The sequence below is a fragment of the Metabacillus malikii genome (assembly GCF_030813355.1).
GTDB lineage: Bacteria > Bacillota > Bacilli > Bacillales > Bacillaceae > Metabacillus > Metabacillus malikii.
Genome location: NZ_JAUSUD010000006.1, coordinates 1 through 57,671, shown reverse-complemented (window position 1 = coordinate 57,671; position 57,671 = coordinate 1). Strand labels below are relative to the sequence as shown.

Below are 57,671 nucleotides of genomic sequence, written 5' to 3'. Positions count from 1 at the left end.
GCAAACAGAGCTTGAACGCATTTCTAGCCTTACACGGGAAGAAGCAAAAGCAATTATTCTTGAAAAGGTTGAAAATGAGCTTACACACGATATCGCAATCATGATTAAAGATAGTGAAAATCGTGCAAAAGAAGAGGCAGACAAAAAGGCTAAAGAAATCCTGTCACTTGCTATTCAAAGATGTGCAGCAGACCATGTGGCAGAAACCACTGTTTCTGTTGTGAACCTCCCAAATGATGAAATGAAAGGGCGTATTATTGGTCGAGAAGGTCGTAATATCCGAACATTAGAAACGTTAACAGGGATCGACCTTATCATTGATGATACACCGGAGGCAGTTATTTTATCAGGCTTTGACCCAATTCGCAGGGAAACTGCTAGAATTGCGTTAGACAAGCTAGTTCAGGACGGGCGGATACATCCGGCTCGTATTGAGGAAATGGTCGAGAAATCTCGACGTGAAGTGGATGAATATATCCGTGAAGTCGGAGAACAGACAACGTTTGAAGTTGGTGTACATGGCTTACATCCAGACCTTATTAAAATTTTAGGTCGACTAAAATTCAGAACGAGCTATGGTCAAAACGTCTTGAAGCATTCAATGGAGGTAGCTTTTCTAGCAGGACTTATGGCTGCTGAGCTTGGTGAAGATGTATTATTAGCTAAACGAGCAGGACTTCTCCATGATATCGGAAAGGCAATTGACCATGAGGTGGAAGGTAGCCATGTTGAAATTGGTGTCGAACTTGCAACAAAATACAAAGAACATCCGGTTGTCATTAATAGCATTGCATCACATCACGGTGATACAGAACCAACATCAATTATTGCAGTAATTGTTGCAGCAGCAGATGCATTATCCGCTGCAAGACCGGGAGCACGTAGTGAAACGTTAGAGAACTACATTCGCCGCCTTGAAAAGCTTGAGGATATCTCTGAGTCCTATGAAGGGGTAGAGAAATCATTTGCAATTCAAGCAGGTCGCGAGGTGCGCATAATTGTAAAACCTGATAGCATTGATGATCTTCAAGCACATCGTTTAGCACGAGATATTAGAAAACGTATTGAAGAAGAGCTTGATTATCCAGGTCATATAAAAGTGACTGTTATTCGTGAAACAAGAGCAGTTGAATATGCGAAATAATAAAGTGGTGCAGAAATGCACTGCTTTATTTTTTTAGCAGAGTATGTGAGAATAATATAAGAAAAATAAATGCTAGAACGCATATAGAGAATAGAGGAATATAGTATGAAAATATTGTTTGTAGGAGATGTATTTGGCGCTCCGGGTCGTCAAATGGTGAAGGAGTATTTACCAAAGCTAAAAACTAAATACAATCCACATGTAGTGATAATAAATGGTGAAAATGCTGCACACGGTAGAGGAATTACAGAGAAAATGTATCAACAATTTATCGAAGGTGGTGCCCATGTAATCACAATGGGTAATCATACATGGGATAACCGTGAAATATTTGATTTTATAGACCAAGCACATCAAATGGTACGCCCTGCAAATTTCCCTGACAACAACCCTGGCAAAGGTATGACGTTTGTTTCCGTAGCAGGAAAAGAAATAGCTGTGATAAATTTACAAGGTCGTGCTTTTTTACCTCCTTCAGATTGTCCTTTTAAAAAAGCAGATGAACTTATAGCTGAAGCAAAAAAACGTACGTCATTAATATTTGTTGATTTTCATGGGGAAGCAACTAGTGAAAAACAAGCAATGGGTTGGTATTTAGATGGACGAGTTTCTGCTGTTGTAGGAACACATACACATGTACAAACAGCGGATGAAAGAATACTTGATAATGGAACAGCATATATAACAGATGTAGGAATGACAGGCCCTTATGATGGAATATTAGGTGTTAATCGGGAGATGATTATCAAACGCTTTTTAACGGGCCTTCCTGTTCGTCATGAAGTTGCAGAAGGAAGAACACAATTAAGTGCAGTTATCATTGATATCGACGATAAGACAGGAAAAGCAAAGAAAATAAATCGCATTATGATTAATGACGATCATTTGTTTTTTGAATAAACTTTGATTAAATCAAACTTAGCGCGTTACAAGGCAGTTTTTTAAAAGATAAGAAAACAGGCAACGTATGTAAGAAAAGGCTTTTTTCTATAGATTGTGCTTAGCATTAGCTATATGAAGGGTTGGTTGGTGCTGATTGCAAGACTCCTGCCGGCAGCGTGGGACTCATGCAGGCGTTTAGGCTTAGCGCCCACCCCGGGGTAAGCGATTACTGCAAGAGGAGACCAATCGAAAACGACAACTTAGTAAAAGTAACAATGTATGTGAAAACAGCCTAAGAAATTTTGAAAGAATATTAGAACAAGCAGGAATACTTTCAATTTCTAGTGAATATAGTATCAATGGATGAATAGCTAATAACGTTTACAAATTGAAAGTTGGGGATGAGTTGTAAACGGAAATTGCCAATGTTGTTCTAATGAACACACAAGGATTCATTGAAAATTAAGGGGGAGCTAGACATGGAAATATTAAAGGTTTCAGCAAAATCTAATCCTAATTCTGTAGCAGGTGCATTAGCTGGCGTTCTAAGAGAGCGAGGGGCTGCAGAAATTCAAGCGATAGGAGCAGGTGCTCTTAATCAAGCAGTTAAGGCTGTGGCAATTGCAAGAGGCTTTGTAGCACCTAGTGGTGTTGATTTAATATGTATTCCTGCTTTTACCGATATTCAAATAGATGGCGAAGAACGAACTGCAATTAAGTTAATTGTAGAGCCTAGATAGTGTGAAAGTATACTTAAAAAGGGCTTGACTCATTACCTGAGTCAAGCCCTTAATTTATATGGTTTAAACTTTTGAGTACCACGTACCTGTGGGAAGTCATGAGATTTATAGGGAATGATTATGATTGGAAAGCGCATACGTAGGAATAAAGATTTAGAAGAAGGAAAGGAGATTCATATGCAGCTGTTTGATGCACATTGTGATATGCTATACAAATTATGGAGACAACCGAATATAAATCTTGAAACAGATAAGTCGCTTCAAGTGTCAATCTCAAAACTAAGTAAAAAGAAGAAACCGATTCAATGCTTTGCAATTTTTGTTCCAGAAGATGTACCGTTTATTCATAGGTATCATGTTGCACTCGAACAAGTTTCATTATTTCAACAAAAGGTTCTTAATAAATATCCTGAAGTAAAATTATTAAAAACAAAATCAGATATAGATCGTTTACATGATGACGATATCGGGGCTATCTTAACATTAGAAGGCTGTGATGCAATCGGAGATGACATTAATCAATTGGATGTTTTTTACCAATTAGGGGTACGGTCTGTCGGACTAACATGGAATTATGCTAATTTAGTTGCAGATGGAGCACATGAAACAAGGAATGGGGGTCTTACCAACTTTGGTAGGGACGTTATCAATTACTTAAATAATCAAAAGATGTGGACGGATTTATCACACGCGAGTGAGAAAAGTTTTTGGGAAGCACTTGAAATTGCAAGCTACCCAATTGCCTCACATTCAAACGTCTATCGTCTATGTCCTCATGTACGGAATCTGAGAGATGAGCAAATTCAAGCCTTATTTAAAAAGAATGGGATAATTGGCATTACGTTTGTACCCTTTTTCACCTCAAATGTGAAACCATCAATTGCAGATTTATTAGACCATATCGATTATTTATGTAGTTTAGGAGGAGAAAACAATATAGGATTCGGTTCTGACTTTGATGGGATAGACGAAACTATTAACGGATTAGCAACTTATGATGACTATGATACGTTAATAAACCAACTTCTAATACATTATCCTGAACAGCTTGTACAAAAGTTCTTGTATCATAACTTCTATCAATCGATACCATATTAGAGAAAAGACATTTTTCAAGGAAATACTTGTTTTTTTTGAGGTTAAGGTCTACAATTAAGTCGTTTAGATTTAAATCCGATCGATTTACTATGTTTAGTTTATTTATAAGGTTAAATCTAGTAAACTGTTAAATTGTATTTAATATATAGCAAATGTTGAGGGGTGTAAGGTTATATGATAAGTCAACTTTCTTGGAAAGTTGGGGGACAGCAAGGAGAAGGTATTGAAAGTACTGGAGAAGTTTTCTCTATTGCGTTAAACCGACTAGGTTATTATTTATACGGATATCGACACTTTTCTTCCCGTATTAAGGGGGGACATACGAATAATAAAATTCGTGTTAGTACATCACAAGTAAGGTCAATTTCAGACGATTTAGATATATTAGTAGCTTTTGACCAGGAAACAATCGATGTCAATTTTCATGAATTACGGGAAGGCGGAATCGTCCTTGCAGATTCAAAATTCAATCCAACGATTCCTGACAATGTAAACGTAACACTTTATGCTGTACCTTTTTCTGAAATTGCTACAGATTTAGGAACCTCTCTAATGAAAAATATGGTCGCTATTGGTGCGACAAGTGCAATTCTTAATATTGACCCAAGTGGATATAAAGAGGTTGTACAAGATACATATGGACGTAAAGGAATAGAAATAGTCGAAAAAAACTTAATGGCGATAAAAAAAGGTGCTCAATATTTACAAGAAAACCTTGAGTTTACTAGAGAAGATATGTATTTAGAAGAAGCAGACGGTAAAAGAAAAATGTATATGATCGGAAATGATGCGATTGCATTAGGTGCTATTGCTGCTGGCTCAAGATTTATGGCTGCTTATCCGATAACACCAGCATCAGAAATTATGGAGTATTTAATTAAAAAACTTCCTCAGTTTGGCGGTGTTGTTATCCAAACTGAGGATGAAATCGCTGCATGTACAATGGCAATTGGAGCTAACTATGCCGGAGCTCGTACATTTACAGCATCTGCTGGTCCCGGTCTCTCGTTAATGATGGAAGCGATCGGTTTAGCAGGTATAACAGAACAGCCACTCGTCATCGTTGATACACAACGTGGTGGTCCTAGTACTGGTTTACCAACGAAACAGGAACAATCAGATTTAATGGCGATGATTTACGGGACCCATGGTGAAATCCCTAAAGTTGTTATGGCCCCTAGTACTGTTGAAGAAGCTTTCTACGATATGATCGATGCTTTCAATATTGCTGAAGAATATCAAGTACCTGTTATTCTATTAACAGATTTGCAGCTTTCACTTGGAAAACAGTCTGTTGAGCCACTAGATTATCATAAAATTAATATCCGTCGCGGCAAGCTGATGACAGACGAATTGCCACCACTTGAAAATAAGGAATATTTTAAACGTTATGAGCTGACTGATGATGGCATTTCACCACGGGTTATCCCAGGAGTGAAAAATGGTATTCACCATGTTACAGGTGTTGAGCATGATATGACAGGGAAGCCATCAGAAGCTGCAGGGAACAGAATAGAACAAATGGATAAGCGATTAAGAAAATTATCTCAAATGAAATTTAATACACCAGTATATAAAAATATTAAGCATGAGCAAGCAGATATTTTACTAATTGGATTTATTTCAACAAGAGGGACGATTGAAGAAGCAATTCCAAGGCTTGAGAAAGATGGTTTAAAGGTGAATCATGCACACATACGTCTCATTCATCCATTTCCAACAGAAGAATTAATCCCACTAGTAGAAACAGCTAAAAAGGTCATTGTGGTAGAAAATAATGCAACTGGTCAACTCGCTAATCTATTAAAAATGAATGTAGGTCATGCTAATAAAATTGCATCATTGTTAAAATATGATGGGAATCCTTTTTTACCATACGAAGTCCATACGCGCAGCAAGGAGTTGATTTAAAATGACGACAACATTTAAAGACTTTCGAAATAACGTAAAACCGAACTGGTGTCCAGGTTGTGGAGATTTTTCTGTACAAGCGGCTATTCAACGTGCTGCAGCCAATGTTGGACTTCAACCTGATAATCTTGCTGTCGTTTCAGGTATTGGTTGTTCCGGCCGAATTTCTGGTTACATTAATTCCTATGGTTTTCATGGGATACACGGACGGTCCCTTCCAATTGCACAAGGGGTAAAAATGGCAAATCGTGATTTAACTGTCATCGCGTCTGGTGGAGATGGTGATGGCTTTGCTATCGGGTTAGGACATACGATCCATGCAATAAGAAGAAATATTGATATTACATATATCGTCATGGATAATCAAATATATGGATTAACAAAAGGTCAAACATCACCTCGGAGTGATGCCGGATTTGTGACAAAAAGTACACCAGAAGGTTCAATTGAATCATCTCTATCAATTATGGAGATGGCTATTTCAGCGGGGGCTACATTTGTCGCGCAAAGTTTTTCAACAGATTTAAAGGATTTAACAGCACTAATTGAGGCTGGAATGAACCATAAAGGGTTTTCACTCATTAATGTATTCAGTCCTTGTGTAACGTATAATAAAGTAAATACGTATGATTGGTTTAAACAAAACTTAACGAAATTAGCTACAATTGATGGGTATGACCCACATAATCGAGAATTGGCAATGCAAACATTGATGAAGCATAATAGCCTTGTTACGGGGTTAATTTATCAAAATCAAGAGCAAAAGTCATATCAAGAAGTGATTAAAGGCTATAGTGAATCACCTCTCTCGAAGCAAGAACTAGCAATAGATGAGGATGAGTTCAATAAACTAGTAGCTGAGTTTATGTAAGAAAAAACGAGGGTGAATAATAAGGTCAAATTACAGACCTATTAGGCATCCTCGTTTTTGTGCATAGATTAATAATTATTTTAGTAAATGAGAGTTTTTACAATAGTGTAATATTATTTTCTTTACAATGTTCATACATTTTTTCATTCCATACCGATGCTTGAACTTCACCGATATGAGCCTTTTTTAAAAGAAACATACAAAGTCTAGATTGACCGATTCCGCCACCAATTGTAAAGGGAAGTTCATTATTTATAATAGATTGATGGTAATTCAAGCTCAACCGTTCCTCGTGATTAGATAATTTTAATTGCTTTATTAGTGTGTCTCTATCCACCCGAATCCCCATAGAGGAAAGCTCGATGGATCTTTCTAAAATAGGGCTCCAAACGATAATGTCTCCATTTAATGACCAATCATCATAATCTGGGGAACGGCCATCATGTATTTCACCTGATTCCATAGTTCCCCCTATCTCCATTAAGAACACAGCTCCGTACTCTTTACAAACATAATCCTCCCGTTGCTTTGGTGTAAAATGTGGATGCGTTTGTTCGAGCTCTTGAGTTGTAACAAAGTGGATATTTTCTGGTAATGTAGGTTCTAAAAGTGGATGGAATTCAAACATATATTGTTCAGTTTGTTTAATAGCTAAGTAAATTTTTTGAACTTCATCTTTTAATGTTTCGATTGTTCGGTTCCCTTTTGAGATTACTTTTTCCCAATCCCACTGGTCAACAAACATAGAATGTAGATTGTCTAATGTTTCATCTCTTCGGATTGCATTCATATTTGTATATAAGCCTTCGCCGATTGTAAAACCATATCTGGCTAGTGCAGAACGCTTCCACTTTGCCAATGATTGTACAATCTCAACTTTTTTTTCATCTATATCTAACGCGTCAAAATTAACAATTCGTTCAACACCATTAAGGTTATCATTTATTCCTGTCCCTTCAAGCAAAAGTAACGGTGCAGACACTTTAATTAAGTTTAGATTTTCTGCTAGCTTATCTTCAAAAAAATCCTTTAATTCTTTAATGGCTATTTCTGTATGCATTAAATTTAACTTTGATTGGTAACCTTTTGGTATGGATACAATTTGTGACATTACTCATCCTCCATAATAATTTAGTTTCGAACTGGGAGGCAGTTCCCATGTGCAAAAATAGGTAGTAGACTAAAATACAATATGAAAAAAATCGCTAGATGTTACATTAATGAATTTTCATAAATATCGGATTGTTTTAGGTATATTAAGCAAGTATTATTTATGATGAAAATTGAGCATTGCGATTCTTGTTGTGACACTCCTTGAAGTTTTACAAAGATGATTACCAAGAGAAAACATATTAATATCATTCTAAAATTGATTGAAAGGGTGTTGAAGTTGAAGAGTAAAATAAACATGAAAGACGCTAGTAAGTCTGTTCATTACCGAAACTTTTGGTCTGGTTTTTTATTAGGAGTTGGATTTGTAGCTTTTTTTGATGAAGCAGTCTTTCATCAGCTCCTGCATTGGCATCATTTTTACGATAAATCAATAACAACGATAGGGCTCATTTCAGATGGTTTTTTTCATGCATTTAGCTGGTTTGCTACTGTTTATTCGTTATACATGATGGCTATCCTCCGCCAAGAAAAACAGTTTTTGCAGTCAATTTGGTGGGGGTCAATATTATTAGGAGTAGGTATATTTCAACTGTATGATGGAATAATTCAACATAAAATAATGAGAATACATCAAATTCGTTATCATGTGGATATTTTTATGTATGATATCGTCTGGAATGCTGCTGCGATACTATTCATTATCGTTGGAGGCACCATAGTACGCACTTATCTTAGAATCACGAAGATGGAGGGTAGATGATGACAAGTTTGGTAATCTTGTTTTTACTAGCGATGTATAGTTACATCTGGGCTGTACATATAACAAATCAAAAATTCAAAGATTGGCCTAAGGGGAGAATCTTTTATTGGTTTTTAGCATTGATATGTATCGCTTCAGTCTTTCCTTTAGCAAACTTTAGTCATGGTCATGTTCCCTTCTCAACACATATGCTCATCCATTTACTTATTGGTATGCTAGCTCCTCTATTATTTATCCTCTCGGCGCCGATGACATTGATATTAAGAACGTTAAACGTAAACAAGGCAAGATTGCTAATGAAGTTATTGAAAAGCAGGCCTAGTAAAATATTTCTGCACCCTATTTTTACATTACTAAATAACATTGGCGTACTATGGATCTTGTACACAACAAACCTATATGCACTAACACATCAAAACATGTTGTTTAATTTTCTTATCCATTTACATGTCTTTTTTGCAGGCTATCTTTTTACATTGTCGATGATTTATATTGAACCGCTATCACATCGGTATAGTTTCACTTTTCGCTCGACAGTCCTCATCATCGCTTTAACAGGGCATGGTATTCTATCTAAATATATCTATGCCAATCCTCCAGCAGGTGTGGCTAGAGCTGAAGCTGAGCTTGGTGGATACTTAATGTATTATGGGGGAGATTTTATCGATTTCATTATTATTTTTATACTGTGCCATCAGTGGTACCAGACATCAAGGAAAAAAGCTGCTGCTATTATTTAATTGGATAAGAAAAGAGTGGCTAAAAAAGGTAGGACTCCTTAACCATACACGAATAGAAATAAAGATATCCGATGGTTATTCGAAGAGTCTGTACCATTTTAGCCACCATGAAATTTAAGAATATGTTCTCATAGGATTAGGACTATTCATTTGCAATGGATTCATAGCGTTCATAGAATTTGCGCTATTCATAGAATTGATAGAATTCATTGAATTTATTGTGCTCATATTACCTATTGGTTGGAAAGCATTTGTTATTTGATTTATCTGTGTTTCATGGAAAGTCGGAGGAGAATAATAACCGTTATGATTCATCCATTGCCATATTTCATACGCCATCTCTTGACACAAAATTGCTCCATTGACATGATATGAGCGAATTTGTGGATCAACACATTCATTAGCCCACACCATACTATAAACAGAACCAGTCTTGTGTGCGTTTAAAGCTAGCGTACTTATTGATTGGTCAGAAAGGGTGCGATTATTAGGATTCGGTGGTGCCATAGTGCTTTGTTGCATACCGAAATTTTCGTGATAGGCATTAAAATCAGGATGAGTATGTGTAACTTGCCCTCCTTTACCTTGGAGAAGATTAATCCCTTGCTGATAAGCCGTAATCATTTGTTGTTGATGCTTTTTCAAGATTGACTTTAAGTTCTGGTCTTGACACTGGTTTGCAAACAAACCATGTTGTTCAATTTCAGCAGCTTTTGTTCGTAATGCTTCAGACGTTTCTAATAGTTCATGTGCAGCCATTCTCATATTTAATTCCTCCAATTTCATTTACATTAGGCTTTTCAAACCCAAATATAGTGTCAACTGAAATCTATATTTTATGCTCTTGCTCTTTTCTAAATGATTGAGGTATTTCACTAAACTTATTAAGGGTAACTAAGTAGATATAGAGAAATGAATTGTTTTCTTTTATCTAAAGGATTGTAAAGCATGCTAATTTTAGCAGTTTCTACCTACTAGGCCGATAATAAATTATTCTCTTGAATTTGATGGTGTAATAGAAGAAGCAAAACAAAAGGTTAAGCAAGAAGAAATTAGCGAGTATGCGAAAATAGCTGAAGAAGTATCAGCAAAGAGATTAAAAAGTCTCTTAAATAAATTGAGAGACAATAATTTAGACCCGTTTGGATTTGGTCTAAGATACCGGGCGAGAAGCTTCGATAATGACCATGAATATAAGAAATGGTCAAACATGTATCAAGATGTGGAATTTACAGTAAATGTTAAAACAACAATTCGCTCGACAGGTGTTATTGAATAACAAATGTCATTTATAGCATAAATATAAAACCTAACGGCTCCTACCAATTACTTTCGGTTTTCTATTCATTATAAATCTAAGTTTTCATTCATCCTATACATTTCATGTTTTACTATTTTGCTTCTGAACAAAAATAGAGTAAACTAAATCAGTAGCTGAATGGCTACAAAGTTGTTAGTAAGGTGATAGAGATGAAACTAATTATTGCAGAAAAGCCAGATCAGGCTTCAACACTCTGTGCTAGTTTTCAGAGAGTGAAAAGAGATGGTTACTTTGAAGTAAAGGCGAATGAACTATTTCCGAATGGAGCTTATTTTACTTGGGCGATCGGACATTTAACACAATTATGTCCACCTGAAGTATACAGGCAGGAATGGAAAAAGTGGTCATTAACGATGTTACCAATCATTCCGGATAAGTTTAAATATGAAGTAACGAAATCAAAAGCAAAACAATTTCAGACGATTAAAACTTTGCTTCATCAAAATCAAGTTACTGAAGTAATCCATGCAGGTGATGCAGGCCGTGAAGGGGAACTCATAATCCGTAATATTATTGCATTAGCTGGGGTGAAGAAACCATTAAAGCGTTTATGGATATCCTCGTTAACGAAGGCAGCAATCTATGATGGATTTCAAAAATTACTAGATGATGAGCAAACAAAAAATTTATATTTTGAAGCATATTCCCGCGCATGTGCGGATTGGTTAGTAGGGATGAATGCCTCACGAGTTTATACCTTACTACTAAAGGAAAAAGGTATGAACGATGTATTCTCCGCTGGACGTGTTCAAACACCGACACTTGCATTAATTGTCCAAAGAGAAAAAGAAATTGAAGCTTTTAAACCAGAACCATTTTGGGAAATCATCGCAACATTTAAAGTAAATGGGAAAACATACAAAGGAAAGTGGCATAACGACCAACAGACTCGGGTTACTAAACAAGAACTTGCCTTGAAAATAGCTGAGTTTTGTAAAGAAAAGTCTGCACTAATAAAGGAAATTGAGACAGAACGTAAAGAATATCAACCCCCTTTATTATTTAACTTATCAGCACTACAAGCAACAGCGAATAAAGCATTTAAGTTCTCACCAAAGAAAACGTTGGACATAGCGCAAAGCTTATATCAAAAAGGAATTATTTCATATCCGCGTTCAGATTCTACTTATGTGACAAAGGGAGAGGCTGAACTATTTCCAGGTATTCTGACTAGACTTGGTTCCTTTGAGCAATACAAAGATTTATTTCCAACTCCAAAACAATCAATATTACAAAATACTCGTTATGTGAATGAAAAGAAAGTTACTGACCATTATGCGATTATCCCGACAGAGCAAGTTGTTGATCCGTTCCGTTTATCTCAAGACGAGCAAAAGATATATGACTTAATTATTCGTAGATTAATAGCTGCTCACTATGATAAAGCGATTTATGATTATTCGACACTTATTACATTAGTTGATGGACGAGCAGAGTTTATCACAAAGGGGAAACAACAAATTCAGGAAGGTTGGCGCAAGGTCATTTTCCAAAATGAAAAAGAGAAAGATGAATTGCTCCCTAATGTGAATAAGGATGAGGTTGGACATGTTCATAAAGTCGATATTAAGGAAGGAAAAACACAGCCTCCTAAACGATATACGGAAGGCCAATTAATTACGTTAATGAAAACCGCCGGTAAGCATCTAGATAATGATGAACTGGAAAAAATACTAAGTCAAGTAGAAGGATTAGGTACTGAGGCAACTAGAGCAGGAATTATCACAATGTTAAAAGAGCGAAAATATATAGATATTAAAAAAAATCAAGTATATGCAACAGACAAAGGAAAAGTGTTAATTGAAGCTGTTGGAGATCATATATTAGCTTCTGCAGAAATGACAGCAAAATGGGAGCAACGATTAGCGGAAATTGGAGATGGTCGGGCTTCAGCAGGTCATTTTATGGAGCTGACGAAAAAGTTATCTGCAAAAATTGTCGCAGATGCGATTGAACATGCATCATCATGGCAATTTGAAGGAATTGAAATTGATTCAATTCAGCGTACAAAATCTAAATACACAATCGGTAAGAAGTTAGGCAAATGTAAGCTTTGCTCTGGAGATGTTGTTGATAAAGGTGAGTTTTACGGTTGTACAAACTATAAGACATCGAAATGTTCTTTCACTATTTCTAAGAAAATACTTGGGAAAAAAATCACACAAGCTAATATAAAAAAATTATTAACTGAAGGGCAAACTGATATGGTAAAGGGGTTTAAGAAAGGCGAGCGTTCATTTGATGCAATTTTAGAATGGAAGAATAATAAAATAGAATTTTTATTTACTAATTCTAATTAAACTATTCAATAATCGTATGAAAGTATTGCTTATGGACAATTTGGTTTCATACAAACCAAATTGTCCACTGTTTAGAATCTATGAAAATATAGAATTATACAAATATCAACCATATTCGGGAGAATATCATCCACAGTAGGTCATAGCATGAAACCTTCTTTAAAACTATTACATAGGATGTACTAGTTATGAATAAAAGGAGGATTCTAATGAAAAAACAGCAAATGAAAAGGTATCAAGACGAAGTGAGTATCGGTCCAACAATGGTAAGAAATCTATACAATAAGAAACGCACCAATCAACTTGAAGGAGTTGTTAAAGATGTAGGTCGTGATTTTGTCAATATCATTGATGATCACAATCGAGTGATAACAGTATTCACGAAAAACATTAAAAAGGTAATTTGGAAAGATAACCGTTGCCGCGATAAACACTCAAGATGTCATCACAATAGCAATCAATGTTACTGTGTCCAACATAAACGTGATGATAACTGTCGGAATAGAGACCATTATAAACAAAACCGATGTGAGCATTGTCGGGATAGAGATTGTCATAGAAAAAACAGATGTGGGCACTGTCAGGAACATCATCATTGCCCAAATTGTTGTGATTGTAAAAATGACCATCATCATAAGGATTTCATTTGTTTTTGTGATCATGCAATTCCATTTTGTGATAAGCGTGTCGAGCTAAGACTTGCTGGGTTAACAGACAATGTACAATTCGAATTAAGTAGGCATAAAGGCTGTAAAGTTCTGCTTGATATTAACGATTAACAAGTCGCAACTACTCGTAAGGGAAACCCCACCATTTAACACTAATTAGGCGGGGAGAAATACCTATAAATTTAATGAACTATTTAACTAAGGCAGCTAATTCTACATTCTCAATTTCTATATAGCAAAACTCGTCAAAATCAATTCCGATCAATTCCTCATCTTTCAAGACTTCAACTCTTCTTTCATTTACATTCATTAATATTCCATCAATTTCCATTCTTTCGTCAGCTGCCTTTACATATACAAAGCAGCCAACATAGCTTTCTAATAAAAGGCTTAATTCTATTCCAAAAAATAAATTGAGTAAATAAGGACTTTTTGCTACGACTTCACTAAAATTTAATGTTAAGTTTCTTCTTAAACATGTACCAATTTGTAAAAGTTCCTGGTCATCGTCACGGAGTTTAGCATCCTTTTTTCTTGTCACTGTTAGGAGATTTTCAAATGGAATCATGACAGTATTTCCTACAGTCGATTCTAGAATGAGAAAGTTTCGTCCAGCATCGAGGATAGTTCCTTTACGTATTAATTGTTTTTCTTCGCAATTTACATGTACATCTACAAACTTACCTCTTAATTTACGCAAGTTCTCCTGTATAGCACGTAAATCTTCTTCTTCTCCTTCTCCACTTAACGCTAGTGTCAATAGCAGCTGGTTGGCTAACTGAATGCATTTCTCAATCTCTTCTAACTCCTCTAACGGAAAAGAACTATTTGGAGAAGGAAACGCAAGCGTATTTTTTCTTTCGGGACAACAATATGGCGTACAAAATAAATCATCATTATTTACTTGATGACATTCTTGACAACGAAAACTATGGTTGTTAAGCCCAGTATACACGAGGTTAGTCAATTCATTACCTCCCTTCAAAATATCCGCACACCCTAATATATGGTATTCGCCCTCTATTGTTTGGGCTTTATTAGATTTTTTTATCATTTTCTTTTATATATATAGGTCAATCTATCTACTGGATTGGTACTACTATCCTGTTTCAGCACTACTTAGTGCTTTCAAACACAATTCAAATCACTGGAAAATTCACATTTATTTATTTTATTACTAATAAAAGAAGAATAATGCCAAGCAACATTTACATAATTATGGAAAGTGATTGCCGATAATATTTTTGGAAGTTTAGAGTAAACAATGAGGTGGTGTGATGGGTAATGCGAATCTAGGCCTAATTTTATATGGAAACATTTTGTTGATAACCATGACGTACCTCTATTTATTTAAGATTCGAAAGCTTATCGGATTTCAATTAGGCATGAATATAGCAAATCTTGCTGGTGGATCTTTTGCCATCGTTACTGGAGTTATATTAATTTATCAATTTCCGTTACAATTTGTTTTCATTACGATTTTGTCAACGCTATTAGGGATGTTTGTTGGTGCGTTATTCGGTGGACTATTTGACTATCAAACTTTATTAACAGGTTATTTGAATGGACTAATGATGGGGTTAATGGCACCAATGATCGGTGCAGTTGCGAGTAATAATACTTTATTTCTTATCCTGATTGAATTCATTTTTCTAATCTCCTTCATCCTTCTCTTATTCGGAGCCAAAAAAACGTAACACATGAGATACTTTCCACCTAGTAAATAGAAGGGGTGGTGCATATGAACATTTTTCTTATTTGTATGCTTGTATTGAATGGAGTAGTAGGCATAGTCACTTATATTATTTTCAAGAAAAAAAGTAAATTATTTAATGATAGATATGGGATGAATATAGCAATGGTTTCTTCGTCCATTATTAGCTTTCAGTCTTCAATGTTAATCGCTTTTATTAGTAATGATGAGACGTTTATGACCGCAGCAATTACAATGCTAATTTGCGGTTTAGTAGGGGGGATAATTGGCAGTTTAGTAAAATACCAAGCATTATTATCAGGTTTTTTTCATGGTGTAGTTGGTTCAGTGACTGGAAACATGCTCGGAATGGTCATTCTTAACCCGGCACTATGCAGTTTACCTGCTGCTTTTTCAGCTAGCATAGAACAAAATGTTTATCTATTTAGTTTGTTTGGCTTTTGTTTAGTCATTCTTACGATTGGTTTACTCATTTTTTCTCTAAGAGTTTGAGAGAGGGGAAGGTGTCATTGCAAAACGAAAAAATTCGACTGAAAGAATACCGCGAACTTTTACTTAAAAAGAAGGCACAAGAAGAAATAAAAATAGATGTTATCAATGAGTTGAATTTACAACGTGGTCAAGGATTAACATCCCCAACATCAGGTACATCAACTGAAGAGACGAGATTGTTAATGGAATACATCGACAGAGCTAATATTTTCAACATATCAAAACGGGATGAACAAAGAGGAAAAATATTAAAATATCGGAAGTTTTTTAAATCGAAAAGAAATCAACAAGTAGAAATTTATTTTAAATGTGGGAAAGAAGTCATTTATAAAGAAGGAAAAGTTAGTACAATTGGCCGTGACTTTGTGATGCTTACAAATTTGAGAGATCGTATTTGGATAAAATACGATGTGATAACATCCGCAAATATCCCGTTTGGAATACCAAATTATTCAAACACTCATCAACATTATTTATATGATAATCAGTTAAGAAAAAAGCTGTTAACACAGTTCGGTCAAATTGTATCGAAACGAGATATATTAAAACAACAATTTTACGAGGAGTCGTTACAAACAAATTTATTAGCATGGGAAGATACTTGGCTTATTATTCATACAAATGAACATGATAGAAAAATCGGCAAGTTACATCAATTAGAGGCTGGTATGGTAACATTATCGGTATTTAACAAGAGAGAGACTGTTATGTTGCAAGATATCTACTATATTGAAACAATTCGATTCATTAATATCCTTCGACATGTTTATCAGTCTATTAGAAAATAAACAATCGGAAATTGTTAAATTGTGATTTAGACTCAATTATCTTCTATGGGAGGGTTACATATGGTGAACCGGAAAGAAAATAAGAAAGTGAAGCGTCACGTACAGGAAGAAGCGGATGAGCAACAACATGTAAAAGACAATCCAAAAAAGAATAATAATGAAGTTGTGATTCAAACAAAGATTAAGATTAATGAAATCGATGATGAATTCGTTAATACATTATTAGATTTAAAGGGTGATAGTATTTTAGTCGTGACAGAATCAGACCAATTAAACCTATTTGGGCAAGCGTTTCGTCCGATTTTTTGTGGCACGATTTTTGATGTGACCTTTAGTCATGTAACACTATTTCCTGTACAAATTAAAATGATTAATGCACCATTTTTTGAATTTCCGACGCCACTTAGTATTCCACTTGAAAAAATAGCCCACTTTACACCTAACTTTGATTGTGATGATAGAATTCCACTTACTTAAATTACCTTTACAAGGAGGCATACAAGATGAATGATATTAAAGATATTAGAGAATTAGAAATCCAACTTCCTAGTAATAATGATATTCATGATGAAGCATTAATTAGAGCATTTGAAGTATCAGTTGGTAAAAAGGTATTCATACTAACCCCTTCCTATCCATTTGTTTTTATTGGAAGAATTATTGAAGTTGTCGGTGACAATGTTGTTCTTGATGTAAATACAACGACAATTGCAGAATTAGAGGAACGAAAATGGTACATTCATATTCATCAAATTGAAGTCTTTTATATTGAACAAAAGGGCATGCCTCGTATTCCGGAACTTAGAGATGACTTGTACTAAAGGAGGGCTGTAGGATGAAACGGTTTTATCATGTTGTAGCGATTCCGATCCGGATTGTATTGAATCACTTTGGTGATTACAATGATGATGGCATGATGTATGTTTTAAAAGAAAATGAAGATAAAGTAAAAGAACAGGTCAAGAAAAACCCTTTTACACCAGTAGACTTAGTACAGCCCTTATGTATCCGTGCAAACGTAGGAGATACTGTTCATATATTATTTGAAAACAAGATTCATTACGCAACAGGAATGCACTTTCAGGAGGCAGATTACAATGTGTTAGACTCAGATGGAGCGAATGTAGGGTTTAACCCAAATACGTTAGCAAAACCTGGTGAAAAAATAAGATACGAAATAGAAGTTCATCATGAAGGGGTTTGCTTTTTTTCAGATTTAGGTAATCCTGATAGCAGTGATGATGGAACGAATATAAATGGATTATTTGGATGTATTTTCGTGCAGAAGCGGGGCTCTTGGTGGACAGATCCTGAAACAGGAGGACCGATTAACAGTGGTCAATTTGCTGATATACATCACCCATTCTCGCCATCATTCCGTGAATATGCATTTATCTTCCATGATGAAATGCCGACTAGGGATATAACAGGTAATCGCCCGCTTGATCCCGTCACAAATCAGGAGAGGGAATCGACACACGCAATAAACTATCGCTATGAGCCTGTCCAAAATCGCGTAAGGCTCATTGAAGAGGGTGTCGTATGTCCAGAATGTGATGGTGAAGAGGTTCACCATGATTCCTGGGTATTTGGTGACCCTGCGACACCAATATTCCGCGGCTATCGAGGAGATCCTGCAAAGTTTCGCTTAGTTCATGGTGGTGTAAAAGAAACCCATGTCTTTCATTATCATGTTCATACATGGTTCAGAGATCCGCAGAATACTGATTCAGCAGTTTTTGACTCACAAGCGATAAGTCCCCAGACATGGTATACGGTTGAACCGCTATATGGTTTAGGTTCACTCCAAGGTGCAATTGGTGATGCGATTATACACTGTCACTTATACCCGCATTTTGGCGTTGGAATGTGGGCGATAAATCGAGTTTTTGATACGCTTCAAGATGGAAGTCAGTGCTATCCGAATGGTGTTCCTATTAAAGCATTACAACCTTTACCTGATAGACCATGCCCGCCAAAGCCAACGAAAGAACGTCCCGGATTTCCAAACTTTATCCCAGGAAAGGTTGGCTGTAAAGCACCTCGACCGCCATTGGGAATTGTTGGGGGAAGAGGACTTACTGAATTAGAACGAAATGCAGCTGTTCCAACAGCCCGGCCAGGTGCGGTCTTTGTGGAACCTTGTCTAAATGAAGTAAATCCAGTAGTTGAGGAGTTCCATGTGTCTCTAATCGAATTACCGGTCGTTTATAATCGCGAAGGCTGGAATGACCCGAAAGCAAGAATTTATGTTCTTGATGAAGACCTAGAAGATGTTTTATCAGGAAAAAAAGAACCAGAGCCATTAATTTTGCATTTTAACGCAGGTTCATGTATATCATTACACTTTACAAATCGCCTGCCGGAAATAGCTGGCGGTGATGCTTTTCAGCTAGTAACGAGAACGTATGAGACATCATTTCACGTCCACTTTGTCAAATTCGACGTGTTAGTTAGTGATGGTGCGAATGTTGGCTGGAACTACGACTCAAGTGTACTACCGGGTGAAACGATCCGCTATGAATATTTTGCAGACGTGGAATTAAAGGCATGGTTTTTCCATGATCATCTCTTTGCAAATTATCATCAACAACATGGAGTGTTCGGTTCAGGTGTTGTCCACGGCAGATTTTCTAGAACTCTAGATTCTAAGACAGGCGAAGAAGTACGAACTGGTACAGAGGTGACCGTCACACATCCACTAATTCCGGATTATCGAGACTTTGTTCTTATGGTGCAAGACTTCACACTATTATTTGATAAAGATGGGTGTCCATTACAGCCGCCTGAATTTCCAGGCTCACAGGATGACCCTGGACTGTTTGGTGTTAATTATAAAAATGAACCACTTCAATTTCGTTTAGGGAAAGATTGTGACCCGGCATATACATTCAGTTCATTTGTAAATGGAGACCCGATAACAAATGTATTCAAATGCTATGAAGGAGACCCAATCCGGATTCGATTACTGCAAGGAGCTCACGAAGAGTCACATAGCTTTAATCTTCATGGCTTGAGATGGAAAAACGAACGTCCAGATGTGGAAACGGCATTTACGTCACAGGAGCATATCGGTATCTCTGAATCATTCACATTTGAAATGGATGTACCAAATTCAGGGGATTATTTATGGACCTTTGAGACGGAAGAGGATTTATGGAATGGGCTATGGGGCTTGATTAGAGCCTTTGATCAAGAAGTCGATTTTCTTATACCGTTACCAGATAGACCAAACCCGCCTAAGCGTACTAAACCATTGCCTGTTTGTACCGGAAAGCCGCCAGAAAAACCTCAAATTGTCAATGTTGATGCACCTGCAAACGCACCGATTAAAAAGTTTGATATTGTCGCATTCCATATTCCGATTATATATAGTAAGTGGGGTGAGGTTGACCCATTTGGTATCGTCTTCTCATTAAGGGAAGATATGGACGATATTGTTAATGGAAAGAAAAAACCAACTCCACTAATCTTAAGAGCAAATCAAGGCGATGTTGTCGAAATTAAGCTTACTAGTTTCTTAGAATTTGATGAATTTCCTTTTCCAGATGGGATATGGCCTTATCCACCAGTAAAAGAACAAGCATTTTACCCGCCATCAGTACGGATTTCATTACATCCACAATTAATTCAATATGATGTGAAGTCATCTGCTGGTGAAACAGTTGGCTTTAATCCAGACCAAACCGTCGGACCTGGTGAAACGATCACATATAAATGGTATGTCGATTTACCTTTAGGTGCATGTGGCTTATGGGATATGGCAGATATACGGAACCATAGGTCATTAGGAACATTTGGAGCATTTATTGCCGAGACGAGAGGTACGCAAATCTTACACCCTAAAACATTAAAGTCAGTGCAAAAAGAAGATAGTGTAATCATTAAGCAGCCATTCCTACCGACAACGAGAGAGTTCGTGTTAATCATGTTTGACGGTGCGAGATTAGAAGATAAGCAAGGTTGTGTCATCATTGACCCAGTCGATGGAATATTGGGTGGAGTAGATCCTGAAGAATTAGAAGATCTTGTTGATACGTATGACAATGGATCCCGCGGCTTTAACTACCGTACAGAAAGACTTATTAATCGCTTACGTAAACATCCAGTCTTAAAAGATTTGTTTAGTTCAAAAGTACATGGCGACCCTTCGACACCAGTTTTTGAGGCATATCCGAAAGATCCGGTAACATTTCGGTTAATAAACCCATCTGAACGAAGGAGAGCACATACTTTCCATCTCCATGGCCACTATTGGAAAACGGATGATAAGGACATCAATTCACAAATTAAATCGATTGACGACCACATCGTGTTAGGGCATGCCAAAGATTTGAATTTATTTTATGGAGCAGGCAGCTTTTTAGGATTGCCTGGTGACTATATGTACAGATCTGGAAACATCCGCTGGGATATTGAACAGGGCATGTGGGGAATTATGAGGGTCCATAAAGTAAAACAGAAGCATTTGCCAAGACTTAACCAAATAAAAGATAAGGAATAGGCGTATGTTTTCAAATGTAAATCATTCAAAAAGAGTGAGGTTTGTTTTATTCATACTAATAAGCGTTATTAGCTTTATTATTATTTATTGGTTATGGCCAAAGTATGACCGTTTGCCAGTCCTAGATACTGTTCAGCCTTTTCAAATGGAGAGTGTCCATGACGATAAGTATGATTTAAATAATGACAAGGTAAAGCTTATTTCCTTCTTTTATACGAATTGCCCGGATGTATGTCCATTAACAATGGTCGATTTTAAAGAGTTGCAGTTCAACTTCAAAAAAGAGGAGATTTTTGGTAAAGATGTTGAACTTGTTGCCATCACACTTGATCCGGAACACGATAGTAAACAAGTTTTGACAGAATATGCAAAAAGCTTTGAGGCAGACCCAAAAGGCTGGAAGTGGCTCAGAGGGACGAAGGCCGAAACAAAACAAATTGCGAATAGATTCCAAATGCAATATCAAAGACTAGATGATAACTTCTTTTCCCATTCCATTACCATGTATTTAGTTGACAGTAAAAACCAAATACGTGCCATCTATGATATGGCTAACACGAAAAAGCCAATTGATAAAGAAAGTATAATGAAAGATATCGATTATTTAGTGAAAAGTGAATAATAGCGTAATGGAAGCCTCCCGGTAAGATGAGATTGGATCCGGCATAATAGGCTTCCATTTTTCAATTCACCCAATTGTTGCCGCTTTACAATCATTCACATGAGCCCCTACATAGTATAAAAAAGGGATTAGATTCTATACTTTGGGGTGCGCAATCATGATAAAAATAAAATACCATAAAAGTAATATAAACAGATTTTTAAATAACCAGAAAACAATCCAATTAAGTAATAAGTTTCTACAAAAACATAATATAAATACGAAAGAACTAATTGTTAAATTTGGATTATGGTCATATAGGTTAATAATTGAATTAAATAATGATTTAGCGGAGTATGAAATAAGTATCCATGATGGTCTTATGTTTAAAATACCTGAGTCCTTTTCTTATGAATATAAACTAGTCGACGACACCCTTCATATCGGACCTTTCATGGTATATATCGCTAAAAAGAGCTTTAGTCATTTAACGAAAAAACGTTTGAATCAATATAAACAAAGGTACGATGACAGTATATTTTGCGGAGGATTACTACTATTTTGTTCAAGCGACAGCATTGATATAGAAAAGCAAATAGTAAAAGGTTATTATTTTAATGAAAATAAAAAACAGTGGACCCTCGGTATTTTTCCATATCCTGATGTCGTCTTTAAAAAAATTAGGATACCGAAAGAGCAGCAAGCAAATTTATTACAAGCAACAAATAATAAATTATTTAATACAAATTCATTTAGTAAATATGACTTATGGAAAGTTTGCTCAATAGATAGTCGAATGAGAGAATATCTGCCTTATACAAAGTTATATAAAAGTTATGAGGATTTGGCGGAGATGCTACAATTATTTGATTCTGTCTATTTTAAGCCGGTCTATGGGATGCAAGGCAATGGAATATTTGTTGTTAAAAAAGAAGCAAATGGATATGTCATTAAGAAAGCTAAAAATGACCAGATAACTTGCAAGTCAATAGATGATGTAAATGTATATCTTGATCAATTATTAGAATCAAAGAAGTATTTGATTCAACAGGCAGTGCCAACCGTATATCGAGATAAACAATTTGATTTTAGATTTTATTTACAAAAAGATTATCAACAACAATGGGTTTGTCAAGGTATTATCGGACGAGTAGCCCAAAAGGATAGTATTATAACAAACTTAAAACATATCGCACACCTTACAGATGGAGTAAAAGCAATAAAAATCGCTTATAAAGTTGATGATGAGCAAGCAAAAGCCATATTGCAAAAATCAATTGAGATTTGTAAAAATGTTTGTCAAACATTGGATGAGAAATTAGGTCATTATGGTGATGTTGCATTAGATGTCATAATTGATGGGCATTATAAGCCATGGGTTTTAGAAGTAAACAATATGTATGGAAAAAAAAGTTTACAAGTTCTTAAAGAAAAGGAATTAATTAATAAGCTGAATTCCACACCTTTTGAATATGCGAAATCCCTTGCCGGCTTTTAATCACATTTATTATTACAAAACATAAGTTAAATTAGAAATTGCTTCTCAGCAATAATTTGTATATTTATGGCGGTGTTGAGTCAGGTAAGAATAAATATATGGGTGGATGAAGCCTCATAATCTCTTCATGTTGAAAATCACCACCCTTATCCTAGTTCAAGTAACGAGATGGCAGCAAGACGACTTTTATAAGAGTTACAATTTAATAGAATAATTAGTAATAACATAGATTTGATTTTTATAGCTGAAACCGATAAGATGTTAACTAGATTTACTTGGCATGAGAGGGGCAAGCGGATTGTGATAAATAGAACAGCACAGCCATTTTTAAAATGGGCTGGTGGAAAACGACAGCTACTTCCGGAAATAAGAAAATATCTACCAGAAGACTTTGAAGGAACGTACTTTGAGCCATTTATCGGTGCAGGTGCAGTGTTGTTTGAGCTACAACCAAAGCGAGCGATAATTAATGATATAAATTCCGAATTGGTAAACACCTATCTTACAATAAGAGACCATATTGAAGAATTAATTATAGACTTAAAAAAACATCAAAATGATAGTGAATATTTCTACAAGCTAAGAGATTTAGATCGAACAACTGACTATCAAAAGTTAACTACAATAGAGCGTGCATCACGATTAATCTATTTAAATAAAACCTGCTTTAATGGTCTTTATAGAGTGAATAAAAAAGGACAATTTAATGTACCTTTTGGCAAATATAAAAATCCAAATATCATTAATGAAGATGTCATTCGTGCAGTCCATGCCTATTTATCTAGTAACGATGTACAAATATTAAATGGAGACTTTGAAAAAGCAGTTATCACTGCTAAAAAAGGTGACTTTGTTTACATTGACCCGCCTTACGATCCTGTATCAACAACATCATCGTTCACTAGTTATAGTCTCGATGGATTTGGCAGAGCAGAACAGGAAAGGCTCCGGGATTTATTTGTTGAATTGGACAAGCGTGGTTGTCACATTCTCTTGAGTAATTCTGCTACAGATTATATAAAGGATTTATATCAGGACTTTCATATTGAGATTGTTGGAGCTACGCGAAGTATTAACTCTGTTGCCTCAAAACGTGGAAAAATTGATGAAGTCCTTGTGATGAATTATGTACCTAAATCAAGAGACTAATCGATATTATGAATTTTGACTTTCGTAGGTGTTAACAAAGTGGTCGTTGTCGGTTGCTTTCCTTCTGAACTAAGCTATTTAGCGTGGTATAGCGGCAACGTACTCAACATGTAAAGCAAAAGCAGTTCTGTTAATGAACATTACTGTTTACTTTCATACTTATGAATATAAGCTTTTTAATAGTATATTTTATTGTTAGATTAATGAATAACGTATATAATGGTTAGTTGTACGTCAACAATGAAAGATAACATAAAACGAAGATTCTTTCAAAGTGAAAGGAGCAAGAACATGAACGAACAACAACGTATAGATTCACAAAAAGTAACAGTGGCTGACAATTCAGCGGACAAAAAATCCGTGTCGGAAAAAACGTCGGCAGATTTCGCGAAATATTTTGAAAAAACATATCAACCTCCATCTTTAAAAGATGCTAAAAAGCGTGGTAAAGAAGAAGTACAATATCATAATGATTTTAAAATACCTGAACAATTTAAAGGTATGGGCCAGGGACGTAAGTTTTATATACGTACGTACGGATGTCAAATGAATGAACACGATACAGAAGTGATGGCTGGTATTTTCATGGCACTCGGCTATGAGCCAACAGACGGTGTAGAAGATGCTAATGTCATTCTCCTGAACACATGTGCAATTCGTGAAAATGCAGAGAATAAAGTATTTGGAGAATTGGGTCATTTAAAAGCCTTGAAAAAGGAAAAGCCTGATTTGTTACTAGGTGTATGTGGTTGTATGTCACAGGAAGAATCAGTCGTAAATCGTATTTTAAAAGTACATCCTTTTGTTGATATGATTTTTGGTACTCATAATATTCACCGTCTTCCAAATATTTTGAGTGAAGCGTATTTATCGAAAGAGATGGTTATTGAAGTTTGGTCAAAAGAAGGGGACGTTATTGAAAACCTTCCGAAAATACGTAAAGGGAACATTAAGGCGTGGGTTAATATTATGTACGGTTGTGATAAATTTTGTACGTACTGCATCGTTCCTTATACAAGAGGGAAAGAACGAAGCCGCCGTCCGGAAGAAATTATCCATGAAGTCCGTCAATTAGCTGCGCAAGGATATAAAGAGATTACGTTACTAGGCCAAAACGTAAATGCTTATGGAAAAGATTTTGAAGACATGAATTATGGTCTTGGCGATTTAATGGATGAAATTCATAAAATTGATATTCCGAGAATCCGTTTTACGACGAGTCATCCCCGCGACTTTGATGATCGCTTAATCGAAGTGCTTGCGAAAGGTGGCAACCTGTTAGATCATATTCATCTTCCAGTTCAATCAGGAAGTTCAGAAGTACTTAAAATTATGGCTCGTAAATATACGAGAGAGCGCTACTTAGAGCTTGTTCAAAAAATTAAAACAGCAATTCCTAATGCATCATTAACTACAGATATTATTGTTGGTTTCCCGAATGAGACAGATGAACAATTTGAAGAAACATTGTCATTGTACCGTGAAGTCGAATTTGATAGTGCTTATACATTTATCTATTCTCCACGTGAAGGAACACCAGCTGCAAAAATGAAAGATAATGTTCCGATGGAAGTTAAAAAAGAGCGACTTCAACGTTTAAATGCACTTGTTAACGAAATCTCTGCAAAAAAATTGAAAGAATATGAAGGGAAAATCGTTAATGTGCTCGTAGAGGGAGAAAGCAAAAACAATCCAGATGTTTTAGCTGGGTATACTGAGAAAAGTAAGCTAGTTAACTTTAGAGGACCGAAATCTGCAGTAGGACAAATTGTTAAGGTGAAAATTATAAAAGCTAAAACTTGGACACTTGATGGTGAAATGGTTGAGGAAGCGGTTGAGGTGATATAAATGACGAAGATATATACGAAGGAAGAAATCGTTGCAAAAGCTCGTGAGTTAGCCCAGATGATCTCAGAATCAAAGGAAGTCGACTTCTTTAAAAGGGCAGAAGCACAAATTAATGAAAATCAAAAAGTACGAGAAATGATCGCAAGTATAAAAAGTTTACAAAAACAGGCAGTTAATTTCCAACATTATGGTAAACACGAAGCTTTAAAGCAAGTTGAGGATAAAATTGATAAAATTCAAAATGAACTTGATAATATACCGATAATTCAAGAATTCCAAGAATCACAAATCGAAGTAAATGATTTACTGCAATTAGTATCTCATACGATTTCGAACAAAGTAACAAATGAAATCATTACATCAACGGGCGGGGATTTGTTAGCTGGAGAAACAGGCTCTAAAGTTCGTTCTTCATCAGGAAGCAGTTGTTCATAAATAAAAAAACGAAGAGGATATTCTCTTCGTTTTTTTATTTGTCAGCATCATAGCAACGATTTACTATTAATCATTTATGATAAGATATATAAAATTAATAACTAGAGCTCTTCTCATCTTCATCAATTGAAGGAGAGTATATACAATATTGATTTTTTCCATTTGCTTTTGCATAATACAATGCTTTATCAGACAATTTCATTAACGTGTCGATATCACTGCCATCTTTATGTGCAAAGGAAACGCCAATACTGCCTGTTACTGAAAAATCAGAAGCTAATTGGTGTGCGATATTTTTCGATAATTTTTCAATGTAAGGTATGATAGATTGTTCGTTTGTTTCGGGAATTAAGACTGCGAATTCATCTCCCCCCATCCTTGAAGCATGGGCATTTTCTGGAACTGACGAAACAATTTGTTTTGCTATCCGGATTAGTAACCGGTCACCTTCTAAGTGTCCATATGTATCATTTACCCATTTGAAACGGTCCAAATCAATGACGGCAAGTGCTACAACTGAATTCCCATTTTTAGAGGATTTTAATAAATTTAATGCTGCTTCGTGAAATGCAGTTCGATTACCTAAACCTGTCAATGGGTCATGATATGCTAAATATTTCAATCTTTTCTCATATAAAGTTTGACTTGTAATATCCCTAACAATGAAATAAATGAACTTATTATCATCAATTTCAACAGATTGTAAAGTGAGCTCGACAGTTATAATCCGACTTAGTGATGTTAAAACAGATAATTGATGTCGTTCTGTTGAATTAAAATGCTTAGATTGAAATTTATTTATAAAGCTTGAACGTTCATTTTCAACGATAAAGTTCGATACATTTTTACCGACAATCGTTTCCTTTCCTGCGACAACCATCTTGCAAAATGCAGGATTCACATCAATAATCCTCCCAGTTTCATCAAGTAACAGGATTCCGTTTGACGATATTTTATATAATAATTCATATTTATGACCGAAAGTAGTTAACCATTCAAAATGAACCATTGAATAACGAATAGTGTAGGCTAAAACAAAAATACCGTATGGTGCAATGAATGTTAAAGTTATACCGAAGAAACTACCTAGTGCTGAAATCGATACTGATACGATCATGGCTAAAACTGTTAAAATACACCCTTTAGTTAAGAATTTAAGCCTTCTCTTATAGATGTCACTACTTTCTTCTAAAGCAGCTCGTTTATTACCCATTATTAAAAAATAGACTGTCCAATAAACTGAATACATACTACAGCTGATTAATAAAATGACAAACGGGAGGCTAAAGCGGTCAAATCGACCAGTTGAAGTCTCAATCGTTTCAAAATTAAAAATAGATGGAAAGCTTATAATCAGTATGATCCCAATGAGTGGAGCGAGATAGAGATAATTACTGAGACCACGAAAATGAATGCTCGTTATTTTTTTATAAAAATAAATTGAAAATGACATCAGCACAAAACTATTATAATATTTCATAATTAAGGTAAAGTAATATGCTTGTTCTTTAGGTAAAATGCCAGCATGGTAATCTGATAAAAATACGATACTGATAAATAGTAATAATAATGCTGTCATTTGATGAAAACGACTCCGCGGAGAACGGAAAAACACTTCGCAAGCCATGCTAAATAAAAGTAAAAAAGGGATAAAGCTTGTGATGAATAAAAATAATGTCATGCTCATTCGTTGCACCTCGACTTACGAAATCCTATAAAGTTTATTTATAATATTACCATAAAGCTTAAAATTATTGTAAAGAAGTAATAGTTATAAATCTAGCTCACCACTAATCCTTATAATCACGAGTACTTGAGAAGAAATCACTCTAAAACGAAACCTAATGTAAAGGCGAAAATGTTTACGAAACAATTCCTTAATAACACCCAAATTTACGAAGGACTGGCACCAATTCTGATAATTAGGCACATTTTTTTAGTTGTGCGCATACAATGAATTATACCGTTAGATTTAAACAGCTAGCCCTGTCATTTTTGAATAAAATATTGAGCACATATGTTACTTGCCTAGCATAGGATTAAATGAAGATTCATTGAGGAGGTATGCTAGAATGTCAGAATACAGAGAGATTATTACAAAAGCTGTCGTAGCGAAGGGTAGAAAATTCACACAATGTACACATACAATATCCCCTTCGCAACGTCCTGCAAGCATTTTAGGTGGTTGGATTATTAACCATACTTATGATGCTCAAAAAAATGGTAAAACAGTCGAAGTAGAAGGTACTTACGATATTAACGTTTGGTATTCCTACAACGAAAATACGAAAACAGAAGTTGTCACTGAAAGAGTTGAGTATGTTGATGTCATCAAATTACGTTACAAAGATGATAATTTTATTGATGATGAGCATGAAGTAATTTGTAAAGCATTGCAACAACCAAATTGCTTAGAAGTGACCATTTCTCCTAATGGTAACAAAATTATCGTTCAGGCAGAACGCGAACACTTAGCTGAAGTTATCGGTGAGACAAAAGTATGTGTCCATGTTAAACCTAACGGTTGTGAGGACGAAGAAAATTGGGAAGATGAACTAGATGATGAATTTGAAGATTTAAATCCTGAATTCATAATTGGTGATGTAGAGGAATAACTAGGAGAGTATTCTCCTAGTTTTTTTTAGGGTTTTGTTGGGGACTTTTGTTGGGGACTGTCCCCAACAAAAGTCCCTATTTTTTAAGAAACAAGGTGATTTTGTAACTGTTGTCCAGCGAGCTTGTGATAAAGCACATGCTCAGCTAGTAATTCTTGATGAGTTCCGACACCAGTAATTTCTCCATCTTCTAAAACGACGATTTGGTCAGCATTAATAACAGTTGAGAGCCGATGGGCAATAATTAACGTCGTTCTGCCTTTCATAAGGTGCTCTAGTGCTTCTTGTACTAATCGTTCAGAACCTCCATCTAGGTTGGAGGTCGCTTCATCGAGTAATAAGATTTGTGGATTTCGAATTAATGCCCTCGCAATTGCGATTCTATGTCTTTTTCCTCCAGATAGCATAATACCTCTTTCACCAACTTCTGTATTTATTCCATTTGGTAATCGTGTAATAAACTCCATTGCATTTGCTTGTGCAGCTGCTTTTTCGATTTGCTGAATCGAGATGTCTTTATTGAGTCCATACGTAATGTTATCTAAAATCGTACCGGACATTATGGGGCTTTCTTGAGAAACATAACCAATATTGCTTCGCCACGATGCCAAACTAAAATCGCTTATGTTTTGATTGCCTAACAGGATGTCACCTTTATCTATCGGATAGAATTGTTCAAGAAGAGAAAATAGTGTTGTTTTGCCGCTGCCACTTGGTCCGACAATTGCGGTTGTTTTACCTGCTGGAATATGGAGATTATTATCTTTTAATATTTGCTCTTCATCAGAATAGGAGAAGCTAACGTTTTGGAAAATAATCGATTGATATAGATGATTCTCTACTTGATTAGATTTTTCACTTTTTTCGCAATTTATTTTTAATATTTGTTGAATTCGGTCTGTTGCACCCATCGCTTTTTGAAATGCGGTAAACGTGTAGCGATATGACTAAATGGAAGGACAATTTGAAACATGTAGATGATAATCGCAATTAAAGAACCAGGAGATATTGTACCGGAAGCTACTCGGACTCCACCGTAGCCGATTAGCAAAATTAATCCTCGATTTCTTCTGGCAAATCTTCAAGTAATGACTGTATCGGTGTCATTGCAGTCTCCTCAGCTAACTGGATATAGTCTTTAATGATTTCCTGTACGTTCATGTCTTGAGGATCCGTGCCGTATAATTTTTTTAATCTTTCTGTAATTTGGTAAAACTTCCTTTCCAACTCTTTTTGTTTGTCATTACTAATTTCATAAAGCTGTGTTACTTTTTCCTCATTTAAAATTGTCTTTAACCATTCCTTTTGTTCGTCCTCAAACTGCATATTTGTAATAAGGGACATGAATATAGTAGGGTCAATTTGTAGATTATTGTCAATTAAGTGCAAGGCATGATCTAACGTTTTAATAATTTTCTCTAATTGCTGTTTACGTTTTAACAGTTCTAATTTTTGGTACGTCAATGATTCCTGTAGATTCCATTATTCAGTTTGAATTAGTTTTTTAATCTCTTCTAAAGATAAGCCTAAATACTTTAAAGACAAGATCTATTGGAGTTCGATTAAATCTTTATCTGAATAATAGCGCCGACCTGTATCAGATACATATGAAGGGTTTAGAATATTGATTTCATCATAGTAGTGTAGAGTTCGAACTGATACGTTAGTCTTTTTTGAAAACTCCCCAATTGAATAGTTTGTATGCATACAACACACTCCTTAATGTCATCATCTTGCTCAATCTTATCTTAAATCCTCATGTCACGTTAGATGCAAGAGAAAATTCATATGTTCTTATAGCCTATTTAACTATTATTGTCATTCACAGAAATACCAAGATGTCGTCGAATTATGTTATAATAGGAAGTAAATTTTATCCCGGTGTAACCGTCCGAAAGACTCCCCTCTCAAAGGATGAAGTGTTCAGCAGAGATGTTTAGGTTAGAGATAACGGACGATAACAACCCGATTGGTTCAACTAACAATCAGTGGAGGATGAGCAAAAACCTCACTAATTGAAGTTACACTTTATAGAACGTTATTAGTGATATTGGAGGATTAACATGGCTACTTACACGCCTATGATACAGCAATATTTAAAAATTAAGGCAGATTATCAGGATGCCTTTTTATTTTTTCGTTTAGGGGACTTTTATGAAATGTTCTTTAATGATGCCATAAAGGCATCACAAGAACTTGAAATTACGTTAACAAGTCGCGATGGTGGTGGCGAAGAAAGAATCCCAATGTGTGGAGTTCCTTACCATGCCGCAGCAAATTATATTGAACAATTAATTGAAAAAGGCTATAAAGTTGCAATTTGTGAACAAACTGAGGACCCGAAACAGGCAAAGGGTGTAGTTAAACGAGAGGTAGTTCAATTAATTACACCAGGGACTGTGATGGAAGGAAAAGGAATTCAAGAAAAGGAAAATAACTATATTGCAGCGGTTACTCAATATGATAATCAATTTGGATTAGCATTATGTGATTTAACTACTGGAGAAAGTCTTGTTGCGTTGTGTTCCAGTTTTAATGAGTTAGTCGGTGAATTATATACAGTTGGTGCAAAGGAAATTGTCTTATCAAAAGAATTCCCTGAAAATTTGCGGAAACAATTGATCGATCGTTGTCAAGCAGCACTATCGTTTGAAGAAAATATAGATGTAGATGTAGATTTTATTAAGATAACGAAACAATTAAAGGATGAAAAATTAGTTCAAACATTTGCCCGTTTACTTACTTACCTACAACGTACACAAAAACGAAGTCTAGATCACTTACAAAACGTAACAGAATATTATTTAAATGATGCCTTGAAAATAGATTTATATTCTAAGAGAAATCTTGAATTAACTGAAACGATTCGGTCAAAGGGTAAAAAGGGCTCATTAATTTGGTTGCTAGATGAAACGAAGACAGCAATGGGAGGAAGATTATTAAAGCAATGGATAGGTAAACCTCTCATCAATCAAAAATTAATTGAGCAAAGATTATCTATGGTAGAAACATTGATGATGAATTACTTTGAGCGGGAAGATGTTCGTAACCTATTAAAAGAAGTCTATGACCTTGAACGATTAGCTGGACGTGTAGCATTCGGAAATGTGAATGCTCGTGATTTAGTCCAATTAAAAAAGTCGCTCTTACAAGTGCCTTTGATCGATGATATTTGTCAGTCGTTAAAAAATGAGCAGTTTCTAATTGATTCTTTAGATTCATGTAGTGACTTAACTGATATGTTAGAGGCAGCAATTGTTGACAACCCTCCTTTATCAGTAAAGGAAGGAAATATAATAAAAGATGGCTACCACCAAAAATTAGATGAATATCGTGATGCAAGTCGAAACGGTAAGACATGGATCGCCCAATTAGAGCAACAGGAACGCCAAAGAACAGGAATTAAATCTTTGAAAATAGGCTACAACCGTGTATTTGGTTATTATATTGAAATAACGCGAGCGAACCTTCATTTGCTGCCAGAAGGTATGTATGAAAGGAAACAAACGTTATCAAACGCAGAACGGTTTATTACACCAGAATTAAAGGAAAAAGAAACGCTTATTTTAGAAGCTGAAGAAAAGATTGTCGAGTTGGAATATGATTTATTTGTTACTTTACGGGAAAATGTAAAACAATTTATACCGCGCTTGCAAAATTTAGCAAAACATTTAAGCGAGCTTGATGTTTTACAATGTTTTGCAACAGTTAGTGAAAAGCGTCATTATACAAAACCTATGTTTTCACAAAAAGGAGAGGTCATCTTAAAAGAAGGTCGCCATCCTGTTGTAGAAAAGGTAATGGATGCGCAAGAATATGTTCCAAATGATTGCTTCTTTAATGAAGAGAGAAAGTTACTGCTAATAACTGGACCAAATATGTCTGGGAAAAGTACGTATATGCGTCAAGTTGCACTAACAGCGATATTAGCACAAATAGGGTGCTTTGTTCCTGCTACTAAGGCAGTTCTGCCAATCTTTGATCAAATTTTTACTAGAATTGGCGCAGCAGATGATTTAATTTCTGGTCAAAGTACATTTATGGTGGAAATGCTTGAAGCAAAGAATGCCATTGCACATGCAACAAGTCAAAGTTTAATCCTTTTTGATGAGATAGGCAGAGGCACATCAACTTATGATGGAATGGCATTAGCTCAGGCAATTATTGAATATATTCATGAACATATTGGTGCAAAGACATTATTTTCAACACATTACCATGAGTTAACCGTCTTAGAAGAACAGCTTTCCTCACTGAAAAATATCCATGTGCAAGCTATAGAAGAAAACGGGAAGGTTGTCTTCCTACACAAAATTGCCGAAGGTGCAGCTGATAAAAGCTATGGTATACATGTTGCAGAATTAGCGGAACTTCCAAAGGTTCTAATAAATAGAGCAAAAGAAATATTACAAGAATTAGAAGATAGTAGCAAAAAACTGCAAAAGTCAGAGGATAACAAGGTTGTCATTAAAGAAGAAGAAGACGTGATATCACAACTTTCATTATTTGAAGAGACACCAAAATCTTCTACAAAAAAAGCAACAGTTAATAAAAATGAACAAGCGATAATTGAACAACTAAAATCAGTTAATTTATTAGAAATGACTCCATTAGATGCAATAAATGAACTTTATCGATTACAGAAAAAAGCGAAACAATAGAGTTAGCTTTATAGGTGGTGAAATTAGTGGGGAAAATTATTCGCTTGGATGACCAACTCTCAAACAAAATCGCAGCCGGAGAAGTTGTAGAGCGACCTGCATCTGTTGTTAAAGAGTTACTTGAAAATTCCATCGATGCTAATAGTTCGGTTGTTGAAATTGACATTGAAGAAGCAGGCTTAAGTAAAATTCGCATTATTGATAATGGGGATGGAATTGAAGAAGACGATTGTCTAAATGCTTTCCATCGACATGCGACAAGTAAAATAAAGGATGAAAATGACTTATTTCGTATTCGTACATTAGGGTTTCGAGGTGAGGCATTACCTAGTATCGCATCTGTTTCTTTACTTGATATGAAGACTAGCACGGGAATAAATGCTGGAACAAATTTAGTTCTTACAGGTGGGAAAATTGAAAAACATGTAAAAACGACGAGCAGGAAAGGGACAGATATTACAGTCCGCAACTTATTCTTTAATACTCCTGCACGGCTGAAATATATGAAAACTGTCCATACAGAACTTGGGAATATTACGGATATTGTGAATCGTATTGCATTGGCCCACCCAGAAGTCTCAATTCGCTTAACGCATAATGGAAAAAAACTATTGCATACAAACGGAAACGGTGACGTGCGACAAGTTTTAGCGGCCATTTATGGATTAGCAATCGCTAAAAAGATGAAAAAGTTAACTTTGGAATCTTTAGATTTTACAGTCGAAGGTTATGTAGCATTACCAGAAATAACGAGAGCTTCCAGGAATTATATTTCAACTATCATTAATGGTAGGTTTATAAAGAACTATTCACTAGTAAAAGCAATTCAACAAGGTTATCACACATTATTACCGATAGGTCGATACCCTATTGTATTTCTACAAATAAATATGGACCCTATATTAGTTGACGTAAACGTTCATCCAGCTAAGCTTGAGGTTAGATTAAGCAAAGAAGCTGAACTGAATGAACTCATAACGAACGGAATTCGTGATGTTTTTCGTAACGAGCAATTGATACCGGCAGTTGAAACACCAAAAACACACCGTGTAAAAATCGATAATCAACAACAACAATTTACGTTTGAACACGGGAATACGCCAAAGCAAAGTCTAGAAACTGAATTAGTAAGACCGATAGTACAATCAGATACGCAATATAAAGACAATGTCATGATTACTCAAGAGGCTGCTATACCAAAAGAAGATTTTGTTTTTGAGACGTTTATAGAGTCTGCATTTAATGATTCAGATGTACTCCAACAATCAAACGAGCAGGAAACGATAGTTGAGGAAATTGACAAAAAAGATATTGATGAAACAAAAGAAAATCCCGTGAAAAATATAGGGGAACGTGTTCCACCCCTATATCCAATAGGACAAATGCATGGGACATATATATTGGCCCAAAATGATAACGGGTTGTATATTATTGACCAACATGCTGCTCAAGAGCGAATAAAGTACGAGTTTTATCGAGAAAAAGTCGGTGAAATTCATTCAGAGGTACAAGAACTATTAGTTCCCTTAACTTTTGAATATTCTACAGATGAGGCATTAGTTATAGAGGCACATTTAGATGTGTTGGCAGATGTAGGGATTTTCTTAGAGCCATTTGGTCGAAATAGTTACATTGTACGTTCACACCCACAATGGTTCCCTAAAGGTGAGGAGACGATCACGATTGAGGGAATTATTCAACAAGTACTTGATGATAGAAAGATAAACATAAAAAAGCTACGTGAGGATGCAGCAATTATGATGAGCTGTAAAGCGTCGATTAAAGCTAATCATCATCTAAGAAACGATGAAATTTTTGCATTACTGGAAACGTTAAGAAAAACTTCTGACCCATATACATGTCCACACGGTAGACCGATCATCATTCATTATTCAACATATGAAATGGAAAAAATGTTTAAGCGGGTTATGTAAATAATGATGGGCCAATAACAAAATGCTCCGATTGCATCGCTCAATTCACTAACTTTTATTGTATATTCTAAAAATGCTATAACGCATTTGTAAACTATATAGGAAATGGAAACCATTATCTACATCTCACCTCATCTTATTAAGGGGGAGCCTAAAAACCAGCCTCAATTATTAGAATGAGGCTGGTTTTTTGCGATTCAAATAGTTATCGTTATAACGAGAAAGATTCTCCACGGCCTTGCATCTTTTTGTTTCAATTACATTATAAACCAACAGATAGCTGCATTAACAGTTTATACAATTTATTTAAAAAGATTAATTGAGTAGATAAACTTATTGAGTAGTACAAAACGTAGATTAGGAACCCATTTTTCATAATTGAATACACTAGCAAAAAGAGAAAGGAACATCATTATGCTTGAACTACTGATTTATATGATGATTGGCATTTTTTATACAGTCTATAAACTCAAAGAGTTAAAGCGTTATGAAATTATCCTTGTTAGTGTATTGTGGCCACTTGACTTTTTATTAAACTTTATTAAACTAGTAGATTCTGTTAAGAATCGGAATAGACAACTATAGTCTTGTATAGAACATAAATCATCATCCTCATAATATGGGGATGGTGAGATATATTAAGTTAATAATAATATTATTATGTAAACTAATGGTTTCTATAGAGTAGAAAAATATGGAAAATATAGTGTTTAAGTTAACATTAAATTGGAAACAATAATCTGGTGCTCAGTTAATTCACATGGTAAGATGAGGATTAATAATCTATTGTTGTGAAAGAGTGATTGTAATTGAATAAAGAGAAACTTGTCGTCATCATAGGGCCAACTGCAGTTGGTAAAACCCAGATTAGCATTGACTTAGCACACCGATTAAATGGAGAAATAATAAGTGGAGATTCCATGCAGCTTTATCGGGGGATGGACATAGGAACGGCAAAAATTAAAACTCATGAAATGGAAGGTATACCACATCATTTAATCGACATAAAAGAACCTGATGAAGGATTTTCAGTGGCGGAATTTCAATCAATGGTCAGACCGTTAATACGGCAAATCTCAGAACGAGATAAATTTCCAATGATTGTTGGTGGAACAGGCCTTTATATACAATCTGTCATATATGATTATCAATTTTCTGAAGCACCTTCTGATCCTTCATATAGAAGTCACTTAGAGGAGCGATTGAAAAATGAGGGTGAATTAGCTTTACATAAAGAACTGTCTACGGTAGATCCAATAGCTGCACATAAAGTTCACCCGAATAATAGTAGAAGAGTCATCCGTGCACTTGAGATTCACCATTGTACAAATAAGACAATGACAGAATACATAACTAGTCAAACCGAGGAAGCATTATATGATGTGGCATTAGTTGGTTTAACAATGGACAGAGAAGTATTATATAATCGTATTAACAGCCGAGTCGATATGATGATCGAGGAAGGCTTAGTTGATGAAGTGAAAAGGTTATATGATAAAGGATTACGTAATACTCAAGCAATCCAAGCTATTGGTTATAAAGAACTTTATGATTATTTTGATGGTAAACTTTCCTTAGATGATGCAATAAATTTACTAAAACAAAATTCACGAAGATATGCAAAAAGACAATTGACGTGGTTTCGAAATAAAATGAATGTGAAATGGTTTGATATGACCCCACAAATAAATTATCATGAAAAGGTAGAGGAAATTTTTACATATTTAGCAGGAAAGCTACAACTTAAATCGAATAAATAAGTTATAGAGAAAAGAGGAGGACGAAGCATGAAACAATCTGTGAATATCCAAGACCAATTTTTAAATCAATTACGTAAAGATGGTACATTTGTTACCGTATTTTTATTAAATGGTTTTCAGTTAAGAGGCCTAATTAAAGGTTTTGATAATTTTACTGTATTATTGGAGACAGAAGGAAAGCAACAGTTAATTTATAAACATGCAATTTCTACTTTTGCTCCACAGAAAAATATTCAATTAGACCTAGAATAGTAAAAAAAATGTATGTAATCCTGGGAGCTGTCGTTTAACGGACAGCTCCTTCTCTTATCTACGGAAGTTTATAGTTAATTAGTTCCTATATATATTCGCAAAAATAAGTCCCATTACCCACCGTGAATAAAGTGTAGTACAAAAGAAGTGATTTCTCTTTCTTGTTAGAAGTTAATGACTATATGCTGTTGAGTCGGATGATTGAGATTTTTTTATTAAAATGAGATAACATAGAGGCTGAGACAAAAGGTTTTAAAGACAAGAAAAATACGAACTATTAGATGAGATCTCAATTCAACCTTCGTGTTGTTTATACAGGGTTGACGTTCTGGTTGATTTCCGCTGCAGTACTCGCTTTCCGCGGGGTGGGTGGTGAGCCTCCTCGGAGTAAACTCCTGTGGGGTCTCACCTCTCCCACGCATCCCGCAGGAGTCTCGCACTTCCGCTCCAATCAACCTTGACAGAATTCGTAACATTAGACCCTAAAAATAATGTTCGTATTTAACTAGGTTATTTTTGTTATGTCCCAGCCTCTTACTGAAATCAGAGCATTCACAAGTTTAATTATGACCTTCAAGATTAAAATCGGAACTAAATAAAATTTACCCCCTATAGATGTGTACAAAACTTAGTTTTAAAATCAAATGTGATGAATATATATAAAAGAATCGACTTTTCATTTATTAGAGAATATAGGCTGGGACATAACTAAAAACAACACGAAGATTATATTGAAGTCTCATCTAATAGTGAGGATTTTTCATTTATATAAAACTATTGTCCCTGCCTCTAACGACTCTTTCCTAAATAGGGTTGTTTTGATACTAAATTTTATTAGGATAACTTGATCCTATATGTGAGACGTAAGTACGTACAGATGTCATGACAGCAAGATGGTTATCACTGCTGTCCATCAAAGTTGTAACACTGTACAAGGAATTCGAACTCTGCGACATAGTAAAGTAGAGTCAAAGATGTACGTGACACTGAACAAACTAAAATTATAAACTTTTAGGCAGACCTCGAATATAGATTTTTAGATTGTGAGGTGAGCATCTCTTGGATAGGGACCGCGCAGTTACTTATAAAACAAATGGCCAAATCAATATCATATTAAATAATCAAGTAAAAGATATTGAGGAAAAACGTTCGACCTCTTCGTATGATATAAAGATTCCAAAGGTAGAATCAAAACATAGCATCCTTAAGGAAATAGAAGATGAAATGAGTTCATTAGTTGGAATGTCAGAAATGAAAAAGATGATAAAAGAGATTTATGCTTGGATTTTTATAAATAAAAAACGGGAAGAACAAGGATTAAAGGCAGGTAAGCAAGCGCTTCATATGATGTTTAAAGGTAATCCGGGTACTGGTAAAACAACAGTTGCTCGTTTAGTTGGTAAGTTGTTTCTTCAAATGAATGTTTTATCAAAAGGACATCTAATTGAAGCTGAACGAGCCGATTTGGTTGGTGAGTACATTGGCCATACTGCACAAAAAACGCGAGATTTGGTAAAGAAGGCTCTTGGAGGTATTTTGTTTATTGATGAAGCCTATTCGTTAGCAAGAGGTGGAGAGAAAGATTTCGGCAAAGAGGCTATCGATACATTAGTTAAACATATGGAGGATAAACAGCATGACTTTGTTCTTATTTTAGCTGGCTATCCGAAAGAAATGGATAACTTTCTTTCGTTAAACCCTGGTCTTTTATCAAGGTTCCCCTTAGTTGTCGACTTTCCTGATTACTCAATCGACGACTTAATGGAAATTTCACAGCGAATGATCTCTGAAAGAGAGTATCGCTTTAGTGAGGAAGCTAAACTAAAATTAAAGGATCATCTCATGTATATAAAGTCAAATGTTCCACCTTCCAAGTTTAGTAATGGCCGTTATGTAAGAAATATCATTGAGAAGTCCATTCGTTCCCAAGCAATGAGATTATTACTCCATGATAAATATACTCGTGATGACTTATTAACAATAAAAGGTCAAGATTTGGTAATAGCTGAACATCAATTAAAAAATAACGAGATTGGCTCAAGTTTATGAGTCAATCTTATTAGATTGGTCAGTTCTTTTAGATTATCAGGTTTCATATATACATATACTAGGTTAGTTATTTTTTTGGAGGTTAGGATGAAAGTAAAAATACTTATTCTATTAAGTTTAGTAAGTGTCTTGTTCATTCTTTATTTGTATATGTTAAACCCAGTCTCTAAACAAGTTGCAAAACAACAACCAGTTGAAAGTGAAGAAACGGATACTCCTTATAAAACATTTGAATATGTGATTACAAACATTGAAGATACAGTCTATTACGGAGAATCCTTAGATGGAAATACTAAAATTTCCTTTAACATTAAAAATGTAAAAGCACCAATAGATGGAGATTTAAAGATAGGAGATAAAATACTCGCTTATGTTGAATCCGAAAATCATATAAAAGGGATAGTGAAAATAGAAAAAATGGATAAGTAATCGTTGATAGCAAGCTATTTTTGGACAATCATCCGTCTTCCGCTTGGCTTATTTTACAAGCGCTTAAAACAAATATTACCGGCTTAAATTTGTGCAATAAAATGAAATGTGGAAAAGTGGGAAGCTTAGTGGTTTTTAGTAAGAATGAGCATGAAATTAATACTTCCCACCTAACCTTGTAGCAAGTCTATTAATTTTTTTCAGTCCTCTAACATGCATGCAGTTGTTTCGGATTAACCAACTTTAAACCGCTTGTGATTATTTTTCATAAGGGGTGAATCTGCGATTGTTAAAGGATTCACTATCATCCTCGGTTTCTTCTGAGTAATTAGTAATTATTCCTTTGTTTTCAGTTTCATTTTGTTCTGAATTCTCGCTTATATCCTGATTTATAGGAGTTCCTGATATATCTTCCAACACAGTATTTCCTTTTTCATCCTCTCCAGAACTAGGTTGTCTTTTTCTACGGAGATTCATTTTGAAATAACCTCTACCATTTTCAGGATTAGATAAAACCCCTAAAGATACAAGGATCCCTAGTATAACAGTTACATATGTTTCCCATTTTGTTAAGTCAATTTTATACCCCATATCATTTAACACCATATAAATTAACGACGTAATGGAAACCCATAGTCCGTAATTTTTCCATCTCATTAGACTAACACATCCTCTTTTGGATTTTCGATTATAATAATTTATTCAAAAAAGGATTTGATGTGAATTATTGTAGAATACTGTTTGGTGGAGTAAGTACTTTAATATATGTATGTGTTAGAATGTGCTTCATAAAATAATAAGTTAAAAACGGAAAAATATATATGTAAACGCTTACAGAATAAAAAGAATTGTGTTAAAATAGGTTGTAAGAGGTGATGAATAATGAATAATGTTAAATTATTTATTGAAGAGCTTAAGTTTGTAGTTGAAAATGAATTAATTATCAACAAGTATGTACTAGAACAATTACATGATAGCTTTAATTTAAATCCTGTACTAATAACACGTATATATCATCTTTTACTTAAAAATAAGCAGGTTCTTCCATTTGTATATGATATAGAGGCAGAAATATATGATTATTTAGTGAGTGAAGAAATGGCTGATAATAAGACCTTCTACGGTGCTACTACACATGTTGCAAATCAATTCGGGTCGAGTCAAACTTATATAAAGTGGAAATTAAATCAATCTAAAACTACCCTTCGCAAGCATGATTCTCAAATGAATAGACTAACGAGTGAGTTTTCTTGATAAGATCGTAGTGGGATAACTAGTGAGATATGTGCTTAAAAAATTCATTAACTTCATATATATGTAGAATAGACGGAAATTGGGTCATCAGATAATTTCCGTCTAGATGTTGGATGAAATATGATTGAAAATACAATGCCTAACTATTCAAGGATTTTTTTAGTGACTGTTGTTTTATAGGAGATTGTAATCTTCTATTTGGTAACCTCCAATTAAAAGTGTATGAGAGGACCCTAAGGATAACGATACCAACAAATAATAGATATAATTCATAAGGATTTTTTACAAGTTCAAATCCAATAACTAAACCTACTAAAATTGCCCAGAAAGCGTATATTTCAGCTCTTAATACTAAAGGTTTTCTTCCTGCTAGCAAATCCCTAATCATTCCACCCCCACTTCCAGTTAGTACCGCTGCAACAACAACTGCACTTGTAGGGTGATTCATTTCAACTGCGTACAATGCGCCTTGAATGGCGAATGCAGAGAGGCCGATAGCGTCTGTAAAGTTTCCCCATTTATGCCAATGTTTTAATAATTTGTTTGGAAAGAGAAAGACAATCGTCATTGCAAACAACGCTATTTGAAATAGTAAGCCCTGCTCCCATAAAGCTGTGACAGGTACTCCAATTAAGAGGTTTCGTACTGCTCCTCCACCAAACGCTGTAACAATCCCTAAAATATACACCCCTAAAATATCATATTCTTCCTCCATTGCGACGATAGTGCCACTAATTGCGAAGGCAATGGTTCCAATGATGCTTAAAACTTCCCATGTCAAAATTTTATCCCCCAAACGATACATTTCTATTATTTGAACTGATTTTAAATCTGTTCACTAAAAAGGTCAATTGTTTTTTGGAACACTTTGTTAAACAATGCTATTTTTTTACATGGAGAGTATTGTTTTTCTCCAGTAATGATTTATTTTTTGTCTCAATAAGGACATCAGGAATACAGTTACCACCCAGCTGCTATTAGTGAAAACTTGTGCCTGAAATCGAACTAATTGTTATATAAGTGTAGTGATTTAACTGCCGTTCGCTTGACTATACACTCTGCTTAAAATTATAGAAATCAAATAGTGAACCACAATCTTGCATATAATAAAGAAATCATTAGTGCATTGACAAATTGTTTGATATGATAGGTATGCTAAATAAGCGCAAGGGAATGGTTTATTAGTGAAAAATACGATAAATGTGTTAAAAGAAAAAGTAATTTTAGTTGGTTGTCAGTTTCAAACAGATATTGATGAACAATTTTACTATTCTATGGATGAATTAGCATCATTAACGAAAACTGCAAATGGTGAAGTTGTCATGACTCTTACCCAAAAACGAGATCGTCCACATCCAGCGACATATATTGGAAAAGGAAAAGTAGACGAATTATTGAGTCTTACTGAACAGTTTGAGCCAGATATTATCATATTCAATGATGAACTTTCACCAAGCCAAATGCGTAATTTGTCCTCGACACTTGATGTGAGGATTATAGACAGGACACAGCTAATTTTAGATATATTTGCTGGCCGTGCCAAATCTAAAGAGGGTAAGCTACAAGTTGAGCTTGCTCAGTTACAATATTTGTTACCAAGATTAACGGGTCAAGGGATTGCCTTATCACGACAAGGCGGTGGTATAGGTACTAGAGGTCCTGGTGAAACTCAACTTGAAACAGACCGAAGACATATAAGAAACCGAATACATGAGATCAAACAGCAACTATCTACCGTTGTAAGACATCGTAACAGATATAGAGAAAGAAGAAAAAAGAATCAAGCTTTTCAAATCGCATTAGTAGGTTATACAAATGCTGGGAAATCGACAATCTTTAATCGCTTGACAACAGCAGGTAGTTTTGAAGAAGATTTATTATTTGCGACGTTAGATCCAATGACAAGAAAAGTATTACTGCCTTCAAATTACCAAGCTTTATTAACAGATACAGTCGGATTTATTCAGGATTTGCCAACAACACTGGTTGCCGCGTTTCGTTCTACGTTAGAAGAAGTAAAAGAGGCGAATTTAATATTGCATATTGTCGATAGCTCAAATGATGATTACGAAAATCATGAAACCACAGTATATGATTTGTTAGAGCAACTTGATGCAAATGAAATTCCGATATTAACTGTATACAATAAAAAAGATCAGACACCAGCAACCTTTGTTCCTACACCAAATGAAGAATATGTCCAAATCAGTGCTTTTTCTAATGATGATTTGCAACTATTATTAAATAGAATTGAAAAAGTGATGAAAGAAGTAATGGACCATTATAGTGTGCAAGTTCCGGCAGGTGAAGGGAACATGATAGCTAGATTAAAGTCTGAAACCCTTATTGAAAAATTATCGTTTAATGAAGCTGAAGAAACATATGAGATAGATGGATATGTGGTACCAACACATTCAATTGCAAGACAACTAGAGGAATATAACTGAGAGGGAATAACATGTTAAATTTATTAGAACATGGGGCAGCGCTTGCCCCGTTAGTGCAAAAAGTAGAAGATAAGATAAAGTCAGTTTTTGAAAACATAGATAGGCGTGCAGAAGAAAATCAATTTAGAGTTTTGAAAAGCTTCCAAGAACACCGTGTCAGTGATTCTCATTTTATCCCAACAACAGGATATGGCTATGATGACATCGGAAGAGATACTCTTGAAGCGATTTATGCAGAGGTTTTTGGTGGAGAGTCAGGTCTAGTAAGACCGCAAATTATTTCAGGGACCCATGCCATTTCGATTGCATTATTTGGTGTATTAAGACCAGGTGATGAACTTATATATATTACAGGTAAGCCATATGATACCCTAGAAGAAATTGTTGGTATAAGGGGTAAGGGAATCGGTTCTTTAAAGGAATATAACATTGGCTATCAAACTGTAGATTTATTAGACAATGGTCAAGTGAATTTTGAAGAAATAAAGTCTAGGATAACTTCAAAAACAAAAATGATTGGGATACAGCGCTCAAAAGGATATGCAAATAGGCCTTCATTTACAATTAGCGAAATAAAAGAAATGATTGACTTTGTAAGAAGTATTAAAGAAGATATTGTGATTTTTGTAGATAATTGCTATGGTGAATTTGTAGAAACACTTGAACCATGTCATGTTGGAGCTGATTTAATCGCTGGTTCATTGATTAAAAATCCCGGAGGTGGAATAGCTAAAACGGGAGGTTATCTTGTTGGTAAGAAAACAATAGTAGAGTCTTGTTCATATCGACTAACTTCACCAGGAATCGGCGCTGAAGCTGGAGCATCTCTATATAGTCTGCAAGAGATGTATCAAGGATACTTTTTGGCGCCACATGTTGTCGGACAAGCATTAAAAGGTGCTATTTTTACAGCAGCATTTTTAGAGGAGCTTGGTTTAAAAACGAATCCGTCATGGGATAGTATGAGAACGGATTTAATTCAATCAGTACAATTTGATGATCCTGATAAAATGATTGCATTCTGCCAGGCAATTCAGTATGCATCGCCAATAAACTCACATGTTACACCATATCCTAATTACATGCCTGGTTACGAAGATGACGTGATTATGGCAGCGGGAACATTCATACAAGGTGCTAGTATTGAATTGTCAGCAGATGGTCCAATTAGATCACCATATGTAGCATATGTTCAAGGTGGACTTACATATTCACATGTGAAAATAGCAGTTTGCACCGCTGTAAATTCATTAATTGAGAAGAAATTAATCTATATTAATCATTTTTAAAGAGATAAGTTGTTTATATTTTTAGGAATCTCACAATATAAATACCCTAATAAATGTAAAATAGTAAAATGCAGCAGAGTTTACGAAAATAGCCGGTATATTAAACTTAATATCTGATGTTATATTTTCTAACATATCGTTGACACATAATCTAACGTGATGTATAATAAAATTACAACAAAAGAGGAGCGAATAACATGAGTGATAATATACGACGCTCAATGCCCCTATTTCCCATTGGAATTGTGATGCAACTGACCGAACTATCTGCTAGACAAATTCGCTATTATGAAGAGAATGAATTAATTTTCCCTGCTAGAACTGAAACAAATAGAAGACTTTTTTCTTTTAATGATGTCGATAAATTGTTAGAGATTCGTAATTTAATTGAACAAGGTGTCAACTTAGCAGGGATAAAAGAAATATTCTCGAGAAATGATAATCTAAAAGCGAATGAAACTGAAGAAGTAGATTCAACAAAAGTTGAAAAAACAAATCTTAGTGATGCAGAACTTCGAAAATTGCTAAAATCAGAACTAATGCAGGCAGGTCGTTTTAACCGTCCAACACTAAGACATGGAGATATGTCAAGATTTTTCAATTAGCTTATGAGTAATATATTAATCATAAAATATTTAAAGGTTGGAGAGGATTTGGATGTCTAAATATTCAAGAGAAGATATTATTAACTTAGTGAAAGAAAATAACGTTAAGTACATTCGTCTACAATTTACAGATGTATTAGGAACAATAAAAAACGTAGAAATTCCAGTTAGTCAACTTGATAAAGCAATGGATAATAAAATGATGTTTGACGGTTCATCAATCGAGGGATTTGTACGTATTGAAGAATCAGATATGTACTTATATCCGGACTTAGACACATTTGTTATTTTTCCATGGACAGCAGAAAAAGGAAAAGTTGCTCGTTTTATCTGTGATATATACAGTCCTGATGGTACTCCTTTCTCTGGTGACCCACGAAATAATCTACGTCGATTATTAGCTGAAATGGAAGAGTTAGGATTTACTGATTTTAATTTAGGACCAGAACCTGAGTTCTTCTTATTCAAGCTAGATGAGAAAGGTGAACCTACATTAGAATTGAATGATAATGGCGGGTACTTCGACTTAGCGCCTACCGATTTAGGTGAAAATTGCCGTCGCGATATCGTGTTAGAACTTGAAGAAATGGGCTTTGAGATTGAGGCATCACATCATGAGGTAGCTCCAGGGCAACATGAAATAGATTTCAAATATGCGGATGCAATTAAAGCTTGTGATGACATACAAACTTTTAAATTGGTTGTAAAAACAATCGCACGCAAACATGGTTTACACGCAACATTCATGCCAAAACCATTATTTGGTGTTAATGGTTCAGGAATGCATATGAACTTATCTTTATTCCGCAATGGAGAAAATGCATTCCTAGATACAAATTCTGAACTACAATTAAGTGAGACAGCTAGACAATTTATAGCTGGAATTATTAAGCATGCGCCAGCGTTTACAGCAGTAACGAATCCTACTGTTAACTCATACAAACGATTAGTTCCAGGTTATGAAGCACCATGTTATGTTGCGTGGTCTGCTCAAAATAGAAGTCCTTTAGTTCGTATACCTGCTTCTCGTGGTTTAAGTACTCGTGTTGAGGTTCGTAGTGTTGACCCTGCAGCAAATCCTTATTTAGCAATGAGTGTACTACTAGCTGCTGGTTTAGACGGAATTAAAAATAAGCTACAAGCACCTAAACCAATCGACCGCAATATTTATGTGATGTCAAAAGAAGAGCGAATTGAGAATGGTATCGTAGACTTACCAGCAACACTAGCTCAAGCGTTAGACTTGTTAAAAACAGACGGCATTATGAAACATGCTTTAGGCGAACACCTATTCGAGCATTTCATTGAAGCAAAAGAAATTGAATGGGATATGTTCCGTACGCAAGTCCACCCATGGGAAAGAGAACAATACATGCAAATGTATTAATACTAGAGAAGGTGACTCAAACTTAGTGCTAGACCTCCTAACACTAAATATAGATGAAAGCGCGGCTTGAAGACTATATTTAGGAGTGTGGAGGTCCTGACACTTTTGAATCACCTTTTTTTATTTCGGTGTTTTTTAAACTATTAAGCACCATTTTATAACGTTTAATAGATTCATATAAAAGTAACCTTTAAATATAAAAAAATGCTTGCTAGAAGCAAGCATTAATGAATTGTACGATATACACCAATCACTTTACCCAAGATACTAACATTTCTCAAAATGATAGGTTCCATCGTAGAATTTTCGGGTTGTAAACGAATATAATCTTTTTCCTTGAAGAACCGTTTGCAAGTAGCTTCATCTTCTTCAGTCATAGCAACGACGATATCTCCGTTGTTAGCGGTTGGTTGTTGTCTCACAATAACCATATCACCATCTAAAATACCGGCTTCAATCATACTTTCTCCCATAATTTCCAACATGAAAATATGTTCGTCCTCACCAACATATCTATCTGGAAGCGGGAAATACTCTTCTATATTTTCTATCGCGGTAATAGGTGAACCGGCCGTGACTTTCCCGATAACAGGAACATTGATAACCTTACTTTTAGGAATATGTAGCGAGTCTTCATCAAGTATCTCAATTGCTCTAGGTTTTGTAGGGTCACGTCTAATTAAACCTTTTGATTCTAATCGTGCTAAATGTCCATGTACAGTTGAACTTGACGCTAGGCCAACAGCCTCACCGATTTCTCTTACTGAAGGGGGATAGCCCTTCTTTTGTACTTCATCTTTAATAAAATTTAATATGTCTTGCTGTCGCTTTGATAGTTTCGTCATCCTCTGTGACACCTCGGATTCCATTAATATATCCTATATTATAACATCATATTACTACTAGTACAAACATAAGTTCGAAATAACACTTGACTGGAACCTTTGTTCGTATTATATTAATCTATATAAAATACGAACATATATTCTTATGAGGTGAATTACTATGAAAATATCAACTGTCGCATATGTTTTTTCATTTTTTATCGTTTTTGTTTTGATGACAGGGGCACTAATTTATACTAATAATAGTAATGTTAATTTGGAGCAATTTGCTAAAATCGAAATCTCAGAAGGTGATAGTCTATGGGCGATTGCTGAAAAATATGATGGATTTACAGGTTACTCTAAACAAGAGTTTATAAAATGGGTACAGGAAAAAAATGAGATAAATTCTACAACAATTAAACCTGGACAATATGTCATTGTTCCAATAGAAAAGGAACATACGTATCAAATCGCCAGTGAATAATAAACGAGGAAGGAAAAAATAATGAATGCAGTCATATATTGTCGTGTAAGTACGGATAAATCTTCACAAGATAGTTCTTTAGAAAGACAAAAAAAGGAACTGGTAGAGCTTGCAGAAGTCCATAAAATCAACATCATCAAAATCATTGAAGAGCGTCACAGTGGATATGATGTTGATAGGGATGGAATAATTGAAGCATTAGCACTTTTGAAAGAAAAGAAAGCAGATACTTTGTTAGTACAGGATGATACTAGATTAGGAAGAGGTCATGCTAAGATAGCTCTAATGCATGAGATTACAAAAATGAATTGCCGGATTTTTACACTAAGCGAAAAAGGTGAACCAGAATTATCAGAGAGCGACCTAATGGTTCTGAAGATATTAGCAACCGTTGAGGAATTTCAACGTAAGCTCGTTAATTATAAAATCAAAAGAGGAATGAACAGAGCGATAAAAAATGGCTATAAACCTGAGAGGAATTTGTCTAATATAAACTATAGTGATGGTAGAGATAGAATTGACGTACCCATTGAGGAAATAGTTAAGCTTCGAAATAAAAACTTAACTTTTCAAGAAATTGCATCTACTTTACGAGGTGTTGGTTATAATGTTAGCAAAGCAACAGTACATAGAAGATATAAAGAATATATCGATAAACAGTAACAAACTATTAATAGGCGTATAAGACATTGAAGTTGTCATTTATTCATTCATTTAGTAAGATGACATATAGTTAACTTAATAAATAAAAGGGGAATCATGATGCTGTCAAAAGATAAACTAAGTCGAATAAATGAACTATCAAAGAAATCAAAAGAAGTTGGATTAAATTCCGAAGAAAAAAATGAACAACAAGAATTACGACAACAATATTTAAAAGCTTTCCGTTCTTCAATGAAAACTACACTGAAAGGTGTTACTGTTGTTGATCCGAATGGAAACGATGTGACTCCGCAAAAGTTAAAAGATGAAAAGAAATCTAACTTACATTAAAATGTATCATTTGATAAAAAACAAATTAATTAAAGTATATTAAAGGGCGCGGGTTTCACGTTTTTTACTACTGTTTATGGCGAATGAGACATTTCTTCTACTTAAAAACCGTTAGTTTTGCAGGTGAATATTGTATCTTAGAGAAATATGATAACTTCGACAAAAATAGTGGCTTCTCTCTCCAACTTAAGACAAATATTGCTTCTCTATTCTTTTATAATATTAGTACAAGAAAATAGAGGAGGATGTATTGTGAGGCACTATTATATTTATTTAATAGAAGAAGAATTTGCAAGTCATTATTTTGGTCGTGAATCCAAAATATTTCATCTTTTTCAAGACTTTCATTGGACAACCGTACGCTCTCAACATACTGAAACAATTGAAAGACAAATAAATTATATTACAAAGCCTATTCCTACTTTATTTATCCATCAATTAATATCAACTCAGTTGAAGAATAGAAAGGAATATCAAAGGAATGAACAACTCCACCTATTGAAATTATCTGGGGGCCGTGGGAACGCAACACTTATAGTAAAAGACCATTACCTTGAACTGTCCTCTGATGGTAATTTTGAAGGAGAAACAATATTTTTTGAAGTATTAAGAAAGTTTGACCCTTGTTTTTTTGCTATGGATATACAAAATAATAAATACGGTTGGTTAAACCCAATTAAAGAAAGAAACTATGTATAAAAAATAAATTGACCATAGTGAGGCGGGGAGTGCCTGCCTTATTTGTGTGACATCAAACTGTCTTAATACTTCACATGTAACATCATAATCATTAAAATAAATGAATAACGTGGATACTTGTAGCTGCAATGGATGAGTATGTTGAATAATTATGTGGTAGAGTTCATATAGAATAGCCTTCATAGTAAATACATTTAGTATGTGTACCGATTAACACGCTGATTACTTTTAACATTTATAAACGTATCTCAGTTTCACTTATAATAAAGACTTATGACAGTTTATTTATTTAAAAATGAAGAAATTATCTAGCAAATGTTGTATAATAACTTAGGGTTTAGTACACTGTAAAGTAGACAACATGAAGGAGGAAAAATAATGGAATTATGGGTTGGTATTCTAGTAGGCATAATTGCGCTGCTTGCCGGTGTTGCACTAGGATTTTTCATTGCGAGAAAATATATGATGAATTATTTAAAGAAAAATCCGCCTATTAATGAACAAATGTTAAAAATGATGATGATGCAAATGGGTATGAAGCCATCGCAGAAGAAAATTAATCAAATGATGAAAGCAATGCAGGGACAAATGAAGTAACGAAAAAACTATATTAATTCTTTAGAGATACAGTGGAATTGCTGACCTTTTTCGGTGCTTTTCACTGCTATTTTACTTTGTTAAGGCGGTTACTTGCATCTGTACGTTAAGGGACGGAAATGATTAATGTATTTGCCATTATCAAATTGCTTTTAACTAACTTTAATATTAGGTTACGATGAATTTACTTGCCAAAAAATCCACAATTACTATATATAAGGTAATGTGGATTTTTTAATGTATACTTGTTATTGTTTTAAAAAGTTTGATATTTGTGTTCTTAGTGAGGTTTTGCATTTATTTACGGTTATCTAATTTTTTTGATTATCTATTACTGTTTAGTTTCATTTTATTATTTTTTATATATTCTGTGAGTAAGACGTCCAATTCTTGGCTAAACTTTATAGATATGTTTGAATTTATACCATTTTTTTGAACGATGTCAATTAATTCTTTTCGCTTCCGTTCAATAATGGTGAGCATTTCATTGTTTGACACTAGTACATGTCCTTTCTATTAGATAGTTATTTATTTAGAGTATACATCCTTATGGAAAAAAATTCAAAGGGGAATAATAAAAAGTCCTTATTTTAAGATAAAAGATTTTCTTGTCAATATACTTTACATAGGGTTTACAAAATTACTAGTAACTTCTATAAAATTGAGTTTGTGCAAAATAATTGATCGTAAACTTCTAATTTGGAGAGGGCATATACATAACTGTTCAAAACCTACAATATATTTAATCAATTGATAAAACAAGAATCCTTATTAAGTATTTGGATGCAGTAAAATAGTCCTTTTGAATGATTACCAAAAGATTTGCAATTTTGAGCCGAATTTACTATAATTTTTAAGGGATTTTGCTATAATGAATGTAACTGTTATACATAATTATTTTGTTAGAAGGCTATAACCGAATGCTCGATAGTTTATCACAAAAGAAGTGAAACAATTACCAGATCATATAGATATCATATATTTTTGAGGAGGAACTATGCGCATGGCGAAGATACTAATAGTTGATGATGCAAAGTTTATGAGAATAACCTTATCAAATATATTATTAAAGGCAAATCATGAAGTTGTTGGTGAAGCGGAAAATGGAGCTGAAGCTGTAAAACTCTTTGAGGAAGAAAAGCCTGATTTAGTTACGATGGATATTACAATGCCTGAGATGAATGGAATAGAAGCACTAAAGGAAATTAAAGGGAAATTTCCTGAAGCTAAAATTATTATGTGTTCAGCTATGGGGCAACAAAAAATGGTTGTTGAAGCAATTGAAGCAGGTGCAAAGGACTTTATTGTAAAGCCATTTGATGAGAATCGAGTAATTGAAGCAATTGACAGAGTTTTAGGATAAGTAATGAACCATTTAGGGGAATAAACTTAAATGGTTTTTATTTTGCTCATTATTAAAAAATCTTGATAACAGAAAATATTTAATCTGGAAGATTACTTCTTTTAATTATCAGATACTAGTAGGTAATTCTCTATAAATAGTTTATACTATTACTAGTCAGTTGTCTTAGTAAAGGATTGGTTTGAATGCTTACAGTTATACCTACAGTGCTTGCGGTTTTTATGGCAATACTCGTCATATTTATAAGAATGAAATCACAAAATAAACCTGCAACAGCAAAAAAAATCATACTACCACCTATTTTTATGAGTACAGGGGCATTAATGTTTTTACATCCTATGTTCCGGGTAACAACTTCAGAGTTTTTTGAAGCGTTATTAGTTGGTATGTTTTTTTCTATTTTCTTAATTAAGACGTCAAAATTTGAAATTAGAGATAATCATATTTATTTAAAAAGGTCAAAATCTTTTCCATTTATATTAATTGGACTTTTAATAATTCGAATCATTATGAAAACAGTATTAAGTGCGTCAATTGATATTGGTGAGCTAAGTGGAATGTTCTGGATCCTCGCGTTTGGGATGATTGTTCCATGGCGAATAGCAATGTATCTGATGTATAAAAAGGTGAAGAGTCAGCTGGAAGGATCTTCAAATATCCCAACACTTTAATAAGGTTATTTACAACGAGGGTTATTATAGTCTTATACCACCATATGGATAAAAGTCGTTAGTGTAACCGTAGCTTAGTGAAGGCAAGTTGTCTATAAACATGGTTAAAAAAGCTGTCACAGTGTTACGAAGTGACAGCTTTTTTCATCGAGAAAAAAATAATAGCAAGTTTCATATAAAGTTCAATGTATGTAATAAACATTAGAAAAGAGCTTTATATGAAGAGTAATCAATTTGCTTTTCATTTAATCTTTTTATTAAGAATTTATGGTCTCGTTTCGGTGTTGCCATAATATAACCTCTTATTACTAAATCAATTGTAATATAAGGTGCCTTCTCTTTTAAAGCAAGTTGACCGATTTTTCCAGCTATTTTTGCACGGGCTACATCTCGAAAAAGCTCTGGTACAGGCTCAACAAGTTCTTCTAATAATTCTTTTTCAGATTGTTGCCAAAGATTTTTTGTTTTTTTGATGTAATAATCTTGCCAATCTAAATCTGATTTTCCATCCTCTTTCGGCAGTCTTTGTAAAAATTTGCGGAACATAAAAAAACCACCAATTGCTAGCATGGAAACGAGGAATACAACCCAAAATAATATAAACCAAAGGAACCAACCTTCTAAAACCATCGTATCACCTCATATCTATAATTGTATGAATCATTGCCGACCATAGGCTTGATATTCTTCAGTTAATAGGAGAATTGCTTTCTTAACAGCTTCTACTTTAACCTTATCATAAGCACTTGTAACTAAATGGTCTAATTCAGCTTGAACATGAAAAAGTGAATTTTCGTGAAAGATATCAAGTCGAATTGTACCAACCTCTGTTGGTAGAAAGACAAGTTCGCAAGATTGCAACAAGATATATTCCTCCTAATAGCTTTTATAATATATAAAATGTAATTCCTTTTAAAGTGCCATTTTAGTCTATTATAGGCAAAGCAAAGGAATCCTGAGAAACTTACTAACTGTACCACTGAATGAAGCCTGAGTAAAGTTGATTTTTTATAGCCATATACTCCGTAGAACATTACAACACTATTTACTCGGTATAAGTTTACCTTTAATTAATAGAAGTTGAGATTAAAAATAGGAAAAATACCTTAACTTTATTTTTCTGCTTAAAGCTAATACAATAATAGCAAATTCCAGGGAAAACTTCACTTTATTTTTAATTTGTAAATAAAAAAGTGCCTGATAAAAAATCAGACACCTGTCCCTCCCGATCCGTACATGGTTAAGTGTCCCGCAACAAGCGAAAAGATTCGGGAGGAACAATATTATTATACACTTTTAAAAGGAAAAAATGCACTTTAAAATTATTTAAATCAAAACGTATGTAATGTATAAGTAATATAATTTTGATATCATGGAATGGTACAGTAGAATAGGAAGGATGATATTAATGAAAACTCAGGTTGCAGTGCAATTATTTACATTACAAAATGAATGTGAACGAGATTTTACTGGAACATTAGAAAAAGTGGCATCACTTGGATTTAATGGAGTAGAATTAGCGGGTTACTGGGGAATGGAAGCAAAAGATTTAAAAACAATTCTCGAAAAATTAAACTTGAAAGCAGTTAGCAGTCACGTACCTCTTGAAAGATTACTAAATAATATAGAAGCAGAGTTAGAGTATTTAAAAGTACTAGATTGTAAGCATATTGTATGTCCATATTTATTTGAAGATGAGCGTAATGATTACGCACAATTAGCTACTCAGTTAGATAAAATTGGTGAGCTTGCTTTGCAAAAGGGAATTAGTTTGAGCTACCATAATCATGATTTTGAACTAGAAAAGATAGATGGAAAAACAAAACTTGAACGTTTATTTGCAGAGACGAACCCTAAGTTAGTGAAGGCTGAATTAGATGTATATTGGTTGACTTTAGCAGGTGAAGACCCATTAGCATGGATTGAAAAGTACACCGGACGTATTCCGTTAATTCACTTAAAAGATATGACAACAGATGATGAAAAGGCCTTTGCAGAATTGGGTACGGGTGGTGTAAAGATTAATGAAATAGTAAATAAATGTGCAGGTACTGGTGTCGAGTGGTTTATCATTGAGCAGGATAAATGTAAGCGCTCCCCGTTCGAAAGTATTACACAAAGTATCCAATATTTAAAAGGATTAATGTAAGAACGTAACGATAATTCAAAAATTGAGTGGGGGATAATATTGAGTAAAATAAATATTGGATTTATTGGTGCAGGGGCAATAGGAAATGTACATTTATCTACATTTAGTAAGCTTTCAGACGAAGTTTCATTACGAGGAATAACGGATTACAGCCTAGGCTTGGCAGAACAAAAAGCTGCCGAATATAGTGTGGAGAAGGTATATTCAGATGTAGATTCACTATTACTTGACCCACTAATTGATGCTGTAATTATCGGAGTTCCAAATAAATGGCATGCTTCAATTACAATCGCTGCATTAAAGGCTGGTAAACATGTTCTTGTTGAAAAACCGATGGGAATAAATAGTGAAGATGCTAAAGCTATAGTCAGGGTACAACGCGAAACAGGTAAAATTGTTATGGTTGGCCATCAAATGAGATGGCAATGGCAAGTTCGCCAAATTGAAGAACAAGTTTCAAAGGGTGCGTTAGGAAACATTTACCATGCAAAAGCAGGATGGTATCGTAGGAAAGGGATACCTGGATGGGGAAGTTGGTTTACTAGAAAAGAGGACGCTGGTGGTGGCCCGTTAATTGATATCGGGGTTCATATGCTTGATTTAGCACTCTATTTAATGGGGAATCCGAAACCGGTTTCTGTTTATGGGGCAACATACGCAGAATTTGGACCTAAGAAAAAAGGAATAGGTAACTGGGGTACCCCAAATTGGGACGGTTATTATGATGTGGAAGACTTGGCAACAGCGTTAATAAAGATGGATAACGGTTCTATACTATCGCTCGAAGTAAGTTGGGCTGTACATATGGATACAAATAACGATCCGTTTATCCACTTGATGGGTTCAAATGGTGGGGCAGCGATTAATAGTCATACAGCGAAAATCTTAACTGAACAATTTGACAGTGCGATAGATATAGAGCTTACGAAAACGGATGACATTGAAGACCGCATCCTGCTTAGCGAACATTTTATTGAGTGTATTCGTGAAAATAAACAACCAATTACATCTGCGATGAGTGGATTAACGAATAATTTAATCCTTGATGCAATTTATGAATCATCCGAAACTGGACATGAAGTTTTATTAAATTGGGATATTTAATAATGTGATATTCATAATACAATATATTTAGTAATTTAATAGATTTCCAAAAATAATAGTGTCCACAACAATCATGCAAAATTGTAAGTGGACACTTTTTATTAACTTTTTTTAATTGTAGGAAAGATAAATTCGACTGTAGTACCTTTATTTAGCTCAGAAGTGACGTGGATTATAGCATGATGCAAATCTGCAATTCCCTTTGCGATATTCATACCTAATCCTTCACCTTCACTTCGCTCTTCCGTATTTATACCTCTATAATACCTTTCAAAAAGATTCTTAACAGTTTGTTCGTCCATTCCGATACCATCATCACTTATTTTTAAGACAACTTGCTCATCGTTATTAGTAGTAATAGAAATGATAATTCTTGTCCGAGCAGGATTATGTTTAATACTATTAAATATAATATTATTCAGCATCCGTTCAAACCATTTCACATCTGCACAAATAAATATAGGTTCTTTGTAGGGGTAGAAATCAAACTGGTAGTCTTGTAATGTTAAGTCCTTTCTGAATTTGTTAACAATTTCATGCACTAAATCATTTATTTCATGCTTTTCTAACGATAATGAGAAGGCGTTGTTTTTTATTCGGAATGCGAGTGTGAAGTCCTCAACTAGACGCAACATATGGTCACTTTTTTCAACTATTGTATCACCTATGTCTATTAATTCTTTTTCAGACCAAGTATACTGTCCGCTCCTTAAAAGATGACCATACCCTTGTATTGATGATAATGGAGTACGTAAGTCATGTGAAATGCCAGTCATCCACTCTTCTCTTGTTTTCTCGAGCCTGATTTTTTCCTTTTCAGACGCAGAAAGTCGTTCTGCCATTTTGTAGAAAGCGTTTATAACCTCAAGGTAAAGGCGATATCTTATTCTTACCTTACCGTTCTTTCTGAATATTTTTTGTCGTTCCTTCTCAGTTAGCACTTCTTCATATTGTTTCATTCCCATTCTTTCAAGCCAGCTTGTAAAGATAAAAAGTGGTTGACCGTAACGATATCCATTCCAGATAGATAACGAAATTGTGACTACAAATACGGAACAACAGATAATAATAATTGAAAATAGTATTTTTTCAATAATAGTATCTGCCGATAATTCTGCCTCTTTCTTAGGAGATAAATATATCCATGTATTTTTAGATTCAGGGTCATGGTATAGGGAAACTTCAGTTTTATATATACCAGGTTCTAAGTTTCTTTGTAGTAAGTCTAATGGTTTGTAAGATATTTCTTCAGATTTCTTAACTCCAATCGACTGAACGATTTCCCCTTTGTTATTAATAATGTTTAGAGAATTCCCCTGTTTCTTTAAAGTTGTTTGAACTGTAGTCAAGTCACTAGTTTTAATCACACCATTTTCATTATGCTTCTGATACAACTCTAATAATGAATCTTTATTTTTATCTTTATAACCTGAATCAATTTCATAATTCATTATTTTAAAGAAACACAGAACCACAGAATATTAGCTACTTAAATTTTTTTTAGTTGATGCCTGTTGAATAGGTG

The 57,671-nt window shown here is 34.6% G+C and carries 57 protein-coding genes and 1 pseudogene (1 of these 58 running past the window's edge); 44 read left to right on the top strand and 14 right to left on the bottom strand.

Features of this window, described 5'->3' with window-relative positions; translation table 11 throughout:
- From rny to J2S19_RS07960, 6 genes are all read left to right on the top strand, one after another.
- Positions 1 to 1,144, top strand: the 3' portion of a protein-coding gene (gene rny, locus J2S19_RS07985; protein ID WP_370875098.1) for a ribonuclease Y. The gene continues 419 nt to the left of window position 1, outside the view; the window shows 1,144 of its 1,563 coding nt (coding positions 420-1,563); its start codon lies beyond the left edge, outside the window; its stop codon occupies positions 1,142 to 1,144.
- 105 nt (positions 1,145 to 1,249) lie between these two features.
- A complete protein-coding gene (gene ymdB / locus J2S19_RS07980; RefSeq protein WP_307339764.1) occupies positions 1,250 to 2,044 on the top strand; it encodes a 2',3'-cyclic-nucleotide 2'-phosphodiesterase in 795 nt (264 codons plus the stop codon).
- Between the two features lie 461 nt (positions 2,045 to 2,505).
- Positions 2,506 to 2,766, top strand: a complete 261-nt coding sequence (gene spoVS / locus J2S19_RS07975) for a stage V sporulation protein SpoVS (protein WP_003181955.1) — start codon at positions 2,506 to 2,508, stop codon at positions 2,764 to 2,766.
- Positions 2,767 to 2,943: 177 nt separating this feature from the next.
- Positions 2,944 to 3,864: a dipeptidase gene (locus tag J2S19_RS07970; protein WP_307340146.1), complete on the top strand. Its 921-nt coding sequence runs from the start codon at positions 2,944 to 2,946 to the stop codon at positions 3,862 to 3,864.
- A gap of 174 nt (positions 3,865 to 4,038) precedes the next feature.
- The gene (locus tag J2S19_RS07965; protein ID WP_307339762.1) at positions 4,039 to 5,775 is read left to right on the top strand and encodes a 2-oxoacid:acceptor oxidoreductase subunit alpha; all 1,737 of its coding nucleotides are present in this window, start codon (positions 4,039 to 4,041) and stop codon (positions 5,773 to 5,775) included.
- Between the two features lies 1 nt (position 5,776).
- Entirely contained in the window at positions 5,777 to 6,646 is an 870-nt protein-coding gene (locus J2S19_RS07960) for a 2-oxoacid:ferredoxin oxidoreductase subunit beta (RefSeq protein WP_307339760.1), read from the top strand.
- 97 nt (positions 6,647 to 6,743) lie between these two features.
- On the opposite strand, the gene asnA is transcribed toward J2S19_RS07960, so the two are convergent.
- Complete coding sequence (asnA, locus tag J2S19_RS07955) at positions 6,744 to 7,757, bottom strand: aspartate--ammonia ligase (protein ID WP_307339758.1); 1,014 nt, start codon at positions 7,755 to 7,757, stop codon at positions 6,744 to 6,746.
- 297 nt (positions 7,758 to 8,054) lie between these two features.
- Between asnA and J2S19_RS07950 the strand changes: the two genes are divergently transcribed.
- Positions 8,055 to 8,519 carry a DUF2243 domain-containing protein gene (locus J2S19_RS07950; protein ID WP_307340142.1) on the top strand — a complete coding sequence of 155 codons (465 nt, stop codon included), beginning with the start codon at positions 8,055 to 8,057 and terminating at the stop codon, positions 8,517 to 8,519.
- Entirely contained in the window at positions 8,519 to 9,259 is a 741-nt protein-coding gene (locus tag J2S19_RS07945; RefSeq protein WP_307339755.1) for a cytochrome c oxidase assembly protein, read from the top strand. The genes J2S19_RS07950 and J2S19_RS07945 overlap by 1 nt, the downstream gene beginning before the upstream one ends.
- A gap of 114 nt (positions 9,260 to 9,373) precedes the next feature.
- On the opposite strand, the gene J2S19_RS07940 is transcribed toward J2S19_RS07945, so the two are convergent.
- On the bottom strand, positions 9,374 to 10,024 hold the full coding sequence (locus J2S19_RS07940) for a spore coat protein (protein WP_307339752.1): 651 nt from the start codon (positions 10,022 to 10,024) through the stop codon (positions 9,374 to 9,376).
- A 217-nt stretch (positions 10,025 to 10,241) separates the two neighbouring features.
- Here J2S19_RS07940 and J2S19_RS07935 point away from each other — a divergent pair, with 217 nt between their 5' ends.
- The 3 genes from J2S19_RS07935 (at position 10,242) to J2S19_RS07925 (ending at position 13,659) form a co-directional block, all read left to right on the top strand.
- Complete coding sequence (locus J2S19_RS07935) at positions 10,242 to 10,538, top strand: Ger(x)C family spore germination C-terminal domain-containing protein (RefSeq protein WP_307340140.1); 297 nt, start codon at positions 10,242 to 10,244, stop codon at positions 10,536 to 10,538.
- Between the two features lie 191 nt (positions 10,539 to 10,729).
- Entirely contained in the window at positions 10,730 to 12,880 is a 2,151-nt protein-coding gene (locus J2S19_RS07930; RefSeq protein WP_307339749.1) for a DNA topoisomerase III, read from the top strand.
- Positions 12,881 to 13,089: 209 nt separating this feature from the next.
- Positions 13,090 to 13,659, top strand: coding sequence for a hypothetical protein (locus tag J2S19_RS07925; protein WP_307339746.1), 570 nt, complete (start codon positions 13,090 to 13,092; stop codon positions 13,657 to 13,659).
- Positions 13,660 to 13,738: 79 nt separating this feature from the next.
- On the opposite strand, the gene J2S19_RS07920 is transcribed toward J2S19_RS07925, so the two are convergent.
- Entirely contained in the window at positions 13,739 to 14,515 is a 777-nt protein-coding gene (locus J2S19_RS07920; RefSeq protein ID WP_307339742.1) for a hypothetical protein, read from the bottom strand.
- Between the two features lie 310 nt (positions 14,516 to 14,825).
- Between J2S19_RS07920 and J2S19_RS07915 the strand changes: the two genes are divergently transcribed.
- From J2S19_RS07915 to ricA, 11 genes are all read left to right on the top strand, one after another.
- Positions 14,826 to 15,245: a hypothetical protein gene (locus tag J2S19_RS07915; RefSeq protein ID WP_307339739.1), complete on the top strand. Its 420-nt coding sequence runs from the start codon at positions 14,826 to 14,828 to the stop codon at positions 15,243 to 15,245.
- Positions 15,246 to 15,289: 44 nt separating this feature from the next.
- Positions 15,290 to 15,754 carry a hypothetical protein gene (locus J2S19_RS07910; protein ID WP_307339736.1) on the top strand — a complete coding sequence of 155 codons (465 nt, stop codon included), beginning with the start codon at positions 15,290 to 15,292 and terminating at the stop codon, positions 15,752 to 15,754.
- Between the two features lie 11 nt (positions 15,755 to 15,765).
- Complete coding sequence (locus J2S19_RS07905) at positions 15,766 to 16,542, top strand: hypothetical protein (RefSeq protein ID WP_307339733.1); 777 nt, start codon at positions 15,766 to 15,768, stop codon at positions 16,540 to 16,542.
- Positions 16,543 to 16,602: 60 nt separating this feature from the next.
- A complete protein-coding gene (locus tag J2S19_RS07900) occupies positions 16,603 to 17,019 on the top strand; it encodes a hypothetical protein (protein ID WP_307339730.1) in 417 nt (138 codons plus the stop codon).
- 26 nt (positions 17,020 to 17,045) lie between these two features.
- The gene (locus J2S19_RS07895; RefSeq protein ID WP_307339728.1) at positions 17,046 to 17,363 is read left to right on the top strand and encodes a hypothetical protein; all 318 of its coding nucleotides are present in this window, start codon (positions 17,046 to 17,048) and stop codon (positions 17,361 to 17,363) included.
- Positions 17,364 to 17,377: 14 nt separating this feature from the next.
- The gene (locus J2S19_RS07890; protein WP_307339725.1) at positions 17,378 to 21,046 is read left to right on the top strand and encodes a multicopper oxidase domain-containing protein; all 3,669 of its coding nucleotides are present in this window, start codon (positions 17,378 to 17,380) and stop codon (positions 21,044 to 21,046) included.
- A 4-nt stretch (positions 21,047 to 21,050) separates the two neighbouring features.
- On the top strand, positions 21,051 to 21,668 hold the full coding sequence (locus J2S19_RS07885; RefSeq protein ID WP_307339721.1) for an SCO family protein: 618 nt from the start codon (positions 21,051 to 21,053) through the stop codon (positions 21,666 to 21,668).
- Positions 21,669 to 21,825: 157 nt separating this feature from the next.
- The gene (locus tag J2S19_RS07880) at positions 21,826 to 23,145 is read left to right on the top strand and encodes a YheC/YheD family endospore coat-associated protein (protein WP_307339718.1); all 1,320 of its coding nucleotides are present in this window, start codon (positions 21,826 to 21,828) and stop codon (positions 23,143 to 23,145) included.
- A gap of 258 nt (positions 23,146 to 23,403) precedes the next feature.
- Positions 23,404 to 24,294: a DNA adenine methylase gene (locus J2S19_RS07875; protein WP_370875096.1), complete on the top strand. Its 891-nt coding sequence runs from the start codon at positions 23,404 to 23,406 to the stop codon at positions 24,292 to 24,294.
- 291 nt (positions 24,295 to 24,585) lie between these two features.
- A complete protein-coding gene (gene miaB / locus J2S19_RS07870) occupies positions 24,586 to 26,142 on the top strand; it encodes a tRNA (N6-isopentenyl adenosine(37)-C2)-methylthiotransferase MiaB (protein WP_307339715.1) in 1,557 nt (518 codons plus the stop codon).
- Positions 26,143 to 26,577, top strand: coding sequence for a regulatory iron-sulfur-containing complex subunit RicA (gene ricA / locus J2S19_RS07865; protein WP_307339711.1), 435 nt, complete (start codon positions 26,143 to 26,145; stop codon positions 26,575 to 26,577). It begins immediately after the preceding gene.
- A 94-nt stretch (positions 26,578 to 26,671) separates the two neighbouring features.
- Here ricA and J2S19_RS07860 read toward each other — a convergent pair whose 3' ends face one another.
- Positions 26,672 to 28,156 (bottom strand): sensor domain-containing diguanylate cyclase, encoded by a 1,485-nt coding sequence (locus J2S19_RS07860; protein ID WP_307339709.1) that lies wholly within the window; start codon positions 28,154 to 28,156, stop codon positions 26,672 to 26,674.
- Positions 28,157 to 28,649: 493 nt separating this feature from the next.
- Between J2S19_RS07860 and cotE the strand changes: the two genes are divergently transcribed.
- On the top strand, positions 28,650 to 29,192 hold the full coding sequence (cotE, locus tag J2S19_RS07855; RefSeq protein WP_307339707.1) for an outer spore coat protein CotE: 543 nt from the start codon (positions 28,650 to 28,652) through the stop codon (positions 29,190 to 29,192).
- Positions 29,193 to 29,275: 83 nt separating this feature from the next.
- Here cotE and J2S19_RS07850 read toward each other — a convergent pair.
- From J2S19_RS07850 to J2S19_RS07840, 3 genes and pseudogenes are all read right to left on the bottom strand, one after another.
- Positions 29,276 to 30,249, bottom strand: a pseudogene (locus J2S19_RS07850) (ABC transporter ATP-binding protein); the annotation flags it as partial.
- On the bottom strand, positions 30,246 to 30,656 hold the full coding sequence (locus J2S19_RS07845) for a hypothetical protein (protein WP_307339704.1): 411 nt from the start codon (positions 30,654 to 30,656) through the stop codon (positions 30,246 to 30,248). The gene J2S19_RS07845 and the pseudogene J2S19_RS07850, both read right to left, overlap by 4 nt.
- A gap of 84 nt (positions 30,657 to 30,740) precedes the next feature.
- Positions 30,741 to 30,899 (bottom strand): MerR family transcriptional regulator, encoded by a 159-nt coding sequence (locus tag J2S19_RS07840; RefSeq protein WP_307339701.1) that lies wholly within the window; start codon positions 30,897 to 30,899, stop codon positions 30,741 to 30,743.
- 356 nt (positions 30,900 to 31,255) lie between these two features.
- Here J2S19_RS07840 and mutS point away from each other — a divergent pair, with 356 nt between their 5' ends.
- The 7 genes from mutS (at position 31,256) to J2S19_RS07805 (ending at position 40,277) form a co-directional block, all read left to right on the top strand.
- Positions 31,256 to 33,853: a DNA mismatch repair protein MutS gene (gene mutS / locus J2S19_RS07835; RefSeq protein ID WP_307339698.1), complete on the top strand. Its 2,598-nt coding sequence runs from the start codon at positions 31,256 to 31,258 to the stop codon at positions 33,851 to 33,853.
- 26 nt (positions 33,854 to 33,879) lie between these two features.
- Positions 33,880 to 35,787, top strand: a complete 1,908-nt coding sequence (gene mutL / locus J2S19_RS07830; RefSeq protein ID WP_307339694.1) for a DNA mismatch repair endonuclease MutL — start codon at positions 33,880 to 33,882, stop codon at positions 35,785 to 35,787.
- A gap of 414 nt (positions 35,788 to 36,201) precedes the next feature.
- Positions 36,202 to 36,372 (top strand): hypothetical protein, encoded by a 171-nt coding sequence (locus J2S19_RS07825; RefSeq protein WP_307339690.1) that lies wholly within the window; start codon positions 36,202 to 36,204, stop codon positions 36,370 to 36,372.
- A gap of 224 nt (positions 36,373 to 36,596) precedes the next feature.
- A complete protein-coding gene (miaA, locus tag J2S19_RS07820; protein ID WP_307339687.1) occupies positions 36,597 to 37,547 on the top strand; it encodes a tRNA (adenosine(37)-N6)-dimethylallyltransferase MiaA in 951 nt (316 codons plus the stop codon).
- Positions 37,548 to 37,574: 27 nt separating this feature from the next.
- Positions 37,575 to 37,799: an RNA chaperone Hfq gene (hfq, locus tag J2S19_RS07815; RefSeq protein WP_307339685.1), complete on the top strand. Its 225-nt coding sequence runs from the start codon at positions 37,575 to 37,577 to the stop codon at positions 37,797 to 37,799.
- Positions 37,800 to 38,858: 1,059 nt separating this feature from the next.
- Entirely contained in the window at positions 38,859 to 39,848 is a 990-nt protein-coding gene (gene spoVK, locus J2S19_RS07810) for a stage V sporulation protein K (RefSeq protein ID WP_307339682.1), read from the top strand.
- Between the two features lie 87 nt (positions 39,849 to 39,935).
- Entirely contained in the window at positions 39,936 to 40,277 is a 342-nt protein-coding gene (locus J2S19_RS07805; protein ID WP_307339679.1) for a hypothetical protein, read from the top strand.
- A 258-nt stretch (positions 40,278 to 40,535) separates the two neighbouring features.
- On the opposite strand, the gene J2S19_RS07800 is transcribed toward J2S19_RS07805, so the two are convergent.
- Positions 40,536 to 40,934, bottom strand: coding sequence for a hypothetical protein (locus tag J2S19_RS07800; RefSeq protein WP_307339676.1), 399 nt, complete (start codon positions 40,932 to 40,934; stop codon positions 40,536 to 40,538).
- 225 nt (positions 40,935 to 41,159) lie between these two features.
- Here J2S19_RS07800 and J2S19_RS07795 point away from each other — a divergent pair, with 225 nt between their 5' ends.
- Complete coding sequence (locus J2S19_RS07795) at positions 41,160 to 41,531, top strand: hypothetical protein (protein WP_307339674.1); 372 nt, start codon at positions 41,160 to 41,162, stop codon at positions 41,529 to 41,531.
- A 139-nt stretch (positions 41,532 to 41,670) separates the two neighbouring features.
- On the opposite strand, the gene J2S19_RS07790 is transcribed toward J2S19_RS07795, so the two are convergent.
- Positions 41,671 to 42,312, bottom strand: a complete 642-nt coding sequence (locus J2S19_RS07790) for a trimeric intracellular cation channel family protein (protein ID WP_307339672.1) — start codon at positions 42,310 to 42,312, stop codon at positions 41,671 to 41,673.
- 421 nt (positions 42,313 to 42,733) lie between these two features.
- On the opposite strand from J2S19_RS07790, the gene hflX reads away from it, so the two are divergent.
- From hflX to glnA, 4 genes are all read left to right on the top strand, one after another.
- The gene (hflX, locus tag J2S19_RS07785; protein ID WP_307340134.1) at positions 42,734 to 43,978 is read left to right on the top strand and encodes a GTPase HflX; all 1,245 of its coding nucleotides are present in this window, start codon (positions 42,734 to 42,736) and stop codon (positions 43,976 to 43,978) included.
- 11 nt (positions 43,979 to 43,989) lie between these two features.
- The gene (locus tag J2S19_RS07780) at positions 43,990 to 45,267 is read left to right on the top strand and encodes a methionine gamma-lyase family protein (protein WP_307339669.1); all 1,278 of its coding nucleotides are present in this window, start codon (positions 43,990 to 43,992) and stop codon (positions 45,265 to 45,267) included.
- A 197-nt stretch (positions 45,268 to 45,464) separates the two neighbouring features.
- Complete coding sequence (locus J2S19_RS07775; protein WP_307339667.1) at positions 45,465 to 45,872, top strand: MerR family transcriptional regulator; 408 nt, start codon at positions 45,465 to 45,467, stop codon at positions 45,870 to 45,872.
- A 52-nt stretch (positions 45,873 to 45,924) separates the two neighbouring features.
- Entirely contained in the window at positions 45,925 to 47,259 is a 1,335-nt protein-coding gene (glnA, locus tag J2S19_RS07770) for a type I glutamate--ammonia ligase (protein WP_307339664.1), read from the top strand.
- 224 nt (positions 47,260 to 47,483) lie between these two features.
- Here glnA and lexA read toward each other — a convergent pair whose 3' ends face one another.
- Positions 47,484 to 48,104 carry a transcriptional repressor LexA gene (lexA, locus tag J2S19_RS07765; protein ID WP_307339661.1) on the bottom strand — a complete coding sequence of 207 codons (621 nt, stop codon included), beginning with the start codon at positions 48,102 to 48,104 and terminating at the stop codon, positions 47,484 to 47,486.
- Positions 48,105 to 48,264: 160 nt separating this feature from the next.
- Between lexA and yneA the strand changes: the two genes are divergently transcribed.
- From yneA to J2S19_RS07740, 5 genes are all read left to right on the top strand, one after another.
- A complete protein-coding gene (yneA, locus tag J2S19_RS07760) occupies positions 48,265 to 48,570 on the top strand; it encodes a cell division suppressor protein YneA (RefSeq protein ID WP_307339658.1) in 306 nt (101 codons plus the stop codon).
- Between the two features lie 21 nt (positions 48,571 to 48,591).
- Positions 48,592 to 49,233, top strand: a complete 642-nt coding sequence (locus tag J2S19_RS07755) for a YneB family resolvase-like protein (RefSeq protein WP_307339654.1) — start codon at positions 48,592 to 48,594, stop codon at positions 49,231 to 49,233.
- 99 nt (positions 49,234 to 49,332) lie between these two features.
- Positions 49,333 to 49,563: a DUF896 domain-containing protein gene (locus tag J2S19_RS07750; RefSeq protein WP_307339651.1), complete on the top strand. Its 231-nt coding sequence runs from the start codon at positions 49,333 to 49,335 to the stop codon at positions 49,561 to 49,563.
- A 249-nt stretch (positions 49,564 to 49,812) separates the two neighbouring features.
- A complete protein-coding gene (gene sirA, locus J2S19_RS07745) occupies positions 49,813 to 50,262 on the top strand; it encodes a sporulation inhibitor of replication protein SirA (protein WP_307340129.1) in 450 nt (149 codons plus the stop codon).
- 378 nt (positions 50,263 to 50,640) lie between these two features.
- Entirely contained in the window at positions 50,641 to 50,859 is a 219-nt protein-coding gene (locus J2S19_RS07740; protein ID WP_307339649.1) for a YneF family protein, read from the top strand.
- A gap of 324 nt (positions 50,860 to 51,183) precedes the next feature.
- Here the strand turns inward: J2S19_RS07740 and J2S19_RS07735 are convergent, their stop codons facing one another.
- Positions 51,184 to 51,342: an aspartyl-phosphate phosphatase Spo0E family protein gene (locus tag J2S19_RS07735; RefSeq protein WP_307340126.1), complete on the bottom strand. Its 159-nt coding sequence runs from the start codon at positions 51,340 to 51,342 to the stop codon at positions 51,184 to 51,186.
- 520 nt (positions 51,343 to 51,862) lie between these two features.
- Here J2S19_RS07735 and J2S19_RS07730 point away from each other — a divergent pair.
- Entirely contained in the window at positions 51,863 to 52,222 is a 360-nt protein-coding gene (locus J2S19_RS07730) for a response regulator (protein WP_307339647.1), read from the top strand.
- Positions 52,223 to 52,407: 185 nt separating this feature from the next.
- Positions 52,408 to 52,893 carry a CcdC family protein gene (locus J2S19_RS07725; protein ID WP_307339644.1) on the top strand — a complete coding sequence of 162 codons (486 nt, stop codon included), beginning with the start codon at positions 52,408 to 52,410 and terminating at the stop codon, positions 52,891 to 52,893.
- A gap of 201 nt (positions 52,894 to 53,094) precedes the next feature.
- On the opposite strand, the gene J2S19_RS07720 is transcribed toward J2S19_RS07725, so the two are convergent.
- Together J2S19_RS07720 and J2S19_RS07715 are read right to left on the bottom strand one after the other, a co-directional pair.
- Entirely contained in the window at positions 53,095 to 53,523 is a 429-nt protein-coding gene (locus tag J2S19_RS07720) for a DUF2621 family protein (protein WP_307339643.1), read from the bottom strand.
- 30 nt (positions 53,524 to 53,553) lie between these two features.
- Positions 53,554 to 53,757: a hypothetical protein gene (locus J2S19_RS07715; protein ID WP_307339640.1), complete on the bottom strand. Its 204-nt coding sequence runs from the start codon at positions 53,755 to 53,757 to the stop codon at positions 53,554 to 53,556.
- A gap of 544 nt (positions 53,758 to 54,301) precedes the next feature.
- On the opposite strand from J2S19_RS07715, the gene J2S19_RS07710 reads away from it, so the two are divergent.
- Positions 54,302 to 55,042 carry a sugar phosphate isomerase/epimerase family protein gene (locus J2S19_RS07710; protein WP_307339637.1) on the top strand — a complete coding sequence of 247 codons (741 nt, stop codon included), beginning with the start codon at positions 54,302 to 54,304 and terminating at the stop codon, positions 55,040 to 55,042.
- A gap of 36 nt (positions 55,043 to 55,078) precedes the next feature.
- Complete coding sequence (locus tag J2S19_RS07705) at positions 55,079 to 56,146, top strand: Gfo/Idh/MocA family protein (RefSeq protein ID WP_307340123.1); 1,068 nt, start codon at positions 55,079 to 55,081, stop codon at positions 56,144 to 56,146.
- A gap of 101 nt (positions 56,147 to 56,247) precedes the next feature.
- On the opposite strand, the gene J2S19_RS07700 is transcribed toward J2S19_RS07705, so the two are convergent.
- Positions 56,248 to 57,597 carry a sensor histidine kinase gene (locus J2S19_RS07700; RefSeq protein ID WP_307339634.1) on the bottom strand — a complete coding sequence of 450 codons (1,350 nt, stop codon included), beginning with the start codon at positions 57,595 to 57,597 and terminating at the stop codon, positions 56,248 to 56,250.
- Positions 57,598 to 57,671: the final 74 nt, after the last annotated feature.

Excerpts from the sequence above, each read along its gene's own strand:
- J2S19_RS07750 (WP_307339651.1), top strand. The coding sequence starts at position 49,333 with ATGCTGTCAAAAGATAAACTAAGTCGAATAAATGAACTATCAAAGAAA.
- J2S19_RS07800 (WP_307339676.1), bottom strand. The coding sequence starts at position 40,934 with ATGAGATGGAAAAATTACGGACTATGGGTTTCCATTACGTCGTTAATT.
- J2S19_RS07895 (WP_307339728.1), top strand. The coding sequence starts at position 17,046 with ATGAATGATATTAAAGATATTAGAGAATTAGAAATCCAACTTCCTAGT.
- miaB (WP_307339715.1), top strand. The coding sequence starts at position 24,586 with ATGAACGAACAACAACGTATAGATTCACAAAAAGTAACAGTGGCTGAC.
- J2S19_RS07950 (WP_307340142.1), top strand. The coding sequence starts at position 8,055 with ATGAAAGACGCTAGTAAGTCTGTTCATTACCGAAACTTTTGGTCTGGT.
- J2S19_RS07795 (WP_307339674.1), top strand. The coding sequence starts at position 41,160 with ATGAATAATGTTAAATTATTTATTGAAGAGCTTAAGTTTGTAGTTGAA.
- glnA (WP_307339664.1), top strand. The coding sequence starts at position 45,925 with ATGTCTAAATATTCAAGAGAAGATATTATTAACTTAGTGAAAGAAAAT.
- ricA (WP_307339711.1), top strand. The coding sequence starts at position 26,143 with ATGACGAAGATATATACGAAGGAAGAAATCGTTGCAAAAGCTCGTGAG.
- hfq (WP_307339685.1), top strand. The coding sequence starts at position 37,575 with ATGAAACAATCTGTGAATATCCAAGACCAATTTTTAAATCAATTACGT.
- J2S19_RS07915 (WP_307339739.1), top strand. The coding sequence starts at position 14,826 with ATGGGTAATGCGAATCTAGGCCTAATTTTATATGGAAACATTTTGTTG.
- ymdB (WP_307339764.1), top strand. The coding sequence starts at position 1,250 with ATGAAAATATTGTTTGTAGGAGATGTATTTGGCGCTCCGGGTCGTCAA.
- J2S19_RS07825 (WP_307339690.1), top strand. The coding sequence starts at position 36,202 with ATGCTTGAACTACTGATTTATATGATGATTGGCATTTTTTATACAGTC.
- J2S19_RS07710 (WP_307339637.1), top strand. The coding sequence starts at position 54,302 with ATGAAAACTCAGGTTGCAGTGCAATTATTTACATTACAAAATGAATGT.
- J2S19_RS07860 (WP_307339709.1), bottom strand. The coding sequence starts at position 28,156 with ATGACAGCATTATTATTACTATTTATCAGTATCGTATTTTTATCAGAT.
- J2S19_RS07925 (WP_307339746.1), top strand. The coding sequence starts at position 13,090 with ATGAAAAAACAGCAAATGAAAAGGTATCAAGACGAAGTGAGTATCGGT.
- J2S19_RS07725 (WP_307339644.1), top strand. The coding sequence starts at position 52,408 with ATGCTTACAGTTATACCTACAGTGCTTGCGGTTTTTATGGCAATACTC.
- J2S19_RS07970 (WP_307340146.1), top strand. The coding sequence starts at position 2,944 with ATGCAGCTGTTTGATGCACATTGTGATATGCTATACAAATTATGGAGA.
- J2S19_RS07965 (WP_307339762.1), top strand. The coding sequence starts at position 4,039 with ATGATAAGTCAACTTTCTTGGAAAGTTGGGGGACAGCAAGGAGAAGGT.
- J2S19_RS07735 (WP_307340126.1), bottom strand. The coding sequence starts at position 51,342 with ATGCTCACCATTATTGAACGGAAGCGAAAAGAATTAATTGACATCGTT.
- lexA (WP_307339661.1), bottom strand. The coding sequence starts at position 48,104 with ATGACGAAACTATCAAAGCGACAGCAAGACATATTAAATTTTATTAAA.
- J2S19_RS07720 (WP_307339643.1), bottom strand. The coding sequence starts at position 53,523 with ATGGTTTTAGAAGGTTGGTTCCTTTGGTTTATATTATTTTGGGTTGTA.
- J2S19_RS07740 (WP_307339649.1), top strand. The coding sequence starts at position 50,641 with ATGGAATTATGGGTTGGTATTCTAGTAGGCATAATTGCGCTGCTTGCC.
- J2S19_RS07755 (WP_307339654.1), top strand. The coding sequence starts at position 48,592 with ATGAATGCAGTCATATATTGTCGTGTAAGTACGGATAAATCTTCACAA.
- J2S19_RS07805 (WP_307339679.1), top strand. The coding sequence starts at position 39,936 with ATGAAAGTAAAAATACTTATTCTATTAAGTTTAGTAAGTGTCTTGTTC.
- J2S19_RS07885 (WP_307339721.1), top strand. The coding sequence starts at position 21,051 with ATGTTTTCAAATGTAAATCATTCAAAAAGAGTGAGGTTTGTTTTATTC.
- J2S19_RS07940 (WP_307339752.1), bottom strand. The coding sequence starts at position 10,024 with ATGAGAATGGCTGCACATGAACTATTAGAAACGTCTGAAGCATTACGA.
- J2S19_RS07930 (WP_307339749.1), top strand. The coding sequence starts at position 10,730 with ATGAAACTAATTATTGCAGAAAAGCCAGATCAGGCTTCAACACTCTGT.
- asnA (WP_307339758.1), bottom strand. The coding sequence starts at position 7,757 with ATGTCACAAATTGTATCCATACCAAAAGGTTACCAATCAAAGTTAAAT.
- mutS (WP_307339698.1), top strand. The coding sequence starts at position 31,256 with ATGGCTACTTACACGCCTATGATACAGCAATATTTAAAAATTAAGGCA.
- J2S19_RS07890 (WP_307339725.1), top strand. The coding sequence starts at position 17,378 with ATGAAACGGTTTTATCATGTTGTAGCGATTCCGATCCGGATTGTATTG.
- J2S19_RS07875 (WP_370875096.1), top strand. The coding sequence starts at position 23,404 with ATGTTAACTAGATTTACTTGGCATGAGAGGGGCAAGCGGATTGTGATA.
- J2S19_RS07775 (WP_307339667.1), top strand. The coding sequence starts at position 45,465 with ATGAGTGATAATATACGACGCTCAATGCCCCTATTTCCCATTGGAATT.
- J2S19_RS07730 (WP_307339647.1), top strand. The coding sequence starts at position 51,863 with ATGGCGAAGATACTAATAGTTGATGATGCAAAGTTTATGAGAATAACC.
- yneA (WP_307339658.1), top strand. The coding sequence starts at position 48,265 with ATGAAAATATCAACTGTCGCATATGTTTTTTCATTTTTTATCGTTTTT.
- J2S19_RS07880 (WP_307339718.1), top strand. The coding sequence starts at position 21,826 with ATGATAAAAATAAAATACCATAAAAGTAATATAAACAGATTTTTAAAT.
- J2S19_RS07960 (WP_307339760.1), top strand. The coding sequence starts at position 5,777 with ATGACGACAACATTTAAAGACTTTCGAAATAACGTAAAACCGAACTGG.
- J2S19_RS07700 (WP_307339634.1), bottom strand. The coding sequence starts at position 57,597 with ATGAATTATGAAATTGATTCAGGTTATAAAGATAAAAATAAAGATTCA.
- J2S19_RS07945 (WP_307339755.1), top strand. The coding sequence starts at position 8,519 with ATGACAAGTTTGGTAATCTTGTTTTTACTAGCGATGTATAGTTACATC.
- cotE (WP_307339707.1), top strand. The coding sequence starts at position 28,650 with ATGTCAGAATACAGAGAGATTATTACAAAAGCTGTCGTAGCGAAGGGT.
- J2S19_RS07840 (WP_307339701.1), bottom strand. The coding sequence starts at position 30,899 with ATGCATACAAACTATTCAATTGGGGAGTTTTCAAAAAAGACTAACGTA.
- J2S19_RS07780 (WP_307339669.1), top strand. The coding sequence starts at position 43,990 with ATGTTAAATTTATTAGAACATGGGGCAGCGCTTGCCCCGTTAGTGCAA.
- J2S19_RS07910 (WP_307339736.1), top strand. The coding sequence starts at position 15,290 with ATGAACATTTTTCTTATTTGTATGCTTGTATTGAATGGAGTAGTAGGC.
- spoVS (WP_003181955.1), top strand. The coding sequence starts at position 2,506 with ATGGAAATATTAAAGGTTTCAGCAAAATCTAATCCTAATTCTGTAGCA.
- J2S19_RS07900 (WP_307339730.1), top strand. The coding sequence starts at position 16,603 with ATGGTGAACCGGAAAGAAAATAAGAAAGTGAAGCGTCACGTACAGGAA.